Raw genomic sequence first — 57,671 nt, forward strand, 5'->3', positions numbered from 1 at the left:
CGTTCCGGGCGGACCTGTGATCCCTGTGCTCAGCATCCTGTTCAGTCTTTTGCTTATGGCAGGCCTGCCTGCGATCACCTGGGTCCGGTTCTTCGTCTGGCTAACGATTGGATTATTTGTGTACTTCTTCTACAGCCGCAAGCGCAGCGAGTTCGCGCAGTGATCACACCGGACCGGGAGTGGTTGCGCGGCCTGCCCAAGTGCGAACTGCACCTGCACTTGGAGGGCACCATCGTTCCGGAGACGCTGATGGCGCTCTCGCAGCGGCACGACGCCGAGCCGCTGACGCTCGAGGCAGCGCGTGCGCTGTACGTTTACGAAAACTTCATCGGCTTCCTGATGGCCTTCAAAGCCGTGAGTGAACGGCTGCAGGCGCCGGAAGATTACGAGCTGATCACGGTTGAGATGGTGCGCCGGCTAGCCGAGCAGGGCGTGCGCCATGCCGAGGTCTACATCAGCATCGGCATCATTCTCCGCTTCAAGCAGCAGTTGCACGTGAGCGACGTAATCGCCGCCGTGGAGCGCGGTCGCAAGCGCGCCGAGCAGGAGTTCGGCACGACCGTGTTCTGGATCTTCGACGCCGTTCGTCACTTTGGCGCTGAGGAAGCTGCAGCGGTTTTCCGCAAAGCCGCAGAGTTGAAGCAGCAGTATCCAAGCATTGTCGGCATCGGCATTGGCGGCGACGAGGCGCGCGGCCCGGCCGAGGACTTCCGAGACCTCTACGCGGAGGCCAAAGCAGCCGGGCTGCACCTGACCGTACACGCGGGCGAATCGGTGCCCGCCGGCTCCATTTGGAGCGCGATCAACATCGGCGCCGAGCGGCTGGGCCACGCGCTGAGTGCGGTGAATGACCCGGAGCTGCTGGACGTGCTGGCGGAACGGCAGATCCCCTTGGAGCTGAACGTGACCAGCAACCTGCGCACCGGCTGCTGCGGTTCCATCGAACACCACCCCGTGCGGCTTTACTTTGAACGCGGCCTGATGGTCACGCTCAACAGCGATGACCCGCCCATGTTCGGAGCAGACCTGTTGGACGAGTACGAAACCGTGCAGCGGGAGTTCGAGTTCACGAACGAGCAGATGCGCGAGTTTGCAGCGAACTCGGTCGAAGCAAGCTTTCTTCCCGCCGAGCGAAAGGTCTCGCTGCTGCGAGAGATCGAGAGCTATCGCTCTCGTTAGCTCGTGGGTGCCTCTACCTACTGTGGGTCGTTCGCACTGTGGTGGTGCAGCGTCGGCGGGTTCTGTAGAGGCTGGGGAGCGGAGTTCGGAGCGGGGCTCACCGGTCCTGTAGCAACGTCGGGCACTTGGGACGGACCATATGCCGGCGGAGGTGCTCCGCCCGGCCCCGCGGGTACCATCACGGCGTTCGCATCCACCTGGGGAATGCCGAAGTGTCCGCTCAGGTGCAGCAGGTCCAGCGGCCGCAGGTTGCAGTCGACCGTGATCGCGTTCATGTTGCGGTCGCCGCGCGTCAGCACGACCACGTTGGTGACCATGGCACCCTGCGTTCGCAGCCACAGGTCCGTCAGCATGGGTGCGCGGCTGTTTGCGTTGGCGTTCACCATGTGATGAAAGCCTGCCGCCTCATACGCGGAGTTCAGCGCGGCAAACGCGGCGCCGTCGTACCCGGCGTAGTCGTGGTAGTGGAAATTCGTGAACGTAATGCTGTTCAGGCCGGCTGCGATGCGACGACCATCGGGACTGGAACCATTCAGGAAGCCGTCTGCCGCCGTCAGCATGGAGCGATCAAGCGTGAAGCTGCTCTGCTGCGGCGCCTGTCGCACGATGCTCGCAAACGCCTGAGGCGGTGGTGGGTACGCGCCCTGCGCGAACGCTGCAGGAGCCGCACACGCCAGGAGCAAGAACACGCCGGACACTGTTCCACGTCGATTCATCGTTGAACCTCGCACCAAACAGCTTAGACACGGACCCGCAGAAAAAGGTGCGCCCGAGGCCCGTGCGGATCGGCGGAGGGCACGCCGCTTTGCGCCCCTGTTTTCCGCCACAGAAAGCTGACCCGCCGCGCCGCTGGAAGGCACAAAAGTGCTACAGGATACCCGGCTGGCGCTGCGCTATCATGTCTCGCATGAGGTTCAACCGCAAACGTCGCGCACTCCTGCAGCAGTTCGAACGCCGCCTTTCCGACCAGCTTGAGCAATTGCAGGAGCTGCCGGCGCGCGTGGAAGCAGAAGTGCAGGCGGTAGCGGGTGAAACTGTGGCCAGCCGCGCAGCGATTACCGCAGCCTGGGTGACCGGAGCGGTCGCCGTGCTTGCCGCGGGCCTGTACGCCGGGCGCGAGTTGCGGTCGCGGTACAAGTTCAAGCGCCGCACGCCGTATGACTACTACGCCCACTCGGGCGATCGATCAGACCTGGAGTTTGGCGTCGGCACCTAGCCTGTTCGCTTGGGGGGGTCGGCCTGCACTCCGGCAGTATCATCAGGGCATGAGTTCCGCGCCCACCATCGTCTTCCTTTTTCCCGGTCAGGGTTCCCAGAGCGTCGGCATGGGCCGGGAGCTCTATGATCAGTTTCCTGCAGCCCGGGCCGTGTTTGACGAGGCCAATGAGGCGCTCGGCTACTCGCTGACCGACCTGTGTTTCAACGGTCCGGAAGAGCAGTTGAAGCAGACCGAGTTCACGCAACCGGCCATCCTCACGGCGAGTGTGGCGACAGCGCGCGTCCTTGGGGAGCACGGCATTACGCCGGCTCTGGCAGCGGGGCACTCACTGGGCGAATACTCCGCACATGTTGTCGCAGGCACGCTTAGCTTTGCAGATGCCGTATGCACCGTGCGCAACCGCGGACGCTACATGCAGGAGGCCGTGCCCGCAGGTAAGGGCACCATGGCCGCCATCCTGGGTCTGCCTGCCGACCGCATCAACGATCTGTGCCAGCAGGCCAGCGACGAGTTGAACGACACCGTCGCACCGGCCAACCTGAACTCGCCCGACCAGACCGTCATCAGTGGTGCCACGGCCGCGGTAGAGCGCGCCGCCGCTCTGTGCAAGGAAGCCGGTGCCAAGCGAACGGTGATGCTGCCCGTCTCCGCTCCCTTTCACTGCAACCTGATGGCACCTGCCGCCGAGCGCCTGCATGCCGACCTGGAGCGTACGGTTTTCAACGATCCGACTATTCCCGTAGCCAGCAACGTGGACGCGCGCATGGTGACGCGGCGCGCCGAGGCGCGCGACTGCCTGATTCGCCAGGTCACGGGTGCCGTCCGCTGGACGGAGTGCATTGCGCAGCTCAAGTCCGCCGGCGCGACGATGTTCATCGAGGTTGGACCGGGCCGCGTGCTCACCGGTCTGCTTCGCCAGATCGACCGAGAGCTGACCGGCCTGAATGTGGAAGATAGCGCCAGCCTGCAGAAAACCCTGGCGGCACTGCAGCAGGATGCGGCTGCGTAGGCTCCCATCTTGCAAGTGCCTTTGCTTCAGGTCGACGATCTCCGCGTGCGCTTCGGCGATCACACCGCGGTGGACGGCATCTCGTTCAGCATCGCGCCCGGAGAAACGCTGGGCCTGGTCGGTGAGTCCGGCTCCGGCAAGTCCGTCACCTCGTTTGCCGTGATGCGCCTGTTGGCACCGGCAGCGAGGCTGAGCGGCGCCATCCGGTTTCGCGAGCAAAACCTGCTCAGGCTGCCCGAGAAGAAGATGCGAAGCCTGCGCGGCCGCGAGATCGCCATGATCTTTCAGGAGCCCATGACCGCTCTGAACCCGGTGCTCTCCGTGGGCGAGCAGATCGCGGAAGCGGTCCGCGCGCATCATCCCGAGCTGAACCGGTCGGAGGTGCGAGACCGCGTTTTGGCAGCGCTGAACGAAGTGGCACTTCCTGATCCAACGCGCCGCTACGCCGATTACCCCCACCAGTTTTCCGGTGGGCAGCGGCAGCGCATCCTGATCGCCATGGCGGTGGTCAATCAGCCGGCGCTGCTGATTGCCGATGAGCCGACCACGGCGCTGGATGTGACGGTGCAGGCACAAATCCTGAAGCTGCTGCGCCGCCTGCGCGAGGAGCACGGCCTGGCCATGCTCTTCATCTCGCACGACCTCGCCGTCACGGCACAGGTAGCCGACCACGTCGCGGTGATGCAGCACGGCCGCATCGTGGAGCAGGCTCCCGCGGCCCTTATGTTTCGGCAGCCGCAGCACCCCTACACGCAGCGATTGCTGGCGGCGGCACCGACCATGCACACCGATCGCACGCGGCCGCTGGCCACACTGGGCTGACGGAACGGCATATCATAGCTAGGGCCCTGCTCATTGCTGATGGCCTTCTGCCAGTCGCATGCGAGCGCTCGTCCTTTCCGACATTCACGGCAACATGGAAGCCCTGGAGGCAGTGCTTGCCGCCGCGCCACCGCACGATGCGGTGTGGAACCTGGGCGATGTGGTGGGATACGGCGGCAGCCCCAACGAGTGCGTGGCCGCGGTCCGCTTGATAGCCGGTGCAAGCGTGCGCGGAAACCACGATCGCGTATGCAGCGGCCTGCTGCCGCCAACGCACTTCAACCCGACGGCGCGCCAGGCGGTGGAGTGGACCAGCGGCGTTCTGAGCCAAGAGTCGCGTACGTGGTTGGAAGAACTGCCGGAAGGTCCGGTGGTACCGCCGCAGTCCAGCAGTGTGATCTCTCACGGATCGCCGGATGGCGAAGACATTTACGTGCTCAACATCCGCGACGCATGGGGGCCCTTGCAGACCAGCCAGCACCGCGTGACTCTCTTTGGCCACACCCATGTGCAGGGCGGCTTCCACGCTCGTGGCAAAGAGTGGTTGCGCATTCAGCCCGTGAACGGCAATGGCAGCAGCCGGTGGACGCTGCCGTTGCTCGGGGACGGCACCCGCTACATGATCAATCCTGGGTCGGTCGGTCAGCCGCGGGACGGCGATTGGCGCGCCGCGTTCGCCGTGGTGGATGAAGAAGCGAACGAGGTCACCTTCTATCGGGAACCCTACGATCTTGCCCGCGCACAGGGGCACATCCTGCTGGCTGGACTACCGGAGCGGCTTGCACTGCGCCTCCGCGAAGGCCGATAGCCACGAACTTTGCGCTTTAGTCGGAGCGCAACGAAAACGCGTCGGCCTGCACCTGGACACGCCATTCGCGCCGCAGCCGCAACGCAGTCACCACATCCGCACGCATGTCCGGCAGCGGATCGCCGTCGTTATACAGGCCTCGCACATAGGCCCGAGCCATGCGCCGCAGCGCCGTGCGCTTGTTGCCGTCGATCAGCCGCTCGGGAGCGTAGCGGTCCCGTGCCGCGCGCGACTTCACCTCGATAAAGCAGAGCGTTTCGCCTTGCCATGCGATCAGGTCGACCTCGCCATCCAGGTTGGGCGCCTGCCACTGCCGCGCCACGATCACATAGCCCAGCCGGCGCAAATGGAAGTAAGCGCGTCGCTCGCCGGCCTCGCCCAGGGCCCGTCGGCGGCCTGCGGTAGAGCGGTCGCGACGGCTGCGCAGACCTGCGAGGGCGTCGAGGCTTGCTTCGCACAGACGTAACCACGGCCGCATCGCTCATTGATAACAGGAAGGCGTACTCGCAATCCATCCCGGATGGCCCTGCATCGTATGACTCAGGAATGATCTCCAGACGATTCGGTTTACGGTTCAGCCAACTGCGGCTCGGGTGGCTTCTTTGCGCCCTGGCGTCTGCCCCGTTGCTGGCACAGGCACCGGCGACGCCGGACTCGGCGGCGTCGCAGGCGGGCGCGTCCAGCCAGGCCCCCTCCGACCGGAATGTGCCGAAGGCCGATCGGAACAAGGACAGCGGCAGCAAGCCTGGCGCCGCGCCGGCCGGAGCGCAGCCTCCGGTGCAACTGGCCTGGCCGGCGCAGGATTTCAGCGGCCCCGGGCACACGATCCTGAAACCGGTGTACGCTCCGCCACCGCCACTTGGGCGCAAGCGCATCGGTCTGGCACTGGGCGGCGGTGGTGCCCTGGCGCTCAGCGAAGTTGGCGTTCTGCGGTGGTTCGACGAGCACCACATTCCCGTGGACGCGATCGCCGGCACCAGCATGGGATCGCTGGTGGGAGCCCTGTACGCCACCGGGCACTCGCCTGCGCAGATCCAGGACCTGACCAGCGACCAGGTCTTCTCCAAAGTGTTCCGCCTCAGCACCGACTTCCGGCAGATCAACTTCCGCCGTCGCGAAGATGCGCGCTTTCTGCCCGGAGGCTTCAACCTGGGGCTGAAGCATGGAGTGTCGTTCCGCAACGGCGTTCTGCTGGACTATGGCCTGAACGAGTTCCTGAACGCGCAGTTCCTGCCCTACGGCGCGGAGTACGACTTCAATCGCATGCCCATCCCGTTCCGGTGCGTGGCGACCGACATCCTGGTCGGCCGTGAAGCCGTGTTTGCGCAGGGCCCCTTGGCCGAGGCAGTACGTGCCTCCATCTCGATCCCCGGCGTCTTTTCGCCTCTAGAAGATGGTGGCCACATCTACGTGGACGGAGCCCTGACAGAAAACCTGCCCGTCGATGTGGTCAAAAACGACCTGCACGCGGATGTGGTGATCGCCGTGTCGCTGCCGCTTACACCGCCCGACAAGGGCGATACCAATTCCCTGCTTGGCATTCTGCAGCGGAGCTTCTCGGTCGCGTCCTGGTCCAACGAAGTCCGCTCGCGCGCGCAGGCCAACGTGGTAGTCGAACCCGTTGCGCCGGCAGGCGTGGGTGCCGCCGACTACGCGAAATCGAACCAGCTGGCCGACGCTGGCTATGCAGCAGCGGAGAAAGCCAGCGGCAAGCTGCTGCCCTACCGCCTGGATGACGCGGCCTGGGCGACCTATGTGGAGCAGCGTCGCGAGCGCTTCCGCGGCACACTGGGCAACATCGCCCAGGTGAATGTGATCGCCCCCAACCACTCCGCGGCAAACGGCATCCGCGATACGGTCGTGCCGCTGGCGGGCAAGCCGGTGGACCCCGAGGCGATCGACCACGCTCAGAACGAGGTCCGCAGCGACGGTCGCTTTCAGTCCGACTACTACCTAAGCAATCACGGCCAGAAGGTCGACCTGCGGGTAACCGGGCCGGCCAACCAGGGCCGACCCGTCGAAGGTCGCGAACTGTTGCACCCAACCGAGCGACGCGGTGCCGGCGATGACCGCGCGGTGGCGCTATTCGGCGGAGACACAGAGGCCGGCTCCGGAGAGCGCGGGGAAGCCATCAGCAACCAATCGGTGAACAACACGCTGCCGGTGGGCAAGCAGGAGCCCGGCCCCGCCGACAAGGCCGGCACGCCGCAGTTTGAGACCGTGGCTCCCAGCAGCGCTGGCCGCATGGCCACTGCAACCGTTCCACCGGCCACCGGCTACAAACCCACGCCGGGCGACCTGGACCTCAACCTGTTTGTCCGCGACAAACCGTTTGGACCGCCTTTTCTGCTGGTGGGTGGCAACGTGATTGCGCAGACAGGCGGTGTGTCTCGCGCCACCATCGATGCCGTGCTGACCGAACAGGACCTGGGCGGCTACCGCTCTGAGCTGCGCACCACCATGCGTTTCGGCTTTCTCACCTTTGTCGAACCGGAGTACTACCGGCGTCTCACCGCCCGAGGGTTGTTCCTGGCGCCGCGCCTCACCTTCCTGCGCACGCCGGTCTACATCTGGGGCAATCAGCGCAAAGTCGCGGAGCGCCAGCAGATTCAGGCAGGCGGAGGCATCGACTTCGGCTATACCGTCTCGCATTTCACGGAGTGGCGCGCCGGGTGGCAGGAAAACACAGAACGCTGGCACACACAGACGGGCAGCGACGGCCTGCCTGACTTCAACGGACAGCAGCAGATCGCGCGCATCCTCTACCGATTCAACGGACAGGATCGCGACCTGATTCCGCTGCACGGCTTGCGCGCGGAACTGAATGCCGGCTACCAGTTCAGCACATCGCGCAGTCCCAACGCGCCGCGCATTCAGGGGCTCGCGTCGTACTTCCGCGACATCGGTCACGGCAACACGCTGTCGCTGGTGACCGAGGGTGGAACCTTTGCAGGCCGCAACGTCGCGGACCCGTTCCGCTTCACACTGGGCGGACCGCTACGGCTTTCCGCCTCCACGTTTGAGGAGTATCGCGGCACCGATTACTGGCTCGTTCGCCCGGCTTACTTCCGACGCATCGCTTCCCTACCGGCTCCGCTGGGGCAGAACATCTACGTGATCGGAACCTACGAAGCGGGACAGATGTACGCGCCGAACGCAGGGACAGTGACGCGACAGGACGTGTTCTTTGGCCTGGCGGCGGAGACACCACTGGGCGCAGTCACCTTTGGGCCAGCCATCGGCGATCATGATCATCGCAAGATCGTGTTCACGTTGGGCCGCTTCTTCTAACGTCGCGAGACCGGGTGCCGTTTCCTGCGGCGACGGTGTCTAATGGAACACGCCAACCCGGCAAAGGAAAGTTTCTGCACCATGACGCTGCTGAATGCTCCCGCTTACGATGAACGCCGCGCCAAGCTGGTGCGCCTGTCCCTGATCGGCGCCGTCGCGTTTGTGATTCTCCTGCTGGTGCTCGCGTTGGCGGGCTTTGTCACTGGCCATGGCTGGCTGTTCAGCAACCTGCCGGTCGAGCACAAGGTCGACCGCTTCCTGACCGCGCTGCAGCAGAAGGATTACGACACCGCGTACGCCATATACCAGAACGACAAGGACTGGAAGCAGCATCCGGACAAGTACAAGAGCTACCCGGAGGACCGCTTCATCGACGATTGGACGGACCCGCGCTATAGCCCAATCGGCAAGCCGATCACCACGCACCACGTGGACAAGTCCGTGACGGACGGCAGCGGCCCGTTCGGCACGACCGTCATCGTTGGCTCTACCGTGGATGGCGGCAAGCGACTCTTCATCCCGTACCAGCGCTCCGACGGCACGCTCACGTACCCCGCGCCCCACGTCTTCGAGTACTAGCGTTCAGAAGCCATGAACAGCAGCAGAAAGGGACCCGCGAGGCGGGCCCCTTTCTGCTGCATTCGGAAGTGGCCTACTGCAAGTGGATGGTTGCTTTCAGCGGTTCGTTCGCGCTGGAGCTGCCCACGCGGACGCCGTAGGTTCCGGGCACCATGTGGAAGCTCTCGGATGCCTCGTCAAACACCTGCAGCACCTCCGGTGCCAGCGTGACCGTCACCGTCTTCGACTCGCCCGCCTGCAGGTCCACGCGCTGCCAGCCCGCCAAGCGCTGGAACGCTTCGCCCGCGGCGTCCGGCAACGTCGCGTACACCTGTGCAACCTCAGTGCCCGCGCGCTTGCCCGTGTTCTTCACCGTGAAGGTGACGGACCGTGCACCGGCGTCCGTCTTCAGGCCCGAGTACGCGTACGTGGTGTACGACAGACCAAAGCCAAACGGGAACAGGACCTGCTTGTGCTCGGACTCGTACCACTTGTATCCGACCTTCAAGCCCTCGTCGTAGCTGGTGCTATAGCCGGTACCGGTGCCGCTGTTCACCGCGCTGCGGCCTTCGTTTTCCATCTCGCGGCTGAGCGGCGCGATCTTCGGGTGCGGCAGGTCTGCCTCGCTTGCCGGGAAGGTCATCGCCAGCTTGCCGGTCGGGTTCACCTCGCCCGTGATCACGTTTGCCAGAGCGCGGTGGCCGTTGCTGCCGGCATACCATGTCTCGACCACACCGGCGACCTTGGGCAGCCACGGCATAGTCACGGCCGTGCCCGTTTCCAGCACGACGATCGTGTTCTTGTTGGCCGACGCGACCTGGTCGATCAGGGCATCCTGGTTGTCCGGCAGCGAGAGCGAGGGCAGATCCATCCCTTCGCTGGTCCACTGCGTGCCGAAGACGATCGCGACGTCGGCGTTGCGCGCCGCCGCAGCCGCCGCGGCAGGATCATCGCCCGGCGTGTAGGTGATGCGCGCACCCGGCAACTTCGCCTGCAATGCCTTCAGCGGCGAAGTGGGGAAGTACACGTGCGACTGCCAGAAGGAGTCCTTGCGGCCGTTGACCGGCACCGCATTGCCACCCGGCGGGTCCACCTGCGCCGATCCGCCACCGGAGATCATGCCAACATCCGCGTGGCCGCCGATCAGCGCGATGGTCCGCACCTTGGGCGCCAGCGGCAGGATGTCGTGCTCGTTCTTCAGGAGAACGATGCTCTTCTCCTCCATGTGCAGCGCGGTTTCCATGCCGCGGTCGATGTCGGGCACAGACTTCTCCGTCGGATGGTCGACAATGCCGCTGACAAACTCGCCATAGAGCATGCGACGCACATGGTCGTCGATCTCCGCCATGGGCACCTTGTGCGACGCTACGGCTGCCTTCAGCGCCGGACCGTAATACTTGTCCAGAGGCTGCTCGTTATCCAGGCCGGCTGCGCTGGCCTTGTCGGTTGAGTGCGTTCCGCCCCAGTCGCTGAGCACAAATCCCGGGAACTTCCATTGGCCCTTCAGCACATCGTGCAAGGTGTAGGTGTTCTCGCAGGCGTAGTCGCCGTTGATGCGGTTGTAGGAACACATGACCGCGGCGGGATGACCGATGTTGATGCCGATGTGAAACGCCAGCAGGTCCGTTTCCTGCAAGGCGCGGCGCGAGATGCGCGCATCGACGATGTTACGACCCGTCTCCTGGTCGTTCAGGGCGTAGTGCTTGATGTCGCCGATGATGTGCTGTGCCTGCTCACACCGGATGCGGTTGCCGACCAGTGTTCCGGCAAGCAGCGGATCTTCGCCCATGTATTCGAAGGTGCGGCCGTTTCGAGGTTCGCGCGTCAGGTTCACGCCGCCGCCCAGCGTCATGGTGAAGCCCTGGTTGCGCAGCTCGCGACCGATGAGCTCGCCGTATGCGCAGGCGGAGTTCGTGTCCCAGCTATTGGCGGAAGCGAAGTTCGACGGCAGCGCCGTGGAGTAGCGGCCGTTCTCGCCGCTGGACCGAACGCCATAAGCGGCGTCGCTCATAATAATGGCCGGAATGCCGAGCCGCGGCACACCGACGACGAGGCCAGCGCCGCCGTTCATCTGATAGGTAAGCGGCATCTGCCATTGGTCGGCGTGGGCCATGCCGTTGCCGTGCAGCATGTCGATCTTTTCGTCCAGCGTCATCTGCTGTAGCACCATGTCGGCGCGCTGCTCGGGTGGCAGACTCGCGTCCATCCACGGGCCCTTGACCGGCGCGGATCCGTGGGGTCGTTGTGCTTGCACGCTGACCGCAGCGAGCGCAAGGGTGACAGCGGCCGTGGCAACGGCGGCGGAAGACTTCAACAGGCAATGCGGCATGAATTCAGCGCTCCTCTGGACTTGCAGACACGTGCTTTTGCGGCAGATTCGGAGCTGCCCTGGCACGAGAGCTATCACTGTACCAAGCTGGACAAACCTTTGTCCTGCGAATGGAAGCAGCGCGATGGCAAATCCGTTGCGCTCCTGCCGCATCCAATGCGGCAAGGAGTTGGAAATGGCACTCGAAAAGGTGGTTTACACGGCGCACGCAACCGCAACCGGCGGCCGCGACGGCGTGGCGAAGACGGACGACGGCAAGCTGGATGTGAAGCTGGATCCGCCAAAGGGCATGGGCGGCGGCGGAAATGGGACGAATCCGGAGCAGTTGTTCGCGGCTGGCTATGCCGCGTGCTTCATCGGCGCAATGAAGTTTGTGGCGAACACACAGAAGATCCACCTGCAGGAAGTTTCGATCGACTCGTCGGTCGACTTTGGACCGCTGGCGAATGGTGCCAAGGGCTTCGGGATCGGCGTGAAGATGGTCGTTCACGTGCCCGGGCTGGAGCGCGAACAGGCGGAAAAGCTGGTGCACGAGGCGCACGAGGTTTGCCCGTATTCCAATGCGACGCGGAACAACATCGACGTGGACCTTTCGGTCGCGTAACGCTGCTTTTCGCACGAAGCGATGGCGAGCCTGCGGGCTCGCCATTGCCTTTGGCTGACTCGGAGCTTGGCTACTGTGGCTTGGGCGCGGGAGTGGTACTGGCAGGGCGGGCCGCGGTGAAGGTGCCGCTGTAGCTCATGGGTTGCACGTCGATGTCGCCGCTGATTGTGCCGTCTTTCTGCAGCTTGCCAGTGTAGGTGATCGTCAGGGCATCGCCGTTGTATTCGCCTGGGTGCTTCAGCGTGAGCGTGGTGCCGTCGAAGGTGCCGGTGGTTTCGCGGTCCTTGCTGTCCATGGTGCAGGTGCCGGTCAGCTTCGTGTCCGGGCCGGAAAGCGTGCAGACGTCGTGGATCGGGTAGCCTTGCACGTCGCCGTCGATGGTCCATTTGCCTGCGCCTTTGCCGTCGGCGGCGAAAGCAAACGAGCTGGAGGCGAGCGCGGCGAAGGCAATCAGATTGCGTGTGGCTGACATGAAGAGCTCCTTGCGAGTGGCTGGCGAAGTGTAGCAGGTTGCTCCAGGCTTGCAGTTCCGGTGGCTCGGGGTGGCCCCTCCCCGGAAAAGCTAAGTTGTTCAAATCAAAAGGTTTGCTGTACGGGGCTGAATGCAAGTTCCTGATGGATAGGAACTTAGGCGTAAGTTCCTGTCTACGAGAGACTTAGGATACGGGGCGCGGTGACTTGGTCGAGTTTGCGTTTCTTCGGCTGTGGCGGTTTGTCAAGCGCATCTGATGCTGCAGCGATCGTGTGAGTGAGGTGGTGCATGGTGAAGCGTCTGGTGCTGGTCGGTTGTGCAATGGCGGCGTGCCTGCCGCTGAGCGGGTGCATGGTGATGGGCTACTCCAGCCGGGGCGGGTTCTTCTTCTGGCCGGGCGGGCTCGGTCTGCTGGTGATCATCGCGGTGGTGTATCTGCTGCTGCGTCGGCGTTGATCCGGTAATCAGCGCGGATCGACATCGCTGTTGGACGACGATGCGATTCACCTTCTTTCGCGGGTTCGGAGGAAGCGGCGGGATCAGTGAAGAGAATCGCTTCCGCCGCCCCTGAACCCGGCTATACTGCCGCCGAGTCCGACAGGAGCTGCGTGATGGCTGAGTTCACCGTGAATCCAAACCGCTTCGATCCGTACAAGAAGTTCAAGTTCCGGCTGAAGTGGGACGGCAGGTACATCGCAGGCGTCAGCAAGGTGAGCGAGCTGAAACGCACCACCGAAGTCGTGGTGCACCGCGAGGGCGGCGACCCGAACACCAGCCGCAAGTCACCCGGCCAGACTGACTTTGCGCCGATCAGGCTGGAACGGGGCGTGACCTTCGACCCCGCGTTCGAAGCCTGGGCCAACAAGGTGTGGCAGCTCCATGCCGGTGCCGGAAGCGAGGTGGCGCTTGCCGACTTCCGCAAGGACCTCCTGCTCGAACTTTCGAACGAAGCGGGCCAGGTGGTGATGGCGTACAAGATCTATCGTGCCTGGGTCTCGGAGTACCAGGCGCTCCCCGAGCTGGACAGCACCGGCAACGCGATCGCGATCGAAAGCATTGTGCTGCAGAACGAAGGCTGGGAGCGCGATCCCTCCGTCACGGAGCCAGTCGAACCGAAGTAGAACTTGATCGTGCGCGTCTGTTAGCGCTTGCAGCCGGGCAGCACCGTGGCGTCGCCGGGATAGTTGCCGCTGTTGAGAGTAGCCAGGTTCTGCTTCTGCTGAGAGACGGGTGGAACGCAGAAGTCGGCGCGGATGGCTTCGGGTAGCACCTCTTCGTCGTACGGCGCCTGGGTGCGACCGGCGTAGCGGCCCCGGCCGTCTGCGCTGATGGGGTGAGGCTTCGCTGGGTCTAGCGGGTACTGCGTTCCGAACAACTGCGGGTGCGCGCGAGTTGCAGGTAGCGGTCGAGCGTCGCGGCGGTCAGCCACTTGGCATTGGTGTTGCCCTTGGCGAGCGCGTCTACGGCAAGGATGTGAGCGAGCAGGTAGTCGTCCGCAGTCTCGCCGTGCTGCAGGACCCAAGCCGCATCGTAAAGCTGGTCCGCCGAGGTGATCTGTCCTTTCGCCAGCAGATCGCGAACCTGCTGACTGCGGTCGCGATGCCGCTGCTCGAACGCGGCGATGGCCTGCGGTGTGTTGATGGCCGGGTGGTCTTCGTCATCCTGCACAAACACCTGGTGCACATTGAATGACGGCGCGGTTTGGGCCAGCATCAATGGCCCGGCGATCAGGGCAGCGAGAGTGGGACATGCGAAGCGCATGCGCAAGATGATACTGCCGCTTGACCTCGTGAGCATCACTTTCGCAGAGCGCGCGAAGTGTGTGAGGTGAATCTGAAGCTGCCCTTCAATTCATCGACGACTCACCCACACATCGCAAAGAACGCGATGTATGGGGCACCCGGCGAGCTATGGTTGGTGATCCGTGGATCAGGGCTTGAGATCAACCACAACGAGGGACGGGTAATCTGAAAGAAGTTGTTTTATTACAGGCTCATCTCGCATGTTCCGTCGCTCTAAGATCAGTCGACTCTCAACGACCTTGTTCGACTTATCGAAGAAGAAGTTCGGGTTCCCATGGAAGATCAAGTCACAATGTGTAAATTGACTGTTAAAGATAAATCTCTCATCTAGATCTTGCTTTCCGTCTGTGGCCTGAAGACCTGTAACTACGCCCAGATGACCCGGGTTGTGCCCGAGAAGTCCGAAGCCTCCAATCACAGTCGAATCAACCATATCAACCCTTGATTTTTGAAAAATGTCTGTCGCAGAATCAGCAGGAACTGGCTCTTCGAACGAAGCTATGGCTCCGTTCCTGATGATGCCAAGCTGTATTGAACCGCCTACTTCCTGCGGGTGCCTGTCCGAAGTCAATTCTTCAACTCGTCTAGCTACTTGGCTAAGATCGTCGCAAGACAAGCGCTCTCCCCGATCTTCCCTCAAGGACTTGTAGTACTTATCGAAGCTGGCATTGTTTTGGACGTAGCCTATCGTTCCCAAAGCGGGAAAGGCTACATCGGTGATGCCGCCCAGCATGCCTACCAATCCTGACGAAGTAGTTACAGTATCAGGATCACTAACACTGTACGAGATACCGCCATCAGAACTTCTGAGACTAAGTTGAATCTTCGTGATGACAAACTTTCCGTTTTCGATTCCAGCGACGGTGATCTGCGAAGGGCTGTCTGATGCGGCAACACCCGCCATCTTGCTGATACTTTGCGAAACTCCCAACGAGGCGGCAAAGGCTCTTGCGAGAGCTGAGGCCTTTTCTTGTACGCTCAACTGCGCGAAGCGTTGATTGCCTTTTACGTACGTGTTTACTACCCTCGGTATGGCTTGATAAACAGGGTACTGCCCTCCATAAGAGGGGCCCGAGTGGGAATACCAACCAGCTATAGCCAAGAAGGTGCGTTCATCTAGCTTAAATAGCTTTTCGCCCTCTACAGTACTCGCTCGTCCCCCGCTACTTAGGCGGCTGTCGGTCAGAGCTACCAGGCAATTTCCATTCGCGAGGACAACATTTACTGTGCCGTGAGCCGGCCCGCTGAGCAACTGTTTCGACGAGTCTGCCTGCGCTAGCCCTAGTTTTGCGTACAGGATAGCGAAAAAGAGCTTTGCGAACAGCGTGCGGCGCATTCGGGAACAATCCTCTCGACATAGATCTTAATGCCAAGCAAAGGGGGCGGACTCGATTGAGTCCGCCCCCTTTGATTTGTGGAGTCCACGTCCGAGGAGCCGGACGTGGAGCACGGGTGAATTGTGCTTATTCGGCGGCGAGTTCTTCCTGTTCGCCTTCCATGCGCATGGCTTCGAGTTCGCGTTCTTCGGCGTCGTGGGCTTCCTGGACTTCGGCCTGGATGCGGGCTGCCGCTTCTTCGAGCTCTGGGGAGAGCTGGACGTTGCGGTAGTAGTCCATGCCGGTGCCGGCCGGGATGAGACGGCCCACGATGACGTTTTCCTTGAGGCCGCGGAGCGTGTCGACGGCGCCGTTGATGCTGGCCTCGGTGAGCACGCGGGTGGTCTCCTGGAAGCTGGCCGCCGAGATGAAGCTGTCGGTGGACAGGGACGCCTTGGTGATGCCGAGCAGCAGCGGACGACCGAGCGGCGGGCGACCACCGTCGTTCAGAACGCGCTGACGCTCTGCGTTGAAGCGGAAGCGGTCGACCTGCTGTTCGAGCAGGAAGTTGCTGTCGCCGACTTCGTCGATCTTGACCCAGCGGAGCATCTGACGAACGATCGTCTCGATGTGCTTGTCGGAGATGGCGACACCCTGGAGGCGGTAGACCTCCTGGATCTCGTTGACGAGGTAGCGCTGCAGTTCCTGCTCACCGAGGACTGCGAGCACGTCGTGCGGGTTGAGCGGGCCGTCGAAGAGCTTGTCGCCGGCGCGCAGCTTTTCACCTTCCTGCACGTTGACGTAGATGGAGCGGGGCACGGAGTACTCGCGCTCTTCGCCAGTGTCGGACGTGATGTAGATCTTGCGCTGACCCTTGACCACTTCACCGAAGCGAACGACACCGTCGATCTCTGCAATCGTGGCGGTTTCGCGCGGCTTACGTGCTTCGAACAGTTCGACGACGCGCGGCAGACCGCCGGTGATGTCCTTGGTACGGGTGGACTCACGCGGGATCTTGGCGAGGATGTCGCCGGGGGCGACTTCTTCACCGTCCTGGATCATCAGGTACGCACGCGACGGCATGAGGTAGCGCTTCTTCGAGCCATCGGAGCCGTTGACGAGCAGGGTGGGCTGACGCTTTTCGTCGGGGGCGTCGGCGACCACCAGGCGGCTGAGCCCGGTGACCTCGTCGACCTCTTCGTTGAGCGTGACGCCTTCCTGCAGGTCCTTGAACTGGATCGTGCCACCGATCTCCGTGACGATGGAGTAGGTGTAGGGATCCCACGAGCCGATGGTGGTGCCGATCTCCACGGGCGCGCCGTCCTCAACGAGGAGCTTGGCGCCGTAGACGATGGGGTAGCGCTCGCGCTCGCGGCCCTTGTCGTCGATGACGGCGACGGAGCCCGAACGGTTCATGGCGACCAGGTTGCCGTCCTTGGCGCGAACGGTGTTCAGGTTGATGTAGCGCAGGGTGCCGGCGTTCTTGGCGTCGAGGCGCGACTGATCCGACACACGCGATGCGGTTCCACCGACGTGGAAGGTACGCATGGTGAGCTGGGTGCCGGGCTCGCCGATGGACTGGGCCGCGATGACGCCGACGGCTTCGCCCATTTCGACCATTTTGCCGGAGCCGAGGTTGCGGCCGTAGCAGAGCTTGCAGACGCCGCGCTTGGACTCGCAGGTGAGCACGGAGCGGATCTTGACCTTCTCCACGCCGGCGGCCTGGATGTCGGTCGCCTTCTGCTCGTCGATCTCCTCGTTGACATTGACGATCACGTTGCCATCGACGCCCTTGAACTGCTCGAGCGTGACGCGGCCGATGATGCGGTCGCGCAGCGGTTCGATGATTTCGCCGGCTTCGATGATGGGGTGAACGTAGATGCCTTCCTGCGTGCCGCAGTCGGACTCGGTGATGATGACGTCCTGCGCGACGTCGACGAGACGGCGGGTCAGGTAGCCCGAGTCAGCGGTCTTCAGCGCGGTGTCGGCCAGACCCTTACGGGCGCCGTGGGTCGAGATGAAGTACTCGAGCACGGTGAGACCTTCGCGGAAGTTCGCCTTGATCGGCGACTCGATGATTTCGCCGGAGGGCTTGGCCATGAGACCGCGCATACCGGAGAGCTGACGGATCTGCTGCTTGGAACCACGGGCACCCGAGTCGGCCATGATGTAGATCGGGTTCATGGCGCCTTCCTTGTCAGCGCGCTTCATGTTGCCGAACATCTCGTCCGCCACCTTTTCGGTAACGGTCGACCACATCTGGATGACCTTGTTGTTGCGCTCGCCGTTGGTGATGGCGCCGTCGAGGTACTGCTGCTGCACGGCGACAACCTGCTTTTCGGCGTCGTGCACAACGGTGTACTTGGAAGCCGGGATGACCATGTCGTCCAGGCCGACCGACAGACCAGAACGCGTCGCGTACTGGAAGCCAAGCTCCTTGATGCGATCGAGCGCGTGCACCGTGATCTCAAGGCCGAGGTTCAGGTACAGGTAGTTGATGAGCTGGCCGATGCCCTTCTTCTTGAGCAGGCCGTTCACGTAGGGCATGCCCTCAGGCAGCGCATCGTTCAGGATGGCGCGGCCGACCGTGGTGTTGATGTACTGCTTGTTGTACTCAACGACCTCGGTGTGGGTGATGTCCTGGTCGTCATACGCCGTGGTCAGGTCAAGGACCGGACCGGTGTAGCGCAGACGGATGGGCGACAGCGTCTCGACCTGCTTGGCTTCGAGCGCCATGATGACTTCGTCGATGTTGGCGAAGACACGGCCTTCACCCTTGGCGCCAACCTTGCTCTTGGTCAGGTAGTACAGGCCGAGCACCATGTCCTGGGTAGGAACGGTGATGGGCTGACCCGAGGCGGGCGAAAGGATGTTGTGCGACGCCAGCATGAGCACGGACGCTTCCACCTGCGCTTCAGGCGACAGGGGGATGTGAACGGCCATCTGGTCGCCGTCGAAGTCGGCGTTGAAGGCGGTGCAGACGAGCGGGTGGATCTTGATCGCCTTGCCTTCGACGAGCACGGGCTCAAACGCCTGGATACCGAGACGGTGCAGGGTTGGGGCGCGGTTCAGCAGGACCGGGTGATCCTTGATGACCTCTTCGAGGATGTCCCAAACGATGGGCTCCTGCAGTTCCACCATTTCCTTGGCCTGCTTGATGGTGGTGCAGTGGCCGGTCTGTTCGAGGCGGTGATAGATGAACGGCTTGAAGAGCTCGAGCGCCATCTTCTTGGGCAGACCGCACTGGTGCAGCTTCAGCTCAGGACCGACGACGATTACGGAACGGCCCGAGTAGTCCACGCGCTTGCCGAGCAGGTTCTGGCGGAAGCGGCCCTGCTTGCCCTTGAGGGTGTCAGAGAGCGACTTCAGAGGACGATTGTTCGCACCGCGCAGAACGCGGCCACGACGGCCGTTGTCGAACAGGGCGTCGACCGCCTCCTGCAGCATGCGCTTCTCGTTGCGCACGATGACTTCGGGCGCGTGGAGATCCATGAGCTTCTTGAGGCGATTGTTGCGGTTGATGACGCGGCGGTACAGGTCATTCAGATCGGACGTGGCGAAGCGGCCGCCGTCGAGTGGCACGAGCGGGCGAAGCTCAGGCGGGATCACGGGGATCACGTCGAGGATCATCCACTGTGGCTCGTTGTCGGAGCGGCGGAACGCCTCAACGACCTTGAGACGCTTGGCGTACTTCAGCTTCTTCTGAAGGCTCTGCTCGACCTTCATCTTCTCGCGCATTTCGATGGCGAGCTCGTCGACTTCGACGCGCTTGAGAAGTTCCTTGATCGCCTCGGCACCCATCATGGCGCGGAAGCCGGAGGGGCGGTACTGCTGGTCGAGTTCACGGAACTTGGACTCGTCCTTGATGATCTCGCGCTCCTTGACGGGCGCGTCGCCTGGATCGATGACGACGTAGGACTCGAAGTAGAGAACCGCTTCGAGCTCGCGCAGCGAGATGTCGAGCAGGTGGCCGATGCGCGACGGCAGGCCCTTGAAGAACCAGACGTGCGAGCACGGCGAGGCGAGCTCGATGTGGCCGAGGCGCTCACGACGGACCTTGGACAGAGTGACTTCGACGCCACACTTGTCGCAGATGACGCCGCGGTGCTTCATGCGCTTGTACTTGCCGCAGAGGCATTCCCAGTCGGTGATGGGTCCGAAGATGCGGGCGCAGAACAGGCCGTCGCGCTCCGGCTTGAAGGTGCGGTAGTTGATCGTTTCCGGCTTGGTCACTTCGCCGTGCGACCAGGAACGGATCTTCTCCGGCGACGCGAGCGAGATGCGGATGGAATCGAAGTCGGTGATGGGACCGGACATTTCGAAGGGGCTGGAACGGAACATGCTGTTTGTCTCCAGTGCGGGTTTGCGTTGGCCCGCTGGTTGGTCGTGCTGTTCGCGGTCACTTGTGGCGGACTGCATGCCTTTGTCTTGCTAAAACTTGGCCGGGGCTAAAGCCCCTTGCTGCTGGTTGGGAGTCAGCGGCCTCAAGGCCGCTGCTCCCTCCCTGTGGCTTAGTCGGCGGCTGCGGCGATCGGCATCGTCGGGATCTTGTTCAGCTCTTCCTGCTTCACAAGTTCCACGTCGAGGCAGAGGGACTGCAGCTCGCGGATGAGCACGTTGAACGACTCGGGCACGCCAGGCTCGATCGCCGCCTCGCCCTTGACGATGGCCTCGTAGATCTTGGTACGGCCAAAGACGTCGTCGGACTTCGCGGTGAGCAGCTCCTGGAGGATGTAGGCCGCGCCGTATGCTTCGAGCGCCCACACTTCCATTTCGCCGAAGCGCTGGCCACCGAACTGTGCCTTACCACCCAGCGGCTGCTGCGTGATGAGGGAGTACGGTCCGATCGAACGAGCGTGGATCTTGTCGTCGACCAAGTGCGAGAGCTTGAGCATGTAGATGTAGCCAACGGTCGCGGGCTGTTCGAACGCGTCGCCGGTCATGCCGTCGAACAGTTCGGTTTTGCCGGAGGAAGGCAGACCCGCCGAGGCGAGCAGAGCCTTGATCTCCTCTTCGCGAGCACCGTCGAATACGGCGGTGCCGAACCAGATGCCACGCTTCATGCCCTTGGCCACGCGCAGGGTCGTCTCATCGTCCAGCTCAAGCAGCTGGTTCAGAGCGGCCGTGCCCTGGAAGCGTGCCTTGAAGATCTCGCGAACTTCGTTGGCGCTCTCGGCCTGCGCGGCAAGCTCAGCGACCTTTTCGCCCAGCTCATGCGCGGCCCAGCCCAGGTGCGTTTCCAGGATCTGACCGACGTTCATACGCGACGGCACACCCAGCGGGTTCAGAACGATCTCCACCGGCTTGCCATCGGGCAGGTACGGCATGTCTTCCTCAGGAAGCACACGCGCGACCACACCCTTGTTACCGTGACGGCCTGCCATCTTGTCGCCGACCGAGAGGCGGCGCTTCATGGCGATGTACACCTTGACCATCTTGATCACGCCCGGGGAGAGCTCGTCGCCCTTCTGGAGCTTGGAGATCTTCTCGTTGGTGATCTTGCGGAGAACGTCGATCTGACGCGAGGTCATCTCTTCGATCTCGTCGATCTGCTCGTTCACGCGCGGGTCCTTGTCGGCGTAGCGAATCCGCTTCAGGTTGCGCGTGGAGATGAGCTCGATCATGTCGCGATCGAGGATGTCGCCCTTGCCCAGCAGCTTCTTGTTGGTGCGCTCGTCGTGCAGGTCGGCCTGGACTTCCTTGCCGCCCAGGATGCCTTCGAGGCGCTTCAGACGCTCGTCGGTCAGAATGCGGATTTCGTCAGCCAGGTTCTTCTCCAGCTTCTCAATCTGCTCCTGCTCGATCGACTTGGCGCGCTCGTCCTTTTCCTGACCCTTGCGGGAGAAGATGCGGACGTCGACCACGGTGCCCTCGATGCCCGGGGGGCACGTGAGCGAAGCGTCGCGCACGTCGCCGGCCTTTTCACCGAAGATGGCGCGCAGCAGCTTCTCTTCCGGCGTGAGCTGGGTCTCGCCCTTGGGCGTGACCTTGCCGACGAGGATGTCGTTGTGACCTACCTTTGCACCAATGCGGATGATGCCCGACTCGTCCAGGTCACGCAGAGCGTGCTCGGAGACGTTGGGGATATCGCGCGTGATCTCTTCCGGTCCCAGCTTCGTGTCGCGCGCTTCGATCTCGAACTCCTCGATATGGATCGAGGTGTAGTAGTCCTCGCGGACCAGCTTTTCCGAGATGAGGATCGCGTCCTCGAAGTTGTAACCGCGCCACGGCATGAAGGCGACCAGCACGTTGCGGCCCAGACCGAGTTCGCCCTGCTCCGTGCACGGACCATCTGCGATCACCTGGCCCTTGAGCACGCGGTCACCCTTGCGCACGATGGGCTTCTGGTTGATGCAGGTGTTCTGGTTGGAGCGCTTGAACTTGGTGAGCTGGTAGATGTCGGAACCAACCTCACGCGACAGCTGCGTGGGGTGGTGCTCGCCTTCGACGCGCACGATGATGCGCTCGGAGTCGACCGAGTCGATGATGCCGTTGCGGCGGGCCAGGATGACGGCGCCCGAGTCGCGGGCGGTTACGCCTTCCATGCCGGTACCGACGAACGGGGCCTCAGCGACCAGAAGGGGAACCGACTGGCGCTGCATGTTCGCACCCATCAGGGCGCGGTTCGCGTCGTCGTGCTCAAGGAACGGCACGAGCGAGGCGGCCACGGAGACGAGCTGCTTTGGCGAAACGTCGATGTAGTCGACCTCAGCCTGCGGCACCAGGACGAAGTTGCCCTGCTTCCGGGCGTTGACCAGGTCCTCGGTCATCTTGCCGTTTTCATCCAGCTCGATGTTGGCCTGCGCGATCGTGTGACGGTCCTCTTCCCATGCAGAGAGATAGAAGGAGAACGGCTCGGTTTCGAGCACGCGCTTGCCTTCCGAGGCGAGACGCTGCTTCAGCTCGCGCGCCTCGTTGATCTCGATGGGATCGCCCTGACGCAGACCCGACTCGCCGGCGTTGGTGACGGCGACGTAGTCGACCACGCGGCCGTCCTTGACCTTGCGGTAGGGCGACTCGATAAAGCCGTACTCGTTGATGCGCGCGAAGCACGACAGCGAGCTGATCAGACCGATGTTCGGGCCTTCCGGCGTTTCGATCGGGCAGATACGGCCGTAGTGCGTCGGGTGCACGTCGCGGACTTCGAAGCCTGCACGCTCACGCGACAAGCCGCCCGGCCCAAGCGCAGAGAGACGACGCTTGTGCGTGATCTCCGAGAGCGGGTTGGTCTGGTCCATGAACTGCGACAGCTGCGAAGATCCGAAGAACTCGCGGATGGCGGCCATGACCGGCTTGGCGTTGATGAGGTCGTGCGGCATCGCCGTCGACATCTCCTGGTAGACCGACATCTTTTCCTTGATGGCGCGCTCCATGCGAACCAGGCCGATGCGGAACTGGTTCTCCATGAGTTCGCCGACCGCGCGGACGCGGCGGTTGCCAAGGTGGTCGATGTCGTCGACAAGGCCGATGTTCTTGCGCAGCTTCAGCAGGTACTTGATCGTGCCATAGAAGTCTTCAGGCGTGAGCGTGCGCTTGTCGAGCTCGGTCGCGTTCTGGTTCTCGTACAACTTGATGTTGAACTTGAGACGGCCCACGCGCGAGAAGTCGTACTTGCGCGGATCGAAGAACATGCCTTCGAAGAGCGCGGTCGCGGTGTCCAGCGTCGGCGGGTCGCCCGGACGCAGCTTGCGGTAGATCTCAATGAGAGCTTCCTCGGGCTTGCGCACGGAGTCACGCTTGAGCGTATTGGTGATGATGTTGCCAACGTCGTCCTTCTCCGGGAAGAAGACTTCGATCGTGGTAGCACCGGACTGCAGCGTCTTGTGCAGCTTGTCGGTGGTCGCTTCCTGGTTGGCCTCGTACAGCAGCTCACCCGTGGTCAGGTCAACCACGTCAGCGGCGAAGATGGCGCCGTCAAGGTTCGCGGGCTCCACTTCCACTTCGGTGATGCCAGCGGCGCGAATCTTGGCGAGCAGCGACGGCGAGATCTTGCGGCCGGCGGCAACGATTTCCGCGCCGTCAGGACCGTTGATCGCGTTCACCGGCTTGACGCCGAGGATGTTGGTGACCTTCTCGTCGGCCGAGACGTTCCAGAACATCTTGCCGTCACGCAGGGTGATGGTGTCGGCGGTGTAGAAGGTCTTCAGGATCTCTTCGTCGGTGCGCAGGCCGAGCGCGCGCAGGAAGATGGTGCCGAGGAACTTGCGCTTGCGGTCGATGCGGACGTAGAGAGTGTTCTTCTGGTCGTACTCGAACTCGACCCAGCTGCCGCGGTACGGGATGATCTTGCCGAGGAAGTAGGTGCGGTTGTTCGCCGTCTCAAAGAAGACGCCGGGCGAGCGGTGCAACTGCGACACGATGACGCGCTCGGTGCCGTTGACGATGAACGTGCCGTTGGCGGACATGAGCGGGATGTCGCCAAAGAAGACTTCCTGCTCCTTCATGTCGCGCAGGGTCTTGACGCCGGTCTCCGGGTCCTTGTCGTAGATCTTGAGGCGGATGGTGACCTTGAGCGGAGCGGAGTAGGTCATGCCGCGCTCTTCGCACTCGGCCTGGTCGTACTTCAGTTGCAGGCCCACCGGGTCGCCGCACTTGGTGCAGAAGTCGGGCGTGTTCTTGTTGTAGGTTCCGCAGAAGTGGCAGAGCACATCACCGGGGTGGAATGGATCGGTGATGACCATGTGGCCACAGTTGGAGCAGGCGGTGCGAAGGTGGTTCAGACCCTTCAGGTAGCCGCACTTGCACTCCCAGTTGCCGATGGAGTAATCGACAAACTCGAGCTCCGAGACGTTGCGGAAGTCGGTGATGGGAAAGACGGAGGTGAAGACCGACTGCAGGCCGTTGTCCTCGCGCTCCTGGGGGAGCTTGTCCATCTGAAGGAAGCGCTCGTAGGAGCGGCGCTGCACTTCGATGAGGTTCGGGATCTGGATTGCGGTTGGGATCTTCGAGAAGTCGAGCCGGCTGCGCAGTGCGCGGATTGCCATGCTGTTGTCCATGTAGTCTGCTGCTCCCTTGTGTGTTCCTGCCGAGACCTCTTTCCACAGTGCAGGCTGCATCTATCTGCTGCGAGCCGGTGGTCGGAGTCCGGGGCAGATGGTAGGCTGCCCCGTGGAAGTGGTTGACGCGCGTGTTTTGCAGAAACCCGCCTCGGTGAGGACTCTGCTGCGCGTTGAGAAACCGGGGTGGAACCCGGCGTTATATAAGGTGAAGCGAAGAAGGCGAAGGAGCGAACCAGGACCGGCTAGAAGACCGGAGGGGCCGAACGGCTCCGGGCCCGCTTTGGGCTAGAGCTTCGATTCGGCACAGCAAGAGACGCGAAAACGCTCAGAGGCACAAACGTACCCATGAGCGCAATGTTCGACCTTTGCACTGGTGCTTGAATTGTCAGAATCTTTGCCGCCTCCCGAACCCTGCGTGGCCCGGAACCGCTGCCGCTGATACTGCCGTGAGCACAAGCAAATTCCCGCCGCCCGGAACCTGCTGTGGCCGGTCCGTGGTGGACCGGAAAACTCTTAGAACTCTGCCTGAGGGGTAGCTGCCGCAGCGACGTTACGCAGTGCCACGCTGAACGGTTTGCGCCCAAAGAAGAATGTATACCTTTTCCCGACGAAGTGCAAGAGCTGCATCGGGAGCACACCTCAAAGCAGCCGCCAGACAGCTTTGCAGTCCGGACCAAGCAGGCGACTCACGGTCGCAGCAGCTATCTGCTGGGCCTTCTCTATCGAAGGCCAGATCCCACCCCCGGTTATCACCGATTCACCCCCAGCGCTGCGGGACATCGTTAGGCCAACACCTCCCACCTGCGGCCCGATCTGAAAAGTGAGAATGTCGCCGTTTCGCTCGGCGACACCCTTCAGAAGAATTGGTTCCATAAGGTAACTCCCGGATCTCGGTGGCCAAGCTCGCGAATCGAAGAAGTAGATCATAGACGCACAAAGGGCTCCCGGCTTACGCCGGGAGCCCTTTGCGGTAGAGCCGAAACTACTTGATTTCGACAGTCGCGACGCCGTCGAACTTCTTGGCGATGGCGGCCGCGTCTTCCTTGGAGATGTTCTCCTTGAGAGGCTTCGGTGCGCCGTCGACCAGGTCCTTGGCTTCCTTGAGGCCGAGCGAGGTGACTTCGCGGACAGCCTTGATGGTGTTGATCTTGTTCGCGCCGGCATCCTTCAGGATGACGGTGAACTCGGTCTTCTCTTCGGCTGCGGGAGCGGCTGCGCCGCCGCCGGCTGCCGGAGCCGCCGCAACGGTGGCTGCTGCGGCCGAGACGCCGAGGCGCTCTTCGAGCTTCTTAACGAGCTCAGAGGCCTCAAGCAGGCTCAGGCTCACGATCTGGTCTTCCAACTGCTGCAGGTCTGCCATGGTAAATCTCCGTGTGATCGATAACTTGATGGTGCAGCCCCGGTGGTCTGAGGCCCTGATGCGATTTGCGTCTCCAGAGCGATGTTTTGCGCTGGCTGCCCTGCCCCGGCGGAGTTTCCGATGCGCCCAGACTGCGCACTCCGCTGAGATCAGGACGAAAGTTGATTAGCCCTCAGCCGGGGCCTCGTCGGCAGCGGCGCCGGCCTGGTTCGAATCACCAGACTCAGGCTGCGCCGGATCGGCGTCGGTGTTCGCGGCAGCCGGAGCAGCGGATGCTGCCGGGGCGGAGCCGGTGAACTTGTTGGCCTGCACTGCCTGATCGACGACCACGGCCAGGTTGCGGCCGGTGGCGTTCATGACAGTGGCGAGACGGGTTGCCGGGGCATTGATGAGGAACAGCAGCTTCGAGAAGAGCTCTTCCTTGCCGGGCAGGGTCGCGAGGTTGTTGATCTCCGCAACATTGATCACCTTGCCGTCGACAATGCCGAGCTTGAAGGTGAACTGCGCGTTGTCCTTGACCCAGCTGGAGAGGGCCTTGGCGAGCGCGACAGGGTCGCCCGAGGTGTAGGCGATCGAGCTGACGCCCTTGAGGCCGCCGAGCGCTGCTTCGATCTGGGTGCCGGCGCCAGCCTTGGGCGCGAGCTTGTTCTTGAGCACCTGGTACTTGCCACCCGCGTCGCGGACGGTCTTGCGCAGCTCGAAATCCTTCGAGGCGGTCATGGCGGTAAAGGTGCCGATGATGGCGGAGGTTGCGCCCTCGAGATTGCTCGCGAGTGCTGCGACCTTCTTGTTCTTTTGCTGCTTGGTCAATGCCATTGGACTGTATCCCTTAGCTGGCGGGCGCTTCTGCCCTGCCGGAAACTTGGCCGGTCCGCGCCGTGGCGGAGCGGCACATCAACAGAATCGCTTATGCCTTGCCGGCAGCGTCGACGACAGCCTGGTCGATCTCGATACCAGGGCCCATCGTGGAGGACATAAAGATGCCCTTCACATACTTGCCCTTGGCGGCGGCCGGCTTGGCCTTGACCACGCTGGTGATCACGGTCATGGCGTTCTCGATCAGCTTCTGCGGCTCAAAGGAGCTCTTGCCCACGGGAACGTGGACCAGGGCGGTCTTGTCGGCGCGGAACTCGACCTTACCGGCCTTGATTTCCTTGACGGCTGCGGCGACATCGGTGGTCACCGTTCCGGTCTTCGGGTTCGGCATCAGGCCGCGGGGGCCGAGCACCTTACCGAGACGGCCGATGGAGCGCATCATGTCCGGCGTTGCGATCAGGGCGTCGAAGTCCGTCCAGGACTCCTTCTGGATCCGCTCGACGAGCTCTTCGCCACCAACGATGTCTGCGCCGGCTTCCTGCGCGATGCGCTGGTTTTCTGCGGTAGAGATCACGGCGACGGTCTTGGTCTTACCCAGGCCATGCGGCAGGATCACCGTGCCGCGGACCATCTGGTCGGCGTGACGGGTGTCCACACCAAGACGCAGAGTCAGATCGACGTTTTCGTCGAACTTCGCGTACTTGATCTGCTGGATGAGGGGAACTGCGTCGTTCAGCAAATAAGGGCGGGGCTCAACAGCCGCGCGCGCCTTTGCCAGATTCTTCGAAATCTTGCGTGCCATTCCTATTTCCTTGTCTCCCACCGCCGGAACCATTGGACAAAGCGGGCTGATTGTTTCTTCGAGCCCAGCGGGCATGCCTCGCGTTGAAACCGGTTTCGAGCTTTCGCTGGAAACCTAAACTGCAACGAGGGCCCCGCCCTTTGTCACGCAGCGCGACTTTCGCGCTGAACCCGCCCCGAATTGCGATTACTCAACTGCTGCGAGGGACGAGCCGTTCGGCCGTGGTGATTTGACGCAACCTGGAGGCTCTCGCCTGGCAGACTGCTATGGCTTCGGGGACCGGCGGATACCAGGAACACGCACAGAGGCCCGAAACACTCTTATCAGTATGCCTCAGTTTGGGGTGGAGCGCAAGCCTTGAGACCGGCTCCGACGCTGCGGACAGCGAGTGCACCCCTTATGGTGCAAGAACTTAGGGCCTAAGCACCGGCCTGATTCGTGTACTCCGCCGGCAGAGGCTGCCGGTCTGCGTTCACAGCGCTTCGCCCGTACTGGCGGGGCGAGCAGTTCATGGTGCGCTTGAATGCCTTGCCGAAGGCCGACTCGGAATCGTAGCCGAGCGAACTCGCGATCTCGGCGACTGATTCCTTTGCGGTGCGGAGGCGGTCGCTGGCGAGCAGCATGCGCCAGCGGGTCAGGTATTCGACGGGGCTGGTGCCGACGGTCTGCTTGAAGCGTTCGGCGAAGACGGATCGCGACATGCCGGCCTCTTCAGCGAGGGTCTGGAGCGTCCAGGGCTTGCCGGGGTCGGCGTGGATGGCGGAAATGGCGGAGCTCATCTGCTTGTCGGCCAAGGCAGAGAGCCACCCGGTGAAGTTGTTGCCGGCGTCGGCCAGATGCAGGCGGAGCGCCTGGACGAGCATGGTCTGGCCGAGCTGCTTGATGATGAGGTCCGATCCGGGGCGTGGATTGTTCACCTCTTCGCGCATGCGGTCGAGCGACCAGCGCAGGGCGGCGCGGTCGCTTTCGGAGCGTAGGTGCACGATGGGCGGCAGGGCGCTCCGCAAGATGTCTGCCGGGCCGCCGGTCAGGGCGAAGTGGCCACCGATCATGTAACAGCCGCTCTGCTGGTTCTGGACGAAGCAGCCGTTCGCGAGCCAGTAGTCGCGGATCTGCATGAAGTCGAGGAGCGGGGCTTTGAGATCGGTAGCGATGCGAAACGGAAGACCGCGCGGGAGGATAAAGCAGTCGCCCGGCTCCATGGTGACCCAGCCGTCAACGCCCTCGACCGAGAGATATCCACGGCCGGAGCTGACGGCATAGCACTTGACGCCAGGGTGATGCGGCCAGCCAATGGCCAGGTTCTGGCCGATGTCAAACCCGCCGGCGCGGTAGCTATCGAGCTTGAGCAGGGCGAGAACGTCGGAGAGCGGGTCCAGGGGGTTCCTCCGGCCAAGACGATCTGCCGATGGAGAATGGATGCGCTACCCGGACGATTGGACCAAAGCGGCGGACGTTCTGCGTAGATCGTCCGCGGAGCCGCAGATGTCTATCTGTGCAGGAGATTCACCATGCGAGTGTTTGTGACGGGTGCGACAGGGTTTATCGGATCGCGGGTTGTTCCGGAGTTGATCGGCGCGGGACACACCGTGCTGGGCATGACGCGTTCGAACGAGGGCGCGGAGAGGCTAATGGCTGCGGGAGCGGAGCCCTACCACGCCAACATCGATCAGCCCGAGAGCCTGAAGGAGGGCGCGGCTTCCGCGGACGGAGTCATTCACCTGGCGTTTGATCATGACTTTTCGCGCTCGGCGAACGCATTTGCGGAAAATGCGGAGAAAGATCGCGTGGTGATCACGACCCTGGCCGATGTGCTGGCGGGAACGAACAAGCCGCTGGTCATCACGTCAGGCGTGGGTCTGGGCAGCAAAGGCCCGGGACAAACGGCTACCGAGGACTTCTTTGACGCGAGCACGCCTGTGCCACGGAAATTTACGGAGCTGGCCGGCATCGCGGCGCAGGAGCGTGGCGTAAACGTGAGCGTGGTGCGACTGCCGCAGGTGCACGACCCGTACAAGCAGGGGCTCATCACCTATTACAACGAGGTCACGCGCAAGATCGGCATTGCGGGCTACGTGGGCGACGGTGCGAACCGCTACTCCGCGGCGCCGGTCCAGTCCGTGGCGAATCTGTACCGGCTGGTGCTGGAGCGGGCCGAGGCGGGGAGTCGCTGGAACGCCGTGCAGGAAGAGGGCGTGCCCATGAAGGACGTGGTGGAAGTGGTTGCCGGCGTGCTGAAGCTGGAGCCGAAGAGCCTGACCCAGGATGAGGCTAACCAGCACTACGGCTGGCTCGGACACATCCTGGCATGGGACATGCCTGCTTCCAGCGCCTATACGCAGAAGACACTGGGCTGGGACCCGACCGGCCCGACGCTGCTGGAAGACCTGCGTCAGGGCAAGTTTTAGGGTTGCGGTCGCTTTCGGGCGCGGCTGGGTAAGGGCGTGGCTCCGGCCGCGCCCTTGCTTTGGAGGGGCCCGGGATGGCGCTTGACCAGCGCCTGCGCGGAGGAGCATCGTGTTGCGCGGTAGTTTCGCCGAGAGATCGGCGACGCGAAAGGACACAGCAGCCATGGCAACAGCAATGCCTCCCAGCAGCGGCAGCAAGATCAGCCCGATGACGTACGGATACAACGTGCCGTTTCGCAAGCGGTACGGAAACTACATCGGTGGCGAGTGGGTGGAGCCCGCTGGCGGCGAGTATTTCGAGAACGTGACGCCCGTGACAGGGCAGGTGATCACAGAAGTGCCGCGGTCGCGCGCCGCCGACGTGGAGAAGGCGCTGGATGCTGCGCACAAGGCGAAGAAGGCCTGGGCGCGGACATCGACGACAGAACGTTCGAACATTCTGCTGAAGATTGCGCAGCGCATTGAGGACAACCTGGAGCTGCTGGCGCACGCCGAGACGTGGGACAACGGCAAGCCGATTCGCGAGACGATGGCGGCCGATGTCCCGCTCAGTGCCGATCACTTCCGCTACTTTGCCGGGGCCATTCGCGCGCAGCAGGGCGGCATCAGCCAGATCGACAACGAGACCGTTGCGTACCACTACCACGAGCCGTTGGGCGTGGTCGGGCAGATCATTCCGTGGAACTTTCCGCTGCTGATGGCCGCGTGGAAGCTGGCGCCGGCGCTGGCCGCAGGCAACTGCGTGGTGCTGAAGCCGGCGGAGCAGACGCCCGTTTCGATCCTGATGCTGATGGAGATCATCGGCGACCTCTTGCCCGCGGGCGTGCTGAACGTGGTGAACGGCTACGGCCGCGAGGTGGGCAAGGAACTGGCGACAAACCCGCGCATCAACAAGGTGGCGTTCACCGGGTCCACGGTGACCGGCCGCATGATCATGCAGTACGCGTCGGAAAACATGATCCCGTTCACGCTGGAGCTGGGCGGCAAGTCGCCGAACATCTTCTTTGAAGACGTGATGAACGGAAGCGAGGAGTACATCGACAAGGCGATCGAAGGTCTCGTGCTGTTCGCCTTCAACCAGGGCGAAGTGTGCACCTGCCCGTCGCGCGCACTCATTCACGAGAAGATCTACGACCGCTTTATGGAAAAGGCGCTGAAGCGGGTAGAGGCGATCAAGCAGGCGAACCCGCTGGACAGCTCGACGATGCTGGGCGCGCAGGCGTCGAAGCAGCAGTTCGACAAGATCATGAGCTACCTGGACCTGGGCCGGAAGGAAGGCGCCGAGATGCTGACCGGCGGCGATGCGGCGCACCTGGAAGGTGAGCTGAGCGGCGGGTTCTACGTGCAGCCGACCATCTTCCGCGGCCATAACAAAATGCGCATCTTCCAGGAGGAGATCTTCGGACCGGTGCTGAGCGTGACCACGTTCAAGACCGACGACGAGGCGATGGAGATTGCCAACGACACCCTATACGGCCTGGGCGCGGGCGTGTGGACGAAGGACATGAACCGCGCATACCATTTCGGCCGCGGCATTGAGGCGGGCCGCGTGTGGACGAACTGCTATCACCTGTACCCGGCTCACGCCGCGTTTGGCGGGTACAAGCAGAGCGGCATCGGGCGCGAGAACCACCTGATGATGCTGGATCACTACCAGCAGACGAAGAATCAGCTGGTGAGCTACAGCGACGCGAAGCTGGGGTTGTTCTAGTGGAGCAGCACGTCGACGAGTCACCAGTTCAGCAAGCGAGCAGAGCGGCTGCCGATGGAACCTCGGTCGCCGCTACGCCGTTGCAGGTGACCGCGACACCGGCTGCGCTGCACTTGATTGCGGAGCTGCAGGCGGAGCATGGACCGGTGATGTTTTACCAGTCCGGCGGGTGCTGCGAAGGTTCGGCGCCGATGTGCTTTCCGGAAGGCGAAATGCGCATTGGCAGCCGCGATGTGAAGCTCGGCGAGATCGGCGGTGCGCCCTTCTATATGTCGGCGCAGCAGTTCGAATACTGGAAGCACACGCAGTTGGAGATCGACGTGGTGAAGGGCTTTGGCGCGGCGTTTTCGCTGGAGGGGCCGGGCGGCCTGCAGTTTCTGACCCGGTCGCACATCTTTACCGATCCGGAGATTGCGGCGCTGCGCGACGCGGGACGCCTTTAGAACCAGGGAACAGAGAAGAGCGTCTGCCGCACAAGCGAACGCGGCAGACGCTCTTCCCTCACTGCGTGAGGCGGACGCTGCAACTGTTTGCTTTGCAGACGAGGTACACCGTGCGGAAAAGCGCGGCGGAGTCGTTGGGCGGGAACAGTGCAGCGAGGTTTGCCTGCTGTACCAGCTTGTCTTGAGCCGGTGTGGTGGTGGCGTTCGGAGCGGGGCGGGCACGCAGCACGCGCTCCCGCGTGAACAGGAGCGAGTAGGTTGCGGTGCCGGTGGTATCCGACTGACCCGGGATGGGGAACGTTCGTTCCGCGCCGAGGATCAGGTCGGGCGAGTTGCTGTTGGCGTGCAACAGATCGCCGAACTTCTTCCTGGCCGCTTCGACCTTTGGCTTGAGCGTGAGTTCGGCTGCAGCAGGATCGAGCCCGGGAGATTTGCTGACGATATAGTCGACAAGTTCATACGTCAGGGCTGCGTCGCGATCTTTGTGCAGTGCGGCCTGAACGTCGCCAAGGTGTTCGCCGATCTCTGGGTTAGGGCGGTTGAGCCAGGCTGGCCGAATGTAGGTTTCCGCTTCGGCGTACTTGCCTTCCTCGTACAGGATCCAGCCCATGGTGTCCCATGCGGCGGTGAACAGAGACGAGGCCTGAGCCATCGTGTTGGGCGACTCGTCGCCGGTCCAGCCGGTGCTTTCCGCGGCGAGTTTCTTGAGTACGTCGCGCTGCGTGGTTTCAGCCACTTTCAACTGCAAGTGGTTCTTTGCCAGTTCGTAGACCGCGTCGTTGTCCTGCAGGGCTGTAGCGTCGCCCTGGATGAGGTGCGAGAGCGTTTCCGCACCCGCGGCGGTTTCGCCACCCCGCATCTGCGCCTGGCCCAGCAGCAGCTGGAACGCGTTGCTCTCGCGCACGTCGCCGGGCAGAGCCGCGGCGGCATCCTTGGCGGCGGCGAGTGCCGCAGCGTTCTGGTTGTCGGCCCACAGCAGTTGCACCAGAGTGGTGCGGGCATCGGATTTAGAGGGGTCGGCTGCGATCCAGTCGCGCGTGGTGGCGATGGCGGCTTTGCGGTTCTCGCTTGCCTGCAGATTAACCAGGTTGCGCCAGGCGAACTCAGAGGTTGGGTAGAGTTCCACCTCTTTGCGGTAGTCCTTCACCGCTTCCGTCTGATTGCCGCGGCGCTGGGCGACCACGCCCAGGTTGCCCCACAGGTATTCCTGGGATTCGTTCAGCGTTCGCGCTTCGTTCAGGTCCTGCTCGGCGCCGTCGGGGTCATTGTGATTTAGCTTTTCACCGGCGCTTTCGACCAGGCGCTTCGCCTGTGCCAGGCGTTCGGCCTGGGTCTTGGGCTTCTGCGGCACGGAGTCGCCACTTCCCTTTGCATGCGCGCCGTCGCCGATCATGGGGCCGGTTGACTTTGCGCCCGAGGGTGGGATGAGCTGGATGTAAGGCACGTCGCCAGCGCTCGAGGCGGTGTACCACTTCTGATAAGTCTTCCAGTCGGCCGCGGGCATCTTCTCGGCGAGCACGGAAAGTTTTCGTTCGGCGTGCAGCGTGCGACCGTCAAGCCGGTAGGTTGTGTCGATGCGGGCCTGCGGAATGCTTTGGTGGATGGCCTCAGGTAATTCCGCAGACCAGCCGGGCGCCAACTGCATGTCCACGGTGCTGGTGCTTTCCCGTGGCTGGCCCAGAAGAATGCTGGTGGTGGGCGGCTTCTTCTCGTCGATCACAGGCAGCAAGGTGGGGCTGAAAACGGCGGTGACACGGTTCTCACCCCATTCGGAACTGTGTTCCCGGTGGTAGTGGAAGCGAAGGACGAGAGGCTTTTCTTGGTCGTTCAGGTTGTCGATGACGGCGTCGCTGGTAGTACCCCCGAAGCCGTAGAACTGCATTACGCGCTGAACCGCCTCAGGGTGCTGCGCGGGCGAAAGCTGCCGGAGGCCGGCGCGTAGACCGATTTCATTGTCGTCACGCAGGGTGTACGCAATCTGGGATTCTGAGGTGAGATCTTTGTCCAGGCTGCCCTTGACTGCCATGGTTTCGAAAGGCGCAAATGGCGGGCGAGCCGGCGTTTTCTGGATGGTTGCCACGCCGGTGGGCGGGACGACCAGGGCGTCCTTGTCACGAATGGTGGGCACGAGGACCTGGAACGGAGCCACCTCGGACGTGGTATCGAGCCAGACCGGCTTGCCGTTCAGAGTGATGCGCGTGATCAGGTGGTTGAACGCGGCGGGCGAGGGCACTGCCGGGTTGAAGCGCACACCGGAGCCGATGAGCACAGCGTCAGGCTGCTGGCCGAGCGCGATGAGCATGGAGGCAAGCAGCGTGTGCTTGTCCTTGCAGTCGCCGTACTGGTTCTGAAGCACCGTGGCTGCGGCGTGCGGCTGGTAGCGGCCCACGCCCAGAGCGATGCCGATGTAGCGAACGTCGGACGCGACCCAGTCGTACACCGCGCGGATCTTGTCCTGTTCGGTGGCGCTGTGAGCGGTGATCTCAGCCACCTTGGCACGAATGGTGGCGTCGGGCTGCATGCGGTCGGCCTCAAGGCCGCGATACCAGGCGCCGACCGCCGCCCAGTCCGGGAATGTGGTGAAGGCGACGTCAGGAAGGCGGCCTTCCGTCTTATCCAGTTCTTCGTCCGCGGAGAGGACTTTATTTTCCTCGGCCTTGGCGGCGGCTTCGGCCTGCTTGCCCAGGGTGGGTTTGAGCGATTGCCACTGCCAGCGGTAGACCGTCTCCTTGCCCTCAGTGGTGCGCTCGGGCGTGACGTGATTGGCGGGGTTGGTCCACACAGTCGGGTTCAGGTTGGAGGGGAAACGCAACTCCACCGTCTGGTGTTGGGTGACCAGATCGCGCACGAATGGCACCGTGCCCCAGAACTGGTTGGCCGCCTCGGCCTGCTTGATAACCACGTGGGTCTGCCACTCGACGATGTCGCCCACGCGCAGGCCGCGGACCGGCATTTGCTTGAGCTTGATGTCGCTGTAGAAGGGCGCCTGCTGTGTGACAGGCGGCGTTTGATCCTGCACGTCCGTCAGCGGTGTGTCGACCACTGAGCCGTCAGAGCGGCGCACCCGGACGTAAACGAAGTCTGCCGTCTGGGTGGCGGAGGCGTAGACCAGGCTGACCACGCCGAATTGGCGAACGGCCGCCTCCGATTGCAGTTTGAAAGATTGAGATTCGGTGCGCGTGCCGGTACCGTCGGCGTTGTACTGCAGAACAATGTTGCTGTTGCGCAGGATGGCGGCCTCGTCGGAAAACGTCGCGGCCGGCACCGACGAGAGTGGGGCTGGTATAGCAGGAGCCGGCACCTGGGCGGGCGTGCAGACAGGCAGACAAGAGCAAAGCAGTACCGCAGAAAGAGAGAGGCGCATAGAAAGGATGGGTGCCAGAGTACACCCACACCTCTGGTTTCCGCGCTACCGAAATCGGGTTACGCCGGCGGCGAACGCCGTTCCTCGTGCGCATCATCCCTCAAGGCGCTTGCAGGGCCTTTTTGCCGGGCTGTAACGTATTTGGAGATCAGCACGCACATTCTTCCCATTCGAGGCACCCCGGATGTTCAAACCTCTCGCCGCCGCGCTTGCGGCTGGCGCCTTCGCCGTTTCCGGCATCTCCGCACAGCAGATTCAACTGGTGAACGCGGACGCAGCGCCAACGATCACCGCGCCCAAGGCCGGCATCAGCATGGACCTGAGCGCGATCGACAAGACCGTGAACCCCTGCGACGACTTCTACGCCTATGCCTGCGGGAATTGGAAGAAGAACAATCCGATCCCGGCGGACAAGACCCGCTACGGCCGGTTTGACGAGCTAGGTGAACGCAACCGGTACACGCTGTACACACTGCTGGAGCAGGCGGCGAACAATCCGAAGACGCCGCTGCAGGTGAAGTATGGCAACTACTATGCAGCGTGCATGAACCAGCCGCTGGCGGACCAGCTTGGCGCGAAGCCGCTGCAGCCCGGTCTGGCGCGCATTGCGGCCGTCACGGACAAGAAGCAGATTGCCAAGCTGAACGGCGAAATGGAGTCCGCGGACGGCGTCGGTTTCTTTTATGGTTTCGGCTCCGGGCAGGACCAGCAGGACTCGACCAAGGTGATCCCGCAGCTGGGCCAGGGCGGGCTGGCGCTGCCGGACCGCGATTACTACCTGAAGGACGAAGCGCGATCCAAGGACATCCGCGGGAAGTATGTGGATCACGTGCAGAAGATGTTCGTGCTGCTGGGCGACACGCCAGAGCAGGCAAAGACCGAAGCCGACGCCGTGATGAAGATCGAGACCGCGCTGGCGGAGGGGCAGATGCCCCGCGTGGAAATGCGCGATCCGGCGAAGCGCTACCACCTGATGACCCTTACGCAATTGCAGCAGTTGACGCCGGATTTTCAGTGGAACGACTACTTTGCGGCGCTGCACCGGCCGGTGACGAGTCTGAACGTGTCGAGCCCCAAGTTTGTGCAGGCGCTGAATGCAGAGATTGACGCCGCGTCGCTGGATGAGCTGAAGAGCTACATGCGCTGGCACCTGCTGAACGCGGGCGCGAACGCGCTGTCGCAGCCGTTCATCGATGAGAACTTTGCGTTCAACGGCAAGGTGCTGACCGGCCAACAGGTTTTGGCTCCGCTGTGGCGGCGCTGCACCATGCAGACCGACGCGGCGCTGGGCGAGGCCGTTGGCCAGGACTGGGTAAATGCGAACTTTCCGCCCGCCGCCAAGCAGAACATGAGCGTCCTGGTGGCCGACCTGGAGAAGGCGCTGGGACAGGACATCCAGGGGCTGGACTGGATGAGTGACGCGACCAAGGCGCAGGCCCAGGTGAAGCTGGCAGCGTTCCGCAACAAGATCGGGTACCCCGAGACTTGGCGCGACTACTCGAAGCTGGACGTGAAGCGCGATGACCGCTTCGGCAATGCGCGCAGGACGGCCGTATTCAGCCAGAACCGCACGCTGGACAAGATCGGCAAGCCGGTGGACGAAAAGGAGTGGAGCATGTCGCCGCCTACGGTGAATGCCTACTACAACCCCGGCATGAACGACATCAACTTCCCTGCCGGCATCCTGCAGCCGCCGTTCTATGACTTCAAGATCGATCCGGCGGTGAACTTTGGCGCCATAGGCGTGGTGATCGGCCACGAGATGACGCACGGCTTCGACGACCAGGGCTCCAAGTACGACGCCCAGGGTAACGTGAAGAGCTGGTGGACGGCCGAGGACCGGGCGAAGTTTGAACAGCGTACCGATTGCGAAGCGAAGGAGTTCGACGCGTTTGAGCCGGTGCCGGGCGTTCACCTGAACGGCAAGCTGACCCTCGGCGAGAACACCGCAGACAACGGTGGCCTGCACGTGGCGTACGCGGCGCTGCACACCGAACTGGCGAAGACGCCGGGAGCGGAGAGCCGGAAGATCGACGGCTACACGCAGGACCAGCGCTACTTCCTGGGGTATGCCCAGGTTTGGTGCGAGAACACGCGTCCGGAGGCGGCGGAGGTGGCCGCAAAAACCGATCCCCACTCGCCCGGGCGGTTCCGCGTGAACGGCGAGGTGCAGAACTTCGACAAGTTCGGCGAAGCCTGGGGCTGCAAGAAGGGTGACCCCATGTTTCCGGTGAACAGTTGCCGGGTCTGGTAGCTCTGCAGCGATGCGCACGCCTGACGGCCCGGGATGCTCCGGGCCGTTTTGCTTTGGGGGCAGGCCCGCTGGTGCAGAAAAATTCGACCGCCGCTGCTTTCTTCGCACACTAGGGCGCGTCACAAACACACGCTTGTGTGGGGTATGTGCCTGCCCAGAGGTCGGGGTGCAGGCAGTTGAAGGCAGGTCCGGTGGCGGAAATCGCACCCGGCTCTTACAATGGGAAAGCACGTTTCCGGCGTCCCGTCCAGGAGCAGGATGCGGAGACAGACGGGGCTGTGGGCGGTCTCGGTAGCCCCCATCGGAAAGTTCGCGCGCCTTTTCCTGAGCAGAAATCTGCGAAACGGTGTCGCAAAAAGGATCTCTGAATGAAGTTCAGCGGAAATGGCCGGTGGTTGCTGGCCTGTGCGGTTTCGATTGCCCTGGTGCTGGGGGCAAGTGGTTGTGGCAACGGGACCATCGGGTACCTGTGGGTGCTGGCCGGGAAGAGCTCGAGCAACACCGTGGGCAACGTGATCACCGCGTACAAGATCGATGACAACACCGGCAACCTGACCGAGGTGGTTGGCTCGCCGTTTACGGCCGGGTCGGGCGGATCGCCTGTGTACTCCGTGGTTGTTCCGGGTGGCCGTTACCTGTACACGCTGAACCAGCTGGAACCGAAGGCGTCCGTGGTGCTGTACAGCGTGGGTGGCGACGGCGTTCTGGCCGCGCAGCAGACGACGGGCACCGTGGGTGCAACGCCGGTATGGTTCGACCTGGGCGGCACCTACCTGTATGTGCTGGATCAGGTTTCGCCCGCGGTGAACGCGCAGGGCAAGGCTCCGGCCTGCACCTCGCCGACTCAGCCGAAGAATACTGCGCCCTGCGGCTCGGTGGAAGTTTTCTCGGTCGATAGCACCACGGGTCTGCTGACGCCGGTGCTGAACAACAGCATCAAGGTCAATAACGTTGCAACGACCTACTTCCCGGTGGGCCCGAACCCGTCCCGCATCAAGGTCGTGGGTGGCAGCGTGGTGGTGCTGAACGGCGACGATACGGTCACCATCTTCGGCCAGGGCGCGGGCGGTCAGTTGACCACCTCGGCCAACAGCCTGCAGATTCTTGACCAGAGCGCGTCCACCAACTTCACCAGCATGACGACGGGTGGCAACTTCCTGTACCTGACGGACGGCACGCACAACTTGATCAACCAGTACACCGTGACCAACGGCGTTCTGCAGCCGGGACAGGGCAGCCCGTACACCAACGTTGTGAGCAATACGACGCCGGTCTGGACGCTGACCGCAACTGACGGAAGCTCGAGCTACCTGTACGTTCTGAACTCGGGATCCTCGGTGGCGAACCAGGGTTCCGGCAACATCTCGGTGTTCTCGGTAGGTAGCGCGGATGGCCGTCTGACGCCGCTGGCCGGTCTGAATGGCCAGTACACGACGGGTGCGACGCCGGTGTGCATGGTGAACGACCCCTCGAACAAATACGTCTACACATCCAACGCGGATGGCACGGTGACGGGCTTCCAGCGGCGCCAGGGTGTTGGCGACCTGCAGGCGCTGCGGCGCGGATCGCAGTTCACCGCGAACGGTAAGCCGACCTGCCTGGTAACGAGCGGTATCACCAGCTAACGTTTCCTTTGACCGGAGCCGCTGCTGATACGCATTGGGCACGGCTCCCGCACTTCCTCCCAAGCTCTTCCTGAAAAGGTGAAACACAAGCGCATGAAGTTCACGACTCTGGGCCGCATCACCGCCGCTCTTCTTCTCTCCGCCGTTTCATTCGGCTTGTCTTCGTGCAGCGGCACCTACACGGTGGGCTTCCTGTATGTGCTGTCGTCGCGTGGTTCGGCAACGGACCCGAACGGCACGATCAACGAGTACGGCATCGACTATCAGACGGGATCGCTGCTGACGCTCGCCTCCAGCGGGCAGTCGACCGAGGGCCGGAACCCGACAAATCTGGTGGTCAGCCCAAACCAGAAGAATCTGTACGTGATCAACCACGACGATTCAACGATCCAGTGGCTGAAGATCGGCACGGACGGCAAGCTGTACCCGCAGAAGGTGACGCAACTGGACGGGATCTTCCCGACGGGAATCGCGATCTCGGCAGATAGCGGCTACATGTACGTGACGTTTACCTACCGCAAGACTTCGCTGACAGCGAACAGCGGTCCCGGCGGCGTGGAAGTGTACAAGCTGGGCGCGCCAGATGCGGATGGCGGCATCGCCATCGGAGCAGCGGTCACTACGGGCGGCAACAACTACTTCCCAGTCGGATTGAACCCGTCCGGGATCGCGGTGGGACCGAACCTGTCGAACACCAGCATTTCCGACATCAACAATGCTGCCTGCGTGACCACGCCGGCGAACTGCAGCTCGTTCGTCTATGTGATCGATCAGGATCCGACCACGTTCAACAACCTCCTGGTGTTCAAGCGCGACATTGGCACGGGTGCTCTGACCCCGATCGGCAACACGGTCATCGGATCGGCGGCTTCCCAGGGTTACCTGTCGGGCGTGACGGCCAGCTCGGTCGCCGTTGCACCTCGCGGCGTGTTCGTCTACGTGACGGACAGCGCGTCGAACCAGATCATCGGATACACGGTGAACGGCGCCGGCGCCCTGACCGCCATGACGGCCGGACCGTTCGCAACCGGTTCGCTGCCAGTGCAGATGACGATCGATCCGCGTGGCAAGTTCCTGTACGTGGTGGATCAGAACGACAGCAACATCGCTGGATTCGTGATCAACGCCAGCTCCGGCGCTCTGAGCGCTTCGGGCACGGGCCGCACCGTTCTGGACGGCACGCGTCCGACCTGCGTGACGGTCGAGAACGCGCTCGGCATTTACCTCTACACGTCGAACTTCGACTCCGGTAACGTGAGCGCGTTCCAGTTGAACAGCACGACGGGCACGCTGAGCAAGATCCGGAACTCGCCCTACCCTGCTTCCGCTGCTCCAAGCTGCGCCGCAGCGGTTGCAAACGGAAGCCACGCGACAGAGCTGATCCAGTAATCGGTCAGGTTTGCGCGATACAGGAAAGCCCCGCTTCGGCGGGGCTTTCCTATGCAACCGATGCGGGAGCAACGGCGTATTCTGCAATGAACAGGCGCACGTCGCCTTTCCTCAAGGACATGGTTTATGCCTAGCTTTTCCAAGGCAGCAATGGTGCTGCTTCTTTCCGCATCAGCCGCGGTCGCCGCGCCTGCGGTTGCGCAACACCTCACGCTGCCGTCCGGCATGGTCGCCGGGGCCGATGCCGTTCCCGCGCCAGTTAAACCGGTTTCGCTGGACCTTTCCGCGCTCGACAAGAGCGTCGATCCCTGCAACGACTTTTACGCGTACGCCTGCGGAAACTGGATCAAATCGCATCCCTTGCCGGCGGACCGTCCCGAGTACGGCACGTTTACACAGCTTGCAGAGTACAACCGCTACTCGCTGTACCAGTTGCTGGAGCAGGCCGCGAATCATCCGGCAACGCCGCTGCAGACCAAGTACGGCGCGTATTACGCCGCGTGTATGAACGAGCCGCTCGAAGACAAACTGGGCGTGGAGCCCATCCGGCCGGTGCTGACGTCGATCCAGGGGCTAAATGACAAGGCGAAGATCGCGTCGCTCGTGGGCGAGTTGGAAGCCCAGCACGGCTACGGCCTTTTTTACGGCTTCGGCGCGGAGGAAGACCAGAAGAACTCCACTGTCTACATCGCCGCCCTGAACCAGGGTGGTCTGACGCTGCCGGACCGGGACTACTACCTGCAGGATGATGCGCACAGCAAGGAAATTCGCGCCAAGTACCACGACATCGTCGTGCAGATGTTCACCCTGGCGGGAAACTCGCCGGACCAGGCGAAGACCAAGGCTGACGCCGTGCTCCGCATCGAAACGGCGCTGGCCAAAGGCTCCATGGATCGCACGGAGCAGCGCGACCCGGACAACGTGTACCACGTGGAAACGGTGGCGCAGCTTGAATCGGGTAGCCCCAACTACCGGTTCGCGGACTACTTCGCGGCGCTGCATACTCCCGCGTTCAGCAAGCTGAATGTGGCCGAGCCGGGCTTTGTGACAGCGCTGAACCAGGTGATCGCGTCGAGCGATCTCGGTGATTTGAAGAGCTACATGGAGTGGCACGTGATCGACGGGCAGGCACCGCGGCTTTCCAAGCCGTTCCGCGACGCATCTTTCGCCCTGGAGCAGACGCTGACCGGCACGCCGAAGCAGCAGGACCTGTGGAAGCGCTGCACGAGCGCGACCGATGGCCATCTCGGCGAAGCCGTGGGACAGGATTGGGTGCAGAAGTACTTCCCTGCCAGCAGCAAAGCGCAGATGAGTGACCTGATCCACGCTCTGGAAGTGGCCCTGGGTAACGACATCGATCACCTGGAGTGGATGACTCCGACGACTCGCGTGGAAGCGCGCAAGAAGCTGGCGGCATTTCGCCAGAAGATCGGCTACCCCGAGAACTGGCGCGACTACAGCTCCCTAAACGTGAAGCGCGACGATGCGGTGGGGAACAACGAGCGCAGCTCTGTCTTTGAGGATCGCCGCAACCTGAACAAAATCGGCAAGCCGGTGGACGAGAAGGAGTGGGACATGACGCCGCCGACCGTGAACGCCGACTACAACCCAGCGCAGAACGACATCAACTTTCCGGCAGGCATCCTGCAGCCGCCGTTCTTCGATCCGGGCATGGATAAAGCGGTGAACTTCGGATCCATCGGCGTGGTGATCGGCCACGAAATGACGCACGGTTTTGACGACGAGGGCGCGAAGTACGACGCCACCGGCAACGTGCGCGACTGGTGGACGCCGGCCGACAAAGCCGCCTTTGACCAGCGCACGCAGTGCGAGGTGAAGGAGTACGGCAACTTCGAATCCGTTCCCGGAGCCAAGCTGAACGGCAAACTGACGCTGGGCGAGAACACGGCCGACAACGGCGGCCTGCGCATCGCCTACGCGGCATTGCACTCGGAAATCGACGGCACGCCCGCGGCGACGAAGCAGATCGACGGCTTTACGCCCGACCAGCGCTTCTTCCTGGGCTATGCGCAGGTGTGGTGTGAAAACACCCGCGAGGAGTTCAGCCGCATGATGGTCAAGGTAGATCCGCACTCGCCGGGCCGTTTCCGGACAGATGGCGCTGTGCAGAACTTCGACGCGTTCGGCAAGGCGTTCCAGTGCAAGCAGGGATCGCCGATGTATCCCACTTCAAGCTGCCGCGTTTGGTAGAAGCAGACGCAATAAGTCGAGGCCGCGCATCTGCCGGCCTCGACTTTTTTCGTTTCTTTTTCTCGTCCGCTTTTTACAATGGCCTCACTGCTGGAGATCAGTTGAGAATGAGCGGAAGTTTCAAGCGCCGCGGTGTCGCCCAGGCGTGCCTGAGCGTGCTGGCACTGCTGGCGGCGCTAACGTGCCTTTCGGGATGCGGTAGCGGCTACAAACAGTACCCGCCGGGGACGGCGCTTTCCGTGTCGGCAAACAGCATCTGGATGTATCCGTACGTGAACGAAGATCTGCAGGGCCCGTGCAAGTACGACTTGCGGCTGCCAACCACCTCCGCGACCGTAGCGGGAACCCTGGTGATCTTTGAGCGCGGCGACACCGCAGATTTCTACAACGATGCCTCAGTCCGGGCGGCCATGGACCAGCTTCACTTCGCCATCGTGTTTGCGCACGAGTGCGACTCAGAAAGCACGGGCGACTTCCAGGCCGATTCGTCCAAGGGGCCTGCCCGGGTGCTGTTTGCGGCGCTTGCCGGGCTTGCGGCCTCGTCGAACCATCCGGAACTGAATACCGCGGGCGTGGTGCTGTATGGGTACTCTGCCGCGGGCGTGTTGACCGCAACCTTGGTAAACCAGGTCCCGGACCGGGTGCGGGGCGCCATCGAATACATCGCAGGCGACGCGCACGTGGACATCGCCCAGGTGTTACCCAATGCAGGCGCGGTGAGCGTGCCTTCGCTGATCCTCGCGAACGCGGAAGACTCAAACTCGGGAACCACGCGGATCCAGGCGTATTTCACGGCCGGGCACACCGCCAAGGCGCCGTGGGCGTTTGGAGTGCAACACGCCACGAATCATTGCTGTTCCCTGTCGACACGCAGCATCGTTCTGCCGTGGATCGCCTCAGTCGTTGGGGCAAGCGGATCGCAGCAGATTGGCGCAGCCACATTTGCTTCGCCCAGCTACGGCCGGTTCACCTGCATCCCAAACCAGACGCAGGATGTGTTCGACGACCTGAACTGCGAGTTTTCAAGCGCTGCAGTGCAGGAGACGGTGCCGCTGAAAGGCAGCTATAGCTGGCTGCCCGATGAGACGAGCGCGGCGGCGTGGCGCGCCTGGGTGCTAAACCCATCGACGAACAATTGAGCGTATCTCTGTAGCGCGCCTTCGCCCGTTTCAGGCCAAGGCGCGCCGCAGGGCCTGCTGCGCCGCGGCGTTCTGCTGTGGAGTGCCGATCGTGATGCGAACCCAGGTGCTGTAGGGCGGAAAAGCACGAGCCACAACCACACCCTGCTGGCGCATGCTCCCTGCAACTTCGTCGTGAGGACGACCGGCGTCGAAGAAGACGAAGTTGGCGGCGGACGGTGTGTGCTTGAGGCGGAGATCGCGCAGAACGCCGTTCCAGGTCTCGCGCTCGGCGGCGACCGTAGAGCGTACGCGAGGGATGTGGTCCGGGTCGGCCAGTGCGGCGCTCGCGGCTGCCAGGTTCAGGCGTCCTAGGCCTTCGGCATCCTCAAGTCCCTGCTGCTTGAGCGTGGCGATCAGTGCCTTGGGCCCAAGGGTGTAGCCGATGGGCAGGCCCGCCAGGCCGTGGATCTTGTCGAAGGTGCGGAACACCAGAACGTTTGCGCCTTCGCGCACGAGTGTGACGGCGGAACGCGTGCGGAAGTCGGTGCTGTACTCCAAGTAAGCTTCGTCGACGATGACCGGAGCGCGTTGCGAAGCATTGCGCAGAAAGCTCTGAAATGCTGACGCCTCGTTCAGGACGCCGGTGGGATTGTGCGGATTGATCAGGTAGACCGCGCGCGTCTTTGGGCCAATGCGTTCCTGCAGTGCGGGCAAGTCGTTTGCGCCGGCGGCATTCAGCGGAACCGGGACGCCGACGCCACCGAGTTGCGCGGCTGCATCGATCAGGGCGAGATAGCCGGGCGTGCTGTAGAGGAACTCGCCGCCGGGGCCGCCCGTGGAGCTGAGATGAAGCCCGAGACCGCCAAGGATCTCGCCGAGGATGACCTGATCCGGAGAGACGTTTTCATATGCGGCGACTTGCTGGGTGAACTGCGCGGCCAGGTCGGCCGTGGCGTACCGGTTAAGTTGCGAGAGGGCCTGCTGGATCGCCGGCTGCACACGCGGCGAGGGGCCAAACGCGTTCTCGTTCAGGTTTAGGTACACCGCGCCACTGGCGGGAGCCGCCGGGGTCGCTTGTGAAATCAGGCTCTCCGTTCCGGCCAGCGCCATCGTTGAGAGTGCGCCCAGCCTGAGCAGGCCGCGCCGGGAAAGGTCTGTGGGCATGTCGCTCCTTGCGTGTTGCGTAACGGGCCGCGGCTTCAGTACCGGATGTGCAGGCCGAGCTGGAGGTAGCGCGGGAAGTTGGCCTGGGCCGTGATCTTGCCGAAATTGCTGCTGCCCAACGCGGTATTGGGGCCGGCAAACCACGGTGTGTTGAAGGCGTTGAAGAGCTGTGCCCGGAACTGCACGTTGGCTCGGTCGCGGATGGGAACGTTCTTGAACAGCGACATGTCCCAGTTCTCGTAGCCGGGGCCACGTAGCGAGAGCGTGCGCGGAGCGTTGCCGAAGGTGAACGCTCCCGAGGCGGTGAAGGCCGCCGGGTTGATGTACCCATTGAGCCGGCTGTACAGGCTGCCGCGCGTTCCGAGCGACGCACCGGGAACCAGATTGGGCCGCTGCACGCTGGTGCCCGCAATGGAGCTGTTCGGGTTGCTGGTCTGGTGCACGCTGATCGGAAAGCCGCTCTGGAAGGTGGGCAGCACGTTCAGTTGCCAGTGGCCGATTACCTCATCCACCACGCGCGAACCCGTGCGGAACCGCTCGCCAGTTCCGAAGGGCAGATCGTAGATGACGCCGGCCGTGAACTGATACGGCACGTTGTTGACCGCGTAGGAGTATTCCGCGTTCAGGTCATACGCGTTCTGGGGCGCGCTTACGCCAGGGCTCTGGATGCTGTTGGCCGTGGCGAACGATGAGTCGCGGTTGCGGGACCAGGTGAACGATGCGACCAAGTTCAGGCCGTGGGCGGCGCGCTTTTCCGCCTTGATCAGAAGCGCGTTGTAGTCGGAGTGCGCCGAGCTGACGAAGAGGTTGACCGAGGTGAACTGCGGAAATGGCCGCAGCGCCTGCGATCGCGCGATGGTCGGCTGGCCGATGAGGCCTGGCCCATTGGGCACGTAATACGGGTTTGGAATGGAGTCGTTGAGCGACGCGCCGAGCGAGAAGTACGTCGGGTTCAACTGGTTGAAGTTGACGGCGTTGCTGCCGGTGGGCGAGGGAGACAGGTTTGCGCCGCGGGTTCCGATGTACTCGGCTTCCAGGGCAATGCCGCCCGCCAACTGGCGTTCCACGCCAGCAGAGAACTGCTGCACGCGCGGCGCATGAAAGGTCTGGTCGTACGTCGTCACGGAGTTACCCAGGCCGGTGAGCAGACCGGCGCTGTTGCCCGCGGGCTGCGCCAGCCCTTGCGGGTAGGGGTTGCTGAGCGTGTTGGCCGGAGTCAGATTGTTGTTGATGCTGGCCACGTATGAGTTGGCCTGTGTGTAGCCGGGCGCCAGCGAGGCAACAGGGTCGTAGCGCAGCGGAGCGTAAAGAATGCCATAGCCGCCACGCAAAACGGTGCGCGGCGTGAGTTGAAACGATGCTCCCAGGCGTGGAGCGAACTTGGCACGCGACAGGTCGCCGGTGTCGCGGAAATTGCCGTTGACGCCTGCGAAGAGGATGCCGCCCGTGACCTGGGCGCCGTTGCTGAGCGGGGTGCGAGTGACGCGGTCGAAGCCGACGGCGATCTGGTTGTGGTCTTCCTTCAAGCCGGTTTCCGCTTCCCAGCGCAGGCCGACGTTGACAGTAAGGCGCGGGTGCACGCGCCAGTCGTCCTGCACAAACGCGGCGTTGTAGTCCACGTAGGTGCGCAGTGGCGTGGTCAGGTCGATCTGGCCGGCGATGGGCGTGCCCAGCAACAGGTCTGCCACGTCGGAACCGGAGCGGCCGTCGGAGTTGTTGGGGTCGGCTTGGGTGAACGCGCCCGAAAACGTATAGGTGCCTGGTGCGTTGCCGAAGTCCTGGTAATCCATGCGCAGGCGGCGGTACTCATAGCCGGTAGTCACGTTGTGGCGGCCCGCTGTCTTTGCCAGTGTCGCGCTGATCTGCTGCGACTTCCAGTTGTCCAACTGGCTTGTGTTCTGGCCCAGTTGGTCGTGGTTCGCGAGAAAGATGGTCGGGAAGAACTTGGCTTGTAGCTGGTTGGTCAGAGATGTGGGAAAGCCGAGGTTCGCGGGATCAAAGCCCTGGCTGACCTCCGCAATCAGATTGGGGAAACGGTTGGTGCCGTAGCGCGCGGTGATGACCGTGGTTGGATTGACGAGGAAGGTGCTGTTCACCTGAACGGCGTCAACCTGGCGATGGTAGGTGTAGGAGTAGCTGCCGGGCAAGGTGTGCAGCGGGTTGCCGAGCGGCTGCAGCGCCTCGTAGAAGATGTAGGAGCCGCTCAGCGTCCACCACGGGCGCACCTGCTCGTCGAGCTTTGCGGTGACCTGCTGCGCGTGATCCCGCACGTTGTCGGTGCCCGTAAAGGTGCCGTCCGGGCCGGCGTTGGGATAGTACGACGCGATGGCGCGACCCACGGCATTGCTGTTGGTGATGATGTTTCGCGCATAGGGCCGGCGGTGGGTTCCCGTCGCGTCCGTGAAGGTGTCAAACGGGTTGTAGATCACGTGCAGGCTGCCGTCAGCGTTGAAGGTCTGCGAGAAGTCGCCAGTCTTCTGCGCGGCGGTTGGCACGACGAACGTCGCGGTGTACGGCGAGGTCTGGATGTAACCCTCGGCGGCGATCCAGAAGAAGGTGCGGTTGCGGCCGTCGTACAGGTGCGGCAGGTAGACGGGGCCGCCGAGCGATGCGCCCCAGTTGTAGTACGGGCTGTCGGGGCGCGGTGTGCCGCTGCGGTTGGCGAAGAAGTCGTTGGCAAGCCACGAAGTCTGGCGCGTTTCGCCGAAGATGCTGCCGTGGACGCGATTGGTGCCGGAACGCAGCAGCGTGTTGAAAACGCCACCGCCGGTGCGGCCCACCTGCGCGTCATACGTGAGCGCCTGCAGCTTCACGTCCTGCACCGCCTCGATGCTGGGAATGACCACGGGGCGATTGTTGGTGTCGGTGATCGGCACGCCGTCGACGAGGTACAGGTTGGTTGCGACGGGGCCGCCCGCGATGGAGGTCTGCGACGTTCCGTTCTGGTCGGCAAAGCGGATGAACTGCGGGTTGCCGGTGTTGACGAAGACGCCGGACAGCTTTGCCGTGATGTACGGGTTGCGGCCCAGCACCGGTGTGTCTTCGAGGCGACGCTGATCGAACTCCGTGCTGATCGACGCCGTGGAGCTGTCGACCAGCGGAGCGTCGGCCGAGACCTGCACGGTCTCACCCTGAGCGCCCGCGGCAAGCTGCACGTCGAGCGTGAGGAAGTCCTGGGTGGCGAGTGCAATGCCGGTGCGGTCTGCCGCGCCAAAGCTAGGTGCCTCCACGTGCAGGGAGTAGGTGGCGGGCCGAAGCGCGTTGAAGGCGTAGGCGCCAGCGGCGTCGGTGTGAGTTTGGCGGATCTGGTGCGTGCCGGTGTCGGTAAGGGTCACGACAGCGTTGGGAACCAGCGCGCCGCTGCTGTCGGAGATGACGCCGCGAACGCCGCCGTTGTAGGTCTGGGCCATGGCAAGACCGGTGGAGAGAACAGCAGCAAGTGCAACAGGTGCGATCGATCGGTTGAGCATGTGTCCTCGAAGGGGAGATGGAGCGGGGCGAAGACGGGCGATGCACAACAGCGAACGTCGCAACAGGCCCGAAAGGGCTGTTCCGATAAGTTGATGGAGGTCGGGTGGAGTTACAGAGAGGTACCCGCGACAGAGCCGCTCAACTCAGCAGGACAGACCTGCGAGGAACAGCAACAACACGCGGTAGAAACTAACTGCATAGGTGTGAGCATAGGAGGCGCCAGCCATGGCGTCAAGACGCGATGTGGCACGACCGCGCGTGGCTTTCTGTGTGCACTACACTTCCGGCATGTGTGGCCGATACAAACGCCGTTCGGACAAGCAGAAGATTGCGGAGGTGTTCCATGCTGCTGTCGGCGACCTTTCCGATCTGAACTTCGCACCGGACGATGACATCCGGCCCACCACGACTCAGCCGATCATCCGATTGAACCGGGACAGCGGAGACCGGGAGCTTGTGCCGGCGCGCTGGGGGTTCGTTCCGTCTTGGCACAAGCCAGGAGAGAAGTTTCCGCCGACCACGTTCAACGCACGATCCGAGGGCATTGAGAAAGCCGGCATGTGGCGCAACGCCTTTGCCCGGCACCGCTGTCTGGTCCCGGCGGATTCGTTCTATGAGTGGCACAAGATTCGGGCGAAGAACAATCCCAAGTACGAGATCGCGATGACCAATGGCGAGCCGTTCGCCTTTGCCGGACTCTGGGGCGCGTGGAAGAACCCCGAGACCGGTCAATGGCTCCAGAGTTATACGATCCTCACCACGGATCCGAACGAGTTGATGGAACGGATCCACACCCGGATGCCGGTAATCCTGCACGCAAACAACTACGACCGCTGGCTCTCGCGTGAGGCGACGGATCAGCCGCCGATCGATCTGCTGAGGCCGTTCGAGGCGGACGCGATGGTCGCTCAGCTAACCAGGAATACACCGGAAGAGATGTTTGTCGAACCGAACAGCCGCTGACGACGATCTTGCAGGCGGCCTGTAAAGAAGCCCTACTCGCGACGGTACTGGTCGTCTGACACCTTCTCCAGCCAGTCGACGGCCTTGCCGTTCTCCCGCTCCTGCAGGGCGAGATGCGTCATGGCGGTGGTGGCCGTGGCACCGTGCCAGTGCTTTTCCCCGGGCGCGAACCAGACCACGTCGCCAGGGCGAATCTCTTCGACAGGACCGCCCTCGCGCTGCGCCCAGCCCAGGCCGGCGGTAACGACCAGCGTCTGGCCGAGCGGATGCGTGTGCCAGGCCGTTCGGGCTCCGGGTTCAAACGTAACCAGGGCTCCGGCGAGGCGTGCGGGCTCTTCGGCCGCGAAGGGCTGATCCAGGCGGACGGTACCGGTGAACCAGTCAGCGTTGCCCGTGGAGGAGGGTTGCGACCCGTTGCGGAGAATCTTCATGCGGTGATTGTCTCGCAGCCGGCCAAAGTGGAACCCGGCCGAAAGCGCCGCGACGCGAGATGGCCCGCAAGGCGCTTTTAGAATCGGGAGATGCACCTTTCGCGGCTGGATGGGCTCCGTGCCCTGGCGATTCTTGCAGTCATGCTGCACCACTTCGAGATCGTCCGCGGCGGATGGGTCGGAGTTGACCTTTTCTTTGTGTTGAGTGGCTATCTGATCACGACGGGACTACGCAAGGACCGCAGGAACGAGCGCTTCTGGTCCAGGTTTTACCTGAAGCGCGTCACGCGGATCCTGCCGGCCGCAATGGTGGCCATCCTGGTAGCGGTAGTGGCATACCGTCCGCCGCTGAAGCATGTGCTGCTCTACGTCGTCTTCCTTGGAAACCTGGCCAGTGCCTCGAGCCGGCTGGCGGTCGGGCATCTGCTGAACTTCTGGTCGCTGGCGGTGGAAGAGCACTTCTACTTCGTCTTTCCGTTTGCGGTTCGCCACATGGCCCGGCGCGCCTTGATGATGCTGTTGCTGGCCATCCTGGTGCTGGAGCCGGTGCTGCGCGTGATCGCCACCAGCCCGTCGCACCGCTACACGTTCATCTACTTCCTCACGCCCTTCCGGCTGGACGGTCTGGCGTGTGGCGCCCTGCTGGCTGTGGCGATGGAGCACGCGGCTGCGGCAAAGTTTCTGGGCAGGTTTGCAGGGCTGTGCGCGGTCGGCTGCGCCGCTGTGTTTGCGGCGTTGTCGTGGGCCATGCCGGGGCGGTTCGACCGGGAAGCCAATACTCACCTGTTCAATGGCGTCGGGTATTCGCTGCTGGCTGCCTGGTTCGTGTTCACGCTGGCGTACGTCCTGGTGCGGGGTGATTCGCCGCTGTCGCGAGCGCTGACGTGGCGGCCGCTGGCGTTTATTGGAACGATCAGCTACGGGCTGTACCTGTACCACCAGTTCATCCACTTCGCGATCGGCAATGCGACAGGACTCAGCTCGCCACGCTGCTTTCTGCTGGCGTTTCCGGCGGCGGTGGCGGTCAGTTGGGTGTCGTTTTACTTCTTTGAGCGGCCCATTACGGAGTATGGCCGAACGCTGGCTGGCAACCGGCATCCCGCAGTGTCGGCGGTCTGAGCCGAAGCTGAGACCACACGGAACTGCTGCGGCAGGGCAGCCTGCGGGGCGGACGGTACGATAAGAAGCGATGCGACGCGTGCATATTTTGACCACCGGCGGCACCATGGAAAAGCGCTACGTGGAGCAGAACGGCGAAATGCGCAACACCGAGCCCCAGATTGCGCGCTGCCTGAAGCTGCTGCGGCTGCCTGGCCTTGAGGTGACGGTGGAGCAGTTGATGAACAAGGATTCGCTCGACATGACCGAAGCGGATCGCGAGTGCATCGCGGACCATGTAGCCACCGCGGTGGCGAAGGGGCTGCCCGTGCTGGTGACCCATGGCACCGACACCATGGTTGAGACCGGAAAGGTGGTTGCCGCGCGCCTGCCCACGTTGCGAACGCCCGTGATCTTTACCGGGGCGATGACTCCGCTGGGCATTGAGGGCTCCGACGCAATGCAGAACCTGACCGAAGCTTTGCTGGCAACCCAACTGGTGCAGCCGGGTGTGTTCCTGAGCTTCCACGGCGAGGTGTTCCCCATTGGCACGGTCCGGAAAGACCGAGAGCACAGCCGCTTTGTTTCGACAGAAGCCGCTCGGGTGGCCACAGAGGAACCGCAAGGCAGAGGTTAGACTAGAACCTGCGTGCGGGAGTGGCGAAATTGGCAGACGCACTAGACTTAGGATCTAGCGGAGCGATCCGTAGGGGTTCAAGTCCCCTCTCCCGCACCATAAAACACCCCGGAACTGGCAGCGCCCAGCCCCGACTGCAGCGGAGACGCGGCAGCGTGGTACATCGCTCCTGACCACCCACGCGCCGCCGGCGCAGATTTTACGTTTGAGAAGGATACGAGCAATGGCCGATCAGAACGAACCCACCATTCGCGTGAGCGAGAGCGAAGATTACAACGACCTGTATGCCAACAGCGTGCAGATCAAGATGAGCGTCTGGGACTTCCACCTGGTGTTCGGCACCATGTCGTCGGCGTCGCCGGAAGAAGTCAGCTTCACCTCGAAGCAGGGCATCTACCTGAGCCCGCAGCAGGCCAAGGCCCTGTTCAACATCCTGGGCCAGAACCTGGCGCAGTACGAGGCCACCTTTGGCGAGCTGAAGCTGGAGCCGAACTATGGCGGCAACGGTGCGGCCCAGAACGGCGGATCGATCAACTAAGCAGTTTCCACGGCGCACCCGGTTGAGCAATTCCTTCGCGGAGAAGCCCGGCCGGGTCGCACAGTTCGAACTGGAGGACCTGTTCCGTCGCGTGGCGCAACGAGCGTCAGCAGGAACAGGTCCTTTTCGCGTAGAACGCATGGTCCGGCACCTTGGATAACAGCACCTTTCCTGTTTCTGCCGCTGAACACGATCCGCCCGACGCCCCGACTGCCGCGTCGAAGGGCTATTCCCTGCCGTGGCTGCCGCTGATCTTTGCGGGTGTTTACCTGCTGCATCTGCCGCTGATGCGGCTGCCCTACTACTGGGACGAGGGCGGTTACTACATTCCGGCGGCTTGGGACTTTTGGCGGCTCGGCACGCTCATTCCGGTATCGACAGTGCGCAACGCACACCCGCCGCTGCCGTCCGTACTGCTGGCCGCCTGGTGGCACGTGACCGGCTTCCACATCTACAGCACCAGGCTACTGATGTGCCTGGTGACCAGCGTTGCGCTGCTAGCTGTGTACCGGCTGGCGCGGCAAACGGCCGGCCAGGCCGTGGCCGCGGCTGTGACCGTGCTGACGGCCTTGTACTCCGTTTGGTTTGCGCAGAGCACGCTGGCGCACGCGGACATGTTTGCGGCGGCCGCCACTCTGTGGGCGCTGGTGTTCTACGCAGAGAGTTTCCGGGACGGGCAAGGGGCCTCCGGCGCAGCGCGCTGCGGTGCGTGGGTGGCGGTGTGCTTCAGCCTGGCCGTGCTCAGCAAGGAAACCGCGATCGTGACCCCGGCAGCACTGTTCGCCCTGGAGGCAGTCCGCTGGTGGCAGATGCGCCGGGAGCGCGGTGGTGGGGCTGCAGGGCGTCGGCAGGCGTGGCTCGTCGCTGGCTTGGCGTTCCCCGTTTTGCCGCTGGCCGCCTGGTACGCATACCACCGCGCGAAGACCGGCTTTACCTTCGGCAATCCGGAGTACCTGCGCTACAACGCCACGGCAAATCTGTCTGTGACGCGCGTGCTGCTGTCTCTGTGGCACCGGCTGGTGCACCTGACCGTACACATGAACCTGTTTGTGCCGGCGCTGCTGACACTTGCCACACTTGGCCTGCCCGTGCTGGCAGGCCGGCGCAGGCTTTCCAGGTCGTTCGCCGTCAGCCTTGTGGTCATCATCTGTGCGAATTGGGTCGCCTTCAGCGTTTTGGGCGGGGCCCTGCTGACGCGGTATCTGCTGCCCGTGTACCCTCTGCTGCTTCTGCTGTTTGTGTGCGAGTGGCAGCGCCGGGTTGCAAAGTGGTGGGTGCTTGCAGCCGTGACGTTGGTCGCCTTCGCCGCAGGTTGTGTCGTGAACCCGCCTTATCCCTTTGCGCCCGAAGACAACTTGGCCTACGAGGACATGATTCGGCTGCAGCAGCAGGCTATCCAGCAGGTGGTCGAGCACCGCCCCGGTGCGACTGTGCTGAGCGCCTGGCCCGTGACGGCAGACCTGCAGCGGCCGGAGCTGGGCTATGTGACACACCCGGTTCGCACGGCGGAGATTCAGAACTTCACGCCCGAAGAGGTCGCCAAGGCTGCGCAAGAGCCTGGAAACTTCGACACAGCGATCGTCTTTTCGACGAAGTACAACCCGCCGCCGGGTGGCCTAAACTGGGCGAGCCATACGACCCAAGCGGACGCCCGCTACTTCGACGCGCACCGTGACCTACTACCAGCCGAGGTGGCTCGCTCTCTGGGCGGCACGGTGGTCTGGCAAGCCGAGCGGCACGGGCAGTGGGCGGCGGTCCTGCAGTTCCCGCGAAGTTATGACGCGCGGCTTGGAACGACAACGCCGACCGCAGCGCTGCGCTGATCTGGCGTTAGCCGGGCTTGGCTATTTGACCTTGGCAATCCGGATTGTGCTGTGCAGGGTTTTGTAGCACGGCACCAGCTCTGTGCCCTGCGCCTGGAGCGAGTCTCTCGCAGATGCATTGAAGACCACGGCATCCGAAGGCGCCAGGAAAATCTGCGATCCCGGAACGTCGCACTCGGGCTCGCGGGTGACCCGCATAGTGAACAGGGTCCGGCTCCTCAGGAGCGAGTCGCGGATGGGCAGACCGTACCCGGGATATTGGTCAACCAGACGAACGAACTGATGCTCCCCGTTCTTGGTCTGCAGATCCGCCAGATACACTTCTTGATTTCCCGCAAAGCTCTGCCGAGACGAGCTGCTTACCGCCAGCATCGTCACCTGCGCCAACATAGGCCGACTCTGGTTCGTAAAGGGCGATTGCCGCTCGGCGGGGCTGCTTTGGACGAGCAGAACGACCGCGGCGGCCGCACTCAGCCAAGTCTTCTTCATGGCTCGTCTCCTTCACCCTCAGTGTAGACGCTCTCCCGCTCTCCAGGTGAGACGCACACAGGGACTGTGGGGCGCTACCGCCCGTCGCCCGCGGATGCGGAGCATGCGCTTGATCGAGTGAGGTCCAGGTATCGGACGCTGCAGGCACAGCCATAGGCCGCCGCGTCTAGCGCTTTCCAGAAATAGGCGTGCATCTTCATGCTATTGCCCCAGCATACGGCGGCTGCAAAGTAGGTATCGCGAGCACAGAACTATGACTCCGTTCTGCTGTTCAGGTCACGGCATCCGGAGGACGCCCCGAGAGAGCAGCGCTTCCGACCCGGAGTCATAGCTCCGAGATCTCCATCATTGCCGAGTGGGGCGACCCCAACGACGACGCCACGAACAACGCTGGGCGCAGGCGAGACTCAGACCGCATGCCGCACTCGGAGATATAACCGTCCAAGCCTTTTGAAGCCCCGGAACATCCCCAGGGGGATCGATTCTGCAGTGGCCAACGTCCACTGCAGGTCACTGAAAGAGAGGCCCGCTGTCCGGGCCCCAGGCGGACCTAAACCACTGAGCCTACCCGGCCCCGCGCAGCGCATCGAACCAGTCCCTCCTAAACGCAAAAAGGCCTGCTCCGAAGAGCAGGCCTTATGTTTATGCCGGCGACCACCTAATCTCCCACACAGCTGCCCGTGCAGTACCATCGGCCCAGCGAGGCTTAACTTCCGTGTTCGGGATGGGAACGGGTGTGACCCTCGCGGTATTCTCACCGGCAAATTGTCGAATCACCGCATGCGGTGTTTCACGACTGAATAGATTGAGTAGACGTTTCGTCTTTATCCTCGCTTACCCAGCGAGTACAACTACATGGCTTGTGTTGAATGCTCTGGATCGCAGGGTTACTGCGCAGAGTAAATTCTATGACCAAGCCGAACGGGCGATTAGTACTGGTAAGCTTTGTCATTGCTGACTTTACACATCCAGCCTATCAACCTGGTGGTCTTCCAGGGCCCTTCTTTTCCCTTACGGGTTGGGAGATCTCATCTTAGGGCATGCTTCCCGCTTATATGCATTCAGCGGTTATCATAACCGAACTTCGCTACCCAGCCGTGCCTTTGGCAAGACAACTGGAACACAAGAGGTTCGTCCATCCCGGTCCTCTCGTACTAAGGACAGCCCCCTTCAAATCTCCTACGCCCACAGCAGATAGAGACCGAACTGTCTCGCGACGTTCTGAACCCAGCTCACGTACCGCTTTAATAGGCGAACAGCCTAACCCTTGGAACCTTCTACAGCTCCAGGATGCGATGAGCCGACATCGAGGTGCCAAACCATTGCGTCGATATGAACTCTTGGCAATGATCAGCCTGTTATCCCCGGCGTACCTTTTATCCGTTGAGCGATGGCCCTTCCATACAGAACCACCGGATCACTAAGGCCTGCTTTCGCATCTGCTCGACTTGTAGGTCTCGCAGTTAACCACACTTATGCCTTTGCACTCGACGGCTGATTTCCAAACAGCCTGAGTGTAGCTTCGCGCGCCTCCGTTACAATTTAGGAGGCGACCGCCCCAGTCAAACTACCCGTCTTACTATGTCCCTCTCCCCGATCAGGGGAGGAGGTTAGAGTCACAACAATCGCAGGGTGGTATCTCACCGTTGGCTCCTCCGAACCCGAAAGCCCGGGATCAAAGCCTCCCACCTATCCTGCGCAGCAATTGCCGTAACCCACAGTAAAAGTATAGTAAAGGTGCACGGGGTCTTTTCGTCTAGCTGCGGGTAACCGGCATCTTCACCGGTACTACAAGTTCGCCGAGCAACTCGTTAAGACAGTCGTACGATCGTTACTCCATTCGTGCAGGTCGGAACTTACCCGACAAGGAATTTCGCTACCTTAGGACCGTTATAGTTACGGCCGCCGTTCACTGGGGCTTCAATTCAGAGCTTCGCTTGCGCTAACCCCTCCTTTTAACCTTCCAGCACCGGGCAGGAGTCAGCCCCTATACGTCGTTTTAGACTTTGCAGAGACCTGTGTTTTTGTTAAACAGTCGCCGTACGCGTTTCACTGCGACCACCTCGGGCTATGAACCCTACCGTGGTGACCCTTCTCCCGAAGTTACGGGTCTAATTTGCCGAGTTCCTTAACAAGCCTTCACTCGAGCGCCTTTGGATATTCTCCTCGTCCACCTGTGTCGGTTTGTGGTACGGTTCCCAATTCCTCTCCTTAGAGGTTTTTCTTGACAGCGTGAACTCAACGCGTTTCAGACATACGTCTTACTCTTTTGCACCTCACTGTTAAGCCTCGACGGATTTGCCTATCGAAACCAGCTTACGTGCATTAGACCTCATAGCCATAGGAGGCCGCGTCTATCCTTCTGTGTCACCCCATCGTAATAACGAGATCTTGGGAGGTCCGGAATATTAACCGGATGTCCATCGCCTACGCCTCTCGGCCTCGGCTTAGGGACCGCCTAACCCTGAGCGGATTAACCTTCCTCAGGAAACCTTAGACTTTCGGCGTCAGTGGTTCTCACACTGATTATCGCTACTTATGCCGGCAGGGTCTCTTCTCAATGCTCCAGCAGTCTTCTCAGTCTGCCTTCATCGCGGTGAGAATGCTCTCCTACCACGCATGCTTAAAAGCATGCATCCGCTGCTTCGGTATACAGTTTGAGCCCCGTTGTATTGTCGGCACCGGACCGCTTGACCAGTGAGCTATTACGCTTTCTTTAAAGGATGGCTGCTTCTAAGCCAACCTCCTGGCTGTCTGAGCGTTCCGACTTCCTTTCCCACTTAACTGTAATTTGGGGACCTTAGCAGGCGGTCTGGACTGTTTTCCTCTCGACTGTGAAGCTTAGCCCCCACAGTCTGACTCCCGGGCTGGTTGTGATCGGCATTCGAAGTTTGGCTGGATTCAGTAAGCCGGAAAGCCCCCTAGTCCAATCATGTCTCTACCACCGATCCAAATCACCCGAGGCTAGCCCTAAAGCTATTTCGGAGAGAACGAGCTATCACGAAATTTGATTAGCCTTTCACCCCTACCCTCAGCTCATCCGAGCTTTTTTCAACAAACACCGGTTCGGTCCTCCAGTGGGTGTTACCCCACCTTCAACCTGGCCAAGGGTAGATCATCTCGCTTCGCGTCTATTCCTGCCAAC

42 protein-coding genes, 1 tRNA gene and 2 rRNA genes (2 of these 45 only partly in view) are annotated in these 57,671 nt (G+C 62.5%); 25 read left to right on the plus strand and 20 right to left on the minus strand.

What is annotated here, in order from left to right:
- Window positions 1-163, plus strand: the end of a protein-coding gene (locus tag OHL12_RS10325) for an amino acid permease (RefSeq protein ID WP_263415116.1). The gene continues 1,343 nt to the left of window position 1, outside the view; only the last 163 of its 1,506 coding nucleotides appear in the window; the start codon falls outside the window, past its left edge; it ends in the stop codon at window positions 161-163.
- Window positions 160-1,179, plus strand: coding sequence for an adenosine deaminase (gene add, locus OHL12_RS10330; RefSeq protein WP_263413738.1), 1,020 nt, complete (start codon window positions 160-162; stop codon window positions 1,177-1,179). Before OHL12_RS10325 ends, add begins: the two co-directional genes overlap by 4 nt.
- Window positions 1,180-1,196: 17 nt before the next feature.
- Here the strand turns inward: add and OHL12_RS10335 are convergent, their stop codons facing one another.
- Window positions 1,197-1,895, minus strand: a complete 699-nt coding sequence (locus OHL12_RS10335; RefSeq protein WP_263413739.1) for a hypothetical protein — start codon at window positions 1,893-1,895, stop codon at window positions 1,197-1,199.
- 191 nt (window positions 1,896-2,086) lie between these two features.
- On the opposite strand from OHL12_RS10335, the gene OHL12_RS10340 reads away from it, so the two are divergent.
- Genes OHL12_RS10340 through OHL12_RS10355 form a run of 4 tightly spaced genes read left to right on the plus strand, consistent with a single transcriptional unit; the run spans window position 2,087 to window position 5,037 of the window.
- A complete protein-coding gene (locus OHL12_RS10340; RefSeq protein WP_263413740.1) occupies window positions 2,087-2,395 on the plus strand; it encodes a hypothetical protein in 309 nt (102 codons plus the stop codon).
- Window positions 2,396-2,444: 49 nt separating this feature from the next.
- The gene (fabD, locus tag OHL12_RS10345; protein ID WP_263413741.1) at window positions 2,445-3,407 is read left to right on the plus strand and encodes an ACP S-malonyltransferase; all 963 of its coding nucleotides are present in this window, start codon (window positions 2,445-2,447) and stop codon (window positions 3,405-3,407) included.
- 6 nt (window positions 3,408-3,413) lie between these two features.
- On the plus strand, window positions 3,414-4,229 hold the full coding sequence (locus OHL12_RS10350; protein ID WP_263415117.1) for an ABC transporter ATP-binding protein: 816 nt from the start codon (window positions 3,414-3,416) through the stop codon (window positions 4,227-4,229).
- Window positions 4,230-4,287: 58 nt separating this feature from the next.
- Window positions 4,288-5,037 (plus strand): metallophosphoesterase family protein, encoded by a 750-nt coding sequence (locus OHL12_RS10355; RefSeq protein WP_263413742.1) that lies wholly within the window; start codon window positions 4,288-4,290, stop codon window positions 5,035-5,037.
- 16 nt (window positions 5,038-5,053) lie between these two features.
- On the opposite strand, the gene OHL12_RS10360 is transcribed toward OHL12_RS10355, so the two are convergent.
- On the minus strand, window positions 5,054-5,515 hold the full coding sequence (locus OHL12_RS10360; RefSeq protein ID WP_263413743.1) for a YraN family protein: 462 nt from the start codon (window positions 5,513-5,515) through the stop codon (window positions 5,054-5,056).
- A 68-nt stretch (window positions 5,516-5,583) separates the two neighbouring features.
- Between OHL12_RS10360 and OHL12_RS10365 the strand changes: the two genes are divergently transcribed.
- Both OHL12_RS10365 and OHL12_RS10370 read left to right on the plus strand, forming a co-directional pair.
- Window positions 5,584-8,328 (plus strand): patatin-like phospholipase family protein, encoded by a 2,745-nt coding sequence (locus OHL12_RS10365; protein ID WP_263413744.1) that lies wholly within the window; start codon window positions 5,584-5,586, stop codon window positions 8,326-8,328.
- 81 nt (window positions 8,329-8,409) lie between these two features.
- The gene (locus tag OHL12_RS10370) at window positions 8,410-8,907 is read left to right on the plus strand and encodes a hypothetical protein (protein ID WP_263413745.1); all 498 of its coding nucleotides are present in this window, start codon (window positions 8,410-8,412) and stop codon (window positions 8,905-8,907) included.
- Window positions 8,908-8,980: 73 nt separating this feature from the next.
- Here the strand turns inward: OHL12_RS10370 and OHL12_RS10375 are convergent, their stop codons facing one another.
- Window positions 8,981-11,215, minus strand: a complete 2,235-nt coding sequence (locus OHL12_RS10375) for a beta-glucosidase (protein WP_263413746.1) — start codon at window positions 11,213-11,215, stop codon at window positions 8,981-8,983.
- Window positions 11,216-11,390: 175 nt separating this feature from the next.
- On the opposite strand from OHL12_RS10375, the gene OHL12_RS10380 reads away from it, so the two are divergent.
- A complete protein-coding gene (locus OHL12_RS10380; protein WP_263413747.1) occupies window positions 11,391-11,819 on the plus strand; it encodes an organic hydroperoxide resistance protein in 429 nt (142 codons plus the stop codon).
- A gap of 70 nt (window positions 11,820-11,889) precedes the next feature.
- Here the strand turns inward: OHL12_RS10380 and OHL12_RS10385 are convergent, their stop codons facing one another.
- A complete protein-coding gene (locus OHL12_RS10385; RefSeq protein WP_263413748.1) occupies window positions 11,890-12,291 on the minus strand; it encodes a hypothetical protein in 402 nt (133 codons plus the stop codon).
- A 288-nt stretch (window positions 12,292-12,579) separates the two neighbouring features.
- On the opposite strand from OHL12_RS10385, the gene OHL12_RS10390 reads away from it, so the two are divergent.
- Both OHL12_RS10390 and OHL12_RS10395 read left to right on the plus strand, forming a co-directional pair.
- Window positions 12,580-12,747: a hypothetical protein gene (locus OHL12_RS10390; RefSeq protein WP_263413749.1), complete on the plus strand. Its 168-nt coding sequence runs from the start codon at window positions 12,580-12,582 to the stop codon at window positions 12,745-12,747.
- 155 nt (window positions 12,748-12,902) lie between these two features.
- Window positions 12,903-13,412 (plus strand): phage tail protein, encoded by a 510-nt coding sequence (locus OHL12_RS10395; protein WP_263413750.1) that lies wholly within the window; start codon window positions 12,903-12,905, stop codon window positions 13,410-13,412.
- Between the two features lie 20 nt (window positions 13,413-13,432).
- Here OHL12_RS10395 and OHL12_RS10400 read toward each other — a convergent pair whose 3' ends face one another.
- The 9 genes from OHL12_RS10400 to OHL12_RS10440 form a co-directional block, all read right to left on the minus strand.
- Complete coding sequence (locus OHL12_RS10400; RefSeq protein WP_263413751.1) at window positions 13,433-13,666, minus strand: hypothetical protein; 234 nt, start codon at window positions 13,664-13,666, stop codon at window positions 13,433-13,435.
- A complete protein-coding gene (locus tag OHL12_RS10405; RefSeq protein WP_263413752.1) occupies window positions 13,642-14,052 on the minus strand; it encodes a hypothetical protein in 411 nt (136 codons plus the stop codon). Before OHL12_RS10405 ends, OHL12_RS10400 begins: the two co-directional genes overlap by 25 nt.
- Before the next feature lie 168 nt (window positions 14,053-14,220).
- A complete protein-coding gene (locus tag OHL12_RS10410) occupies window positions 14,221-15,429 on the minus strand; it encodes a hypothetical protein (protein ID WP_263413753.1) in 1,209 nt (402 codons plus the stop codon).
- A 127-nt stretch (window positions 15,430-15,556) separates the two neighbouring features.
- Window positions 15,557-19,750, minus strand: a complete 4,194-nt coding sequence (rpoC, locus tag OHL12_RS10415) for a DNA-directed RNA polymerase subunit beta' (RefSeq protein ID WP_263415118.1) — start codon at window positions 19,748-19,750, stop codon at window positions 15,557-15,559.
- A gap of 170 nt (window positions 19,751-19,920) precedes the next feature.
- Window positions 19,921-24,393, minus strand: coding sequence for a DNA-directed RNA polymerase subunit beta (gene rpoB, locus OHL12_RS10420; RefSeq protein WP_263413754.1), 4,473 nt, complete (start codon window positions 24,391-24,393; stop codon window positions 19,921-19,923).
- A gap of 997 nt (window positions 24,394-25,390) precedes the next feature.
- On the minus strand, window positions 25,391-25,768 hold the full coding sequence (gene rplL, locus OHL12_RS10425; protein ID WP_263413755.1) for a 50S ribosomal protein L7/L12: 378 nt from the start codon (window positions 25,766-25,768) through the stop codon (window positions 25,391-25,393).
- Between the two features lie 165 nt (window positions 25,769-25,933).
- On the minus strand, window positions 25,934-26,584 hold the full coding sequence (gene rplJ / locus OHL12_RS10430) for a 50S ribosomal protein L10 (RefSeq protein ID WP_263413756.1): 651 nt from the start codon (window positions 26,582-26,584) through the stop codon (window positions 25,934-25,936).
- 91 nt (window positions 26,585-26,675) lie between these two features.
- The gene (rplA, locus tag OHL12_RS10435; protein WP_263413757.1) at window positions 26,676-27,386 is read right to left on the minus strand and encodes a 50S ribosomal protein L1; all 711 of its coding nucleotides are present in this window, start codon (window positions 27,384-27,386) and stop codon (window positions 26,676-26,678) included.
- A gap of 419 nt (window positions 27,387-27,805) precedes the next feature.
- Window positions 27,806-28,807: an AraC family transcriptional regulator gene (locus tag OHL12_RS10440; protein WP_317889837.1), complete on the minus strand. Its 1,002-nt coding sequence runs from the start codon at window positions 28,805-28,807 to the stop codon at window positions 27,806-27,808.
- A gap of 90 nt (window positions 28,808-28,897) precedes the next feature.
- On the opposite strand from OHL12_RS10440, the gene OHL12_RS10445 reads away from it, so the two are divergent.
- The 3 genes from OHL12_RS10445 to OHL12_RS10455 all read left to right on the plus strand — a co-directional run bounded on the left by OHL12_RS10445 (window position 28,898) and on the right by OHL12_RS10455 (window position 31,948).
- Complete coding sequence (locus tag OHL12_RS10445; protein WP_263413758.1) at window positions 28,898-29,794, plus strand: SDR family oxidoreductase; 897 nt, start codon at window positions 28,898-28,900, stop codon at window positions 29,792-29,794.
- Window positions 29,795-29,957: 163 nt separating this feature from the next.
- Complete coding sequence (gene exaC / locus OHL12_RS10450) at window positions 29,958-31,505, plus strand: acetaldehyde dehydrogenase ExaC (protein ID WP_263413759.1); 1,548 nt, start codon at window positions 29,958-29,960, stop codon at window positions 31,503-31,505.
- The gene (locus tag OHL12_RS10455) at window positions 31,505-31,948 is read left to right on the plus strand and encodes a DUF779 domain-containing protein (RefSeq protein ID WP_263413760.1); all 444 of its coding nucleotides are present in this window, start codon (window positions 31,505-31,507) and stop codon (window positions 31,946-31,948) included. The genes exaC and OHL12_RS10455 overlap by 1 nt, the downstream gene beginning before the upstream one ends.
- A gap of 58 nt (window positions 31,949-32,006) precedes the next feature.
- Here OHL12_RS10455 and OHL12_RS10460 read toward each other — a convergent pair whose 3' ends face one another.
- Complete coding sequence (locus OHL12_RS10460; protein ID WP_263413761.1) at window positions 32,007-35,213, minus strand: DUF3857 domain-containing protein; 3,207 nt, start codon at window positions 35,211-35,213, stop codon at window positions 32,007-32,009.
- A gap of 283 nt (window positions 35,214-35,496) precedes the next feature.
- On the opposite strand from OHL12_RS10460, the gene OHL12_RS10465 reads away from it, so the two are divergent.
- The 5 genes from OHL12_RS10465 (at window position 35,497) to OHL12_RS10485 (ending at window position 43,930) form a co-directional block, all read left to right on the plus strand.
- On the plus strand, window positions 35,497-37,566 hold the full coding sequence (locus tag OHL12_RS10465) for a M13 family metallopeptidase (RefSeq protein ID WP_263413762.1): 2,070 nt from the start codon (window positions 35,497-35,499) through the stop codon (window positions 37,564-37,566).
- A 368-nt stretch (window positions 37,567-37,934) separates the two neighbouring features.
- Window positions 37,935-39,191 carry a lactonase family protein gene (locus OHL12_RS10470; RefSeq protein ID WP_263413763.1) on the plus strand — a complete coding sequence of 419 codons (1,257 nt, stop codon included), beginning with the start codon at window positions 37,935-37,937 and terminating at the stop codon, window positions 39,189-39,191.
- Between the two features lie 93 nt (window positions 39,192-39,284).
- Entirely contained in the window at window positions 39,285-40,580 is a 1,296-nt protein-coding gene (locus OHL12_RS10475) for a lactonase family protein (protein WP_263413764.1), read from the plus strand.
- A 126-nt stretch (window positions 40,581-40,706) separates the two neighbouring features.
- Entirely contained in the window at window positions 40,707-42,791 is a 2,085-nt protein-coding gene (locus OHL12_RS10480) for a M13 family metallopeptidase (RefSeq protein ID WP_263413765.1), read from the plus strand.
- 107 nt (window positions 42,792-42,898) lie between these two features.
- Window positions 42,899-43,930 carry a hypothetical protein gene (locus OHL12_RS10485; protein ID WP_263413766.1) on the plus strand — a complete coding sequence of 344 codons (1,032 nt, stop codon included), beginning with the start codon at window positions 42,899-42,901 and terminating at the stop codon, window positions 43,928-43,930.
- A gap of 30 nt (window positions 43,931-43,960) precedes the next feature.
- Here the strand turns inward: OHL12_RS10485 and OHL12_RS10490 are convergent, their stop codons facing one another.
- Together OHL12_RS10490 and OHL12_RS10495 are read right to left on the minus strand one after the other, a co-directional pair.
- A complete protein-coding gene (locus OHL12_RS10490) occupies window positions 43,961-45,076 on the minus strand; it encodes a pyridoxal phosphate-dependent aminotransferase (RefSeq protein ID WP_263413767.1) in 1,116 nt (371 codons plus the stop codon).
- Window positions 45,077-45,111: 35 nt separating this feature from the next.
- Entirely contained in the window at window positions 45,112-48,546 is a 3,435-nt protein-coding gene (locus OHL12_RS10495; RefSeq protein ID WP_263413768.1) for a TonB-dependent receptor, read from the minus strand.
- 289 nt (window positions 48,547-48,835) lie between these two features.
- On the opposite strand from OHL12_RS10495, the gene OHL12_RS10500 reads away from it, so the two are divergent.
- Window positions 48,836-49,510, plus strand: a complete 675-nt coding sequence (locus tag OHL12_RS10500; RefSeq protein WP_263413769.1) for an SOS response-associated peptidase — start codon at window positions 48,836-48,838, stop codon at window positions 49,508-49,510.
- A gap of 32 nt (window positions 49,511-49,542) precedes the next feature.
- Here OHL12_RS10500 and OHL12_RS10505 read toward each other — a convergent pair whose 3' ends face one another.
- Window positions 49,543-49,941: a (R)-mandelonitrile lyase gene (locus OHL12_RS10505; protein ID WP_263413770.1), complete on the minus strand. Its 399-nt coding sequence runs from the start codon at window positions 49,939-49,941 to the stop codon at window positions 49,543-49,545.
- 90 nt (window positions 49,942-50,031) lie between these two features.
- On the opposite strand from OHL12_RS10505, the gene OHL12_RS10510 reads away from it, so the two are divergent.
- The 5 genes from OHL12_RS10510 to OHL12_RS10530 all read left to right on the plus strand — a co-directional run bounded on the left by OHL12_RS10510 (window position 50,032) and on the right by OHL12_RS10530 (window position 54,037).
- Complete coding sequence (locus tag OHL12_RS10510) at window positions 50,032-51,060, plus strand: acyltransferase family protein (protein ID WP_263413771.1); 1,029 nt, start codon at window positions 50,032-50,034, stop codon at window positions 51,058-51,060.
- 70 nt (window positions 51,061-51,130) lie between these two features.
- The gene (locus tag OHL12_RS10515) at window positions 51,131-51,676 is read left to right on the plus strand and encodes an asparaginase (RefSeq protein WP_263413772.1); all 546 of its coding nucleotides are present in this window, start codon (window positions 51,131-51,133) and stop codon (window positions 51,674-51,676) included.
- Between the two features lie 14 nt (window positions 51,677-51,690).
- A tRNA-Leu gene (locus OHL12_RS10520) sits at window positions 51,691-51,775 on the plus strand.
- 124 nt (window positions 51,776-51,899) lie between these two features.
- On the plus strand, window positions 51,900-52,214 hold the full coding sequence (locus OHL12_RS10525; protein ID WP_263413773.1) for a DUF3467 domain-containing protein: 315 nt from the start codon (window positions 51,900-51,902) through the stop codon (window positions 52,212-52,214).
- Window positions 52,215-52,366: 152 nt separating this feature from the next.
- Window positions 52,367-54,037: an ArnT family glycosyltransferase gene (locus OHL12_RS10530; RefSeq protein WP_263413774.1), complete on the plus strand. Its 1,671-nt coding sequence runs from the start codon at window positions 52,367-52,369 to the stop codon at window positions 54,035-54,037.
- A gap of 21 nt (window positions 54,038-54,058) precedes the next feature.
- Here OHL12_RS10530 and OHL12_RS10535 read toward each other — a convergent pair whose 3' ends face one another.
- The 3 genes from OHL12_RS10535 to OHL12_RS10545 form a co-directional block, all read right to left on the minus strand.
- Window positions 54,059-54,526, minus strand: a complete 468-nt coding sequence (locus tag OHL12_RS10535) for a hypothetical protein (RefSeq protein WP_263413775.1) — start codon at window positions 54,524-54,526, stop codon at window positions 54,059-54,061.
- A 645-nt stretch (window positions 54,527-55,171) separates the two neighbouring features.
- A 5S ribosomal RNA gene (gene rrf / locus OHL12_RS10540) occupies window positions 55,172-55,288 on the minus strand.
- Between the two features lie 146 nt (window positions 55,289-55,434).
- A 23S ribosomal RNA gene (locus OHL12_RS10545) occupies window positions 55,435-57,671 on the minus strand; it runs 712 nt beyond the window's last position.

This window comes from Terriglobus aquaticus, assembly GCF_025685415.1.
Taxonomy (GTDB): Bacteria; Acidobacteriota; Terriglobia; order Terriglobales; family Acidobacteriaceae; genus Terriglobus; species Terriglobus aquaticus.

Excerpts from the sequence above, each read along its gene's own strand:
- OHL12_RS10335 (WP_263413739.1), bottom strand. The coding sequence starts at position 1,895 with ATGAATCGACGTGGAACAGTGTCCGGCGTGTTCTTGCTCCTGGCGTGT.
- OHL12_RS10340 (WP_263413740.1), top strand. The coding sequence starts at position 2,087 with ATGAGGTTCAACCGCAAACGTCGCGCACTCCTGCAGCAGTTCGAACGC.
- fabD (WP_263413741.1), top strand. The coding sequence starts at position 2,445 with ATGAGTTCCGCGCCCACCATCGTCTTCCTTTTTCCCGGTCAGGGTTCC.
- OHL12_RS10355 (WP_263413742.1), top strand. The coding sequence starts at position 4,288 with ATGCGAGCGCTCGTCCTTTCCGACATTCACGGCAACATGGAAGCCCTG.
- OHL12_RS10360 (WP_263413743.1), bottom strand. The coding sequence starts at position 5,515 with ATGCGGCCGTGGTTACGTCTGTGCGAAGCAAGCCTCGACGCCCTCGCA.
- OHL12_RS10365 (WP_263413744.1), top strand. The coding sequence starts at position 5,584 with ATGATCTCCAGACGATTCGGTTTACGGTTCAGCCAACTGCGGCTCGGG.
- OHL12_RS10370 (WP_263413745.1), top strand. The coding sequence starts at position 8,410 with ATGACGCTGCTGAATGCTCCCGCTTACGATGAACGCCGCGCCAAGCTG.
- OHL12_RS10375 (WP_263413746.1), bottom strand. The coding sequence starts at position 11,215 with ATGCCGCATTGCCTGTTGAAGTCTTCCGCCGCCGTTGCCACGGCCGCT.
- OHL12_RS10380 (WP_263413747.1), top strand. The coding sequence starts at position 11,391 with ATGGCACTCGAAAAGGTGGTTTACACGGCGCACGCAACCGCAACCGGC.
- OHL12_RS10385 (WP_263413748.1), bottom strand. The coding sequence starts at position 12,291 with ATGTCAGCCACACGCAATCTGATTGCCTTCGCCGCGCTCGCCTCCAGC.
- OHL12_RS10390 (WP_263413749.1), top strand. The coding sequence starts at position 12,580 with ATGGTGAAGCGTCTGGTGCTGGTCGGTTGTGCAATGGCGGCGTGCCTG.
- OHL12_RS10395 (WP_263413750.1), top strand. The coding sequence starts at position 12,903 with ATGGCTGAGTTCACCGTGAATCCAAACCGCTTCGATCCGTACAAGAAG.
- OHL12_RS10405 (WP_263413752.1), bottom strand. The coding sequence starts at position 14,052 with ATGCGCTTCGCATGTCCCACTCTCGCTGCCCTGATCGCCGGGCCATTG.
- OHL12_RS10410 (WP_263413753.1), bottom strand. The coding sequence starts at position 15,429 with ATGCGCCGCACGCTGTTCGCAAAGCTCTTTTTCGCTATCCTGTACGCA.
- rpoC (WP_263415118.1), bottom strand. The coding sequence starts at position 19,750 with ATGTTCCGTTCCAGCCCCTTCGAAATGTCCGGTCCCATCACCGACTTC.
- rpoB (WP_263413754.1), bottom strand. The coding sequence starts at position 24,393 with ATGGCAATCCGCGCACTGCGCAGCCGGCTCGACTTCTCGAAGATCCCA.
- rplL (WP_263413755.1), bottom strand. The coding sequence starts at position 25,768 with ATGGCAGACCTGCAGCAGTTGGAAGACCAGATCGTGAGCCTGAGCCTG.
- rplJ (WP_263413756.1), bottom strand. The coding sequence starts at position 26,584 with ATGGCATTGACCAAGCAGCAAAAGAACAAGAAGGTCGCAGCACTCGCG.
- rplA (WP_263413757.1), bottom strand. The coding sequence starts at position 27,386 with ATGGCACGCAAGATTTCGAAGAATCTGGCAAAGGCGCGCGCGGCTGTT.
- OHL12_RS10445 (WP_263413758.1), top strand. The coding sequence starts at position 28,898 with ATGCGAGTGTTTGTGACGGGTGCGACAGGGTTTATCGGATCGCGGGTT.
- exaC (WP_263413759.1), top strand. The coding sequence starts at position 29,958 with ATGGCAACAGCAATGCCTCCCAGCAGCGGCAGCAAGATCAGCCCGATG.
- OHL12_RS10465 (WP_263413762.1), top strand. The coding sequence starts at position 35,497 with ATGTTCAAACCTCTCGCCGCCGCGCTTGCGGCTGGCGCCTTCGCCGTT.
- OHL12_RS10470 (WP_263413763.1), top strand. The coding sequence starts at position 37,935 with ATGAAGTTCAGCGGAAATGGCCGGTGGTTGCTGGCCTGTGCGGTTTCG.
- OHL12_RS10475 (WP_263413764.1), top strand. The coding sequence starts at position 39,285 with ATGAAGTTCACGACTCTGGGCCGCATCACCGCCGCTCTTCTTCTCTCC.
- OHL12_RS10480 (WP_263413765.1), top strand. The coding sequence starts at position 40,707 with ATGCCTAGCTTTTCCAAGGCAGCAATGGTGCTGCTTCTTTCCGCATCA.
- OHL12_RS10485 (WP_263413766.1), top strand. The coding sequence starts at position 42,899 with ATGAGCGGAAGTTTCAAGCGCCGCGGTGTCGCCCAGGCGTGCCTGAGC.
- OHL12_RS10490 (WP_263413767.1), bottom strand. The coding sequence starts at position 45,076 with ATGCCCACAGACCTTTCCCGGCGCGGCCTGCTCAGGCTGGGCGCACTC.
- OHL12_RS10495 (WP_263413768.1), bottom strand. The coding sequence starts at position 48,546 with ATGCTCAACCGATCGATCGCACCTGTTGCACTTGCTGCTGTTCTCTCC.
- OHL12_RS10500 (WP_263413769.1), top strand. The coding sequence starts at position 48,836 with ATGTGTGGCCGATACAAACGCCGTTCGGACAAGCAGAAGATTGCGGAG.
- OHL12_RS10505 (WP_263413770.1), bottom strand. The coding sequence starts at position 49,941 with ATGAAGATTCTCCGCAACGGGTCGCAACCCTCCTCCACGGGCAACGCT.
- OHL12_RS10510 (WP_263413771.1), top strand. The coding sequence starts at position 50,032 with ATGCACCTTTCGCGGCTGGATGGGCTCCGTGCCCTGGCGATTCTTGCA.
- OHL12_RS10515 (WP_263413772.1), top strand. The coding sequence starts at position 51,131 with ATGCGACGCGTGCATATTTTGACCACCGGCGGCACCATGGAAAAGCGC.
- OHL12_RS10525 (WP_263413773.1), top strand. The coding sequence starts at position 51,900 with ATGGCCGATCAGAACGAACCCACCATTCGCGTGAGCGAGAGCGAAGAT.
- OHL12_RS10535 (WP_263413775.1), bottom strand. The coding sequence starts at position 54,526 with ATGAAGAAGACTTGGCTGAGTGCGGCCGCCGCGGTCGTTCTGCTCGTC.